The following is a 56,737-nucleotide window of genomic DNA, read 5'->3' on the forward strand; positions in this document are numbered from 1 at the left end:
GGCTGATGCCGTCGACGGTGATCGAGCCCTTCTCGACCACGTAGCGGGACAGCTCCGCCGGCAGCGAGATCCTCACGATCTCCCAGTGCTCGGCGGGGGTCCGCGAGATCACCGCGCCGGTGCCGTCCACGTGGCCCTGGACGAGGTGACCGCCGAGGCGGCCGCCCAGCTCCATCGGGCGCTCCAGGTTGACCCGGCTGCCGGGGTTCAGCGCGCCGAGGCTGGAGCGCTTGAGGGTCTCGGCCATCACGTCGGCGGTGAACTCGCCGTCCGCGGTGTCGACGACGGTGAGGCACACCCCGTTGACCGCGATCGAGTCGCCGTGCTTGGCGCCCTCGGTGACGACCGGACCGCGCAGACGGAAGCGGGAGGCGTCGCCCAGGTCCTCGACGGCGACGACGTCGCCCAGCTCTTCGACGATTCCGGTGAACACGTCAGTTCTCCTCGGTGCGGCTCGGGTAGGCAGTAATACGCAGGTCGGGGCCGATGCGTTCGATCTCGGCGACGTCGAGCCGCAACGCGTGCGCGATGGTGGTGATTCCCGCGTCCCCCAGGGCCGCGGGTCCGGCCCCCAGGAGGGCCGGTGCGAGGTAGCCGACGACCTTGTCGACGGCGCCCGCGGCGACGAAGGCGCCGGCGAGCGTGGGGCCGCCCTCCAGCAGCACGGAGCGGACGCCGCGGCCGTACAGCTCGGCAAGCAGCGCGGTGACGGCGACGCCGCTGCCGGTGCGGGGCAGGCGGGCCACGTCGACGCCCGGCAGGTGGGCGGTGTCGGTGTCCTCGGCGACGGCGACCAGGGTCGGGGCGGTGCCGTCCAGCACCCGGGCGCCGGGGGTGATCTTGGCGTTGGTGTCGACGACCACCCGCAGGGGCTGGGTGAAGGTGCCCTCCACGCCGCGCACGGCCAGGTGGGGGTCGTCGGCGCGCAGGGTGCCGGAGCCGACGACGACGGCGTCGGACTCGGCGCGCAGACGGTGCACGTCGGCACGGGAGGCGGCGGAGCTGATCCAGCGGCTGGTGCCGTCGGCGGCGGCGATGCGGCCGTCGAGGGTGCTCGCGTACTTCCACAGCACGAAGGGCCGCTGCTCGCGGGAGGCGGTGAGCCACACCTCGTTGCCGCGGGCGGCCTCGGCCTCCATGAGCCCGCTCTCCACGGCGATCCCGGCGGCGGCCAGCGTGGCGCCGCCTCCGGTCGCCGCGGGGGTGGGGTCCGCGACGGCGTACACGACGCGGGAAACGCCGGCCGCGATGAGGGCCTGGGCGCACGGGCCGGTGCGACCGGTGTGGTTGCAGGGTTCGAGGGTGACGACGGCGGTGCCGCCGCGGGCCGCGTCGCCGGCCGCGCGCAGGGCGTGGACCTCGGCGTGGGGTCCGCCCGCCTGCTGGTGCCAGCCCTCGCCGGCGATCTCGCCGCCTGCGTCGAGGATCACGGCGCCGACGACGGGGTTGGGGCTCGTCGAGCCCACGCCGCGGGCGGCGAGCTCTATGGCCCGGCGCATCGCGTCGGCTTCACCGGGTGTTGCCACCGGGTCCTCCTGCCTCATCGGGCACGGACTCCGGGGCTGTGCGGAACACAGAGCGGACGTGAGCCTCGGGGACACCGCGTCCGGTGTGGGGCTGCGTCCGCCCGTGTCACCCGTTTCCGGGGGACACGCACCCACGCTGCCGCCGACGGCGGTGTACCGATGCCCGTCCGCCGCGCACTGCCTCCCATCCGGACTTTAACCGTCGGTCCAGGAATTTCACCTGGTCAACCGGCCGCTGGATGCGGACGGGTCGCGGACTGTAACCGCCGGTTCGGAGTTTCACCGACCCCGGAGTGCGCTGAACGTCACTGGTACTGCTCCACAGTCTGCCACGAAGGTTCCTTGCGGACGCAAGGGATCGCTGTGGATTGGCTCACACGGGATCGGTCCGACCGCTCGGACCCCGCGGCCCGTCGCCATGGCTTCCGGTCAACACGACCCAGGGGAGCGTCCGTTGAGGCCGGCGCGAACCGCATGGGCGGAGCGGGTTCACCCGGGGGACTCCGGTCGTACGCCGGCGCCCGCGAACGTCAGGCGGCCGAGGGGCGGTTGCCCCGGAGCGCCCCGGACGTCACACCTCGGGTGTGAACACCGCGTCCTGCGCCGCGTCCATCGCCGACAGCACCGCGCCGCGCAGCACCGCGCTGCCCGCGACGGTCCCCGCCCGCACCTGGGTCGGCAGCGGGGACATCCGCGCGAGCCGTTCCTCGACCCGGGCGGCCAGGTCCTCGCCCCCGGCCCGGCCCACCTCGCCGCCCAGCACCACGCAGCCTGGGTCGAGCACGGCGGTGACGGCTGCCACCCCGATCACCACCCGGTCCGCCAGCGCGTCGAGGAAGAGCTCGCCCTGCTTGCCGTCCGCCCGGGCCGCGGTCACCACCGCCTCGGCCGCCAGGGCGTCGTCGTCGCCGGACACCGGCATCCCGTGCGAGCGCGCCAGGGCGCACACCGCCGCGCTGCCCGCCAGCGAGTGGAAACCGCCCTCGCACCCGCTGGCCGTCGGCAGTTGGAAGGTCCCCGGAACGGGCAGGAAGCCGATCTCCCCCGTACCGCCCGAGGCACCGCGCCGCAGGATCCCGCCCAGCACCACCGCGGCGCCCACCCCGTGACCCAGCCACAGCAGGACGAAGTCCTCGCGGTCGCGCACGGCGCCCAGGCGCCGCTCGGCGACGGCCGCGAGGTTGACCTCGTTCTCCAGCAGCACCGGGAGGGAAAGCCGCCTGCGCAGTTCGGCGACGAGCGCCGAGTGCCAGGCCGGCAGCTGCCCGGTGGCCCGCAGTTCGCCGGTGGCCGGGTCGACCAGGCCGGGCGCGCCGACCGCGACGGTGTGCAGCGCGCCGGCGCCGGCGGTGCGCGCGGTCCGCTCCAGCAGCGCCACCGAGCGCCGCACCGTGCGCTGCGGATCGCCGAACGGGTCCACCGGCAGGACGGCGCTGCCGATGGTGTTCCCCAATAGGTCGGCCACCTCGAGGGCGACGCTGTGGGTGCGGACGTCGAAGGCGGCCAGTTGCGCCCGGTCGGCGACGATCCCGTACACCCGAGCGTTGGGGCCGCGCCGGTCGGCTCCCGTCTCGCCGACCACCGTGATCAGCCCGGACTCCTGCAGCCGCTCGACCAGGTCGGCGACGCTCGGACGGGACAGCCCGGTGAGGGACTTGAGCTGGGCCGCCGTCAACGGGCCCTCGCGCTGCAGCAGTTCCAGGGCCAGCCGGTCGTTGATCGCCCGAGCGGTGCGGGGGGAGGCGGTGCGCCCGGCGTGGGATCGCATGGCGGTCATGGACGGATCCTTCCAGAAGCCGTCGCGCAGGTGCGAGGGCGGGCGACAGGGGCCCGGTGCGGGACCGTGGCAGGAGGCAGTCTATCTTTCAGGAAGCCTGCCTGATAATTTATGCCCCGAGCACGGCGGGACCAGACTGGAGGGAACATGCCGACGAAGCCGACGACCCCGACGGGGAAGACAGACCCGCGACTGCGGCGCGCCCATCTCGCCGTCGCCGCCGTGTTCGCCGTGCACGGCGCGGTGACCGGCAGCTTCGCCACCCGGGTGCCCTGGATCCAGGAGCACGCGGGGCTCAGCGCCGGACAGCTCGGCTTCGCGCTCGTCTTCGCGGCCCTCGGCGCCTCCGTCGCGATGCCGCTCGCCGCCCGCGTCGCCCACCACATGGGCATGCGCAACGCGCTGCGCCTCCTGCTCGGCCTGTGGTGCGCCTCGCTGGCGCTGCCTGCCCTCTCCTCCGGACTGGGCTGGCTGTGCGGGGCGATGTTCGTGTACGGGGCCTCGGCCGGCATGGCCGACGTCGTCATGAACGCCCAGGGCGTCGAGGTCGAGGAACGCCTCGGCCGCTCGATCATGTCCGGGCTGCACGGCATGTGGAGCGCCGGCACCCTGCTCGGCTCCCTCTTCGGCGTCCTCGCCGCCCACGCGGAACTCGACGCGCGCCTCCACCTCACCGCCGCGGCCGTCCTGCTCGTCGTGCTGGGCCAGGTGGTCTGCAGCGGAGTGCTCGACCTGCGGCCCGCCGCGTCGGAGGAGGCCCCCGCGCGCTTCGCCCTGCCGCCCCGCGCCGCCCTGGTCATCGGCGCCATCGGCTTCTGCGCCGTCTTCGCGGAGGGCGCCAGCATGGACTGGAGCGCGGTCTACCTCCGTGACATCGCCGGCGCCTCCCCCGGTGTCGCCGCCGCGTCCTACACCGCGTTCGCGTGCACCATGGCCGTGTCCCGTCTCCTCGGCGACCTCGTCGTCCGCCGTTTCGGACCGGTCCGCACCGTACGCTTCGGCGGCCTGCTCGCCACGGTGGGCGGCGTCCTCGTCGCCACGGCGTCCGCGCAGGTCACCACCATCGCGGGCTTCGCCCTCATCGGCGTGGGCATCGCCGTGGTCGTGCCGCTGTGCTTCGCCGCGGCCGGGCGCAGCGGGCCCAACGCGAGCCAGGCCATCGCGGGCGTCGCCACGGTCACCTACACCTCCGGGCTGGTGGCTCCGGCCGCCATCGGCTCCATCGCGGAGGCCAGCTCCCTGCAGGTCTCCTTCGGCCTGGTCACCCTGCTCGCCGCCGGGCTCGCCGTGGGCGCGGGCGTGCTCCGGCGCGCGGGCACCGTCTCCGTGGAGCGCGACCGCAAACCCGTGGCGGCGACGACCCCGCAGGCTTAGCGTGCCGCCCATGCACATGCGGATCTTCCTGGAGACCGAGCGGCTGCGGCTGCGGCACTTCACCGACACCGACGCGGACGCCGAACTGCTCGTCGCGCTCGACAGCGACCCCGAGGTCATGCGCTACCTGGGCAACGGCCGCCCCACGCCCTCCGACGTCATCCGGCACGAGGTCCTGCCCCGCTTCGCACGCTCCCAGGTCTGGGCGGCGGAGGAACTCTCCACCGGGCACTTCGTCGGCTGGTTCGCCCTCACCCCCCGCCCCGGCGGCCCCGCCGACGACCTCGAACTCGGGTACCGCCTGCGCCGCGCCGCCTGGGGCCGCGGCTACGCCACGGAGGGGTCCCGCGCCCTGGTCCGCAAGGCCTTCACCGACCTGGGCGCGGAGCGCGTCCACGCGGAGACGATGTTCGTCAACGCGCGGTCGCGGCGTGTGATGGAGAAGGCGGGGCTGTCCTTCGTCCGGGTCTTCCACGAGGAGTGGGACGAGGCGTTGCCGGGGGCGGAACAGGGGGAGGTCGAGTACGCGGTCACGCGCATGGCGTGGGCCGACTAGGCGGCTGCGCCGGGCTCCCCGGGTGTTTGTGTGCGGCTCCGTTGCGCCTGCGGCGGGCGTCCACCCACCCTCCCGCCCTCCCCCGGCCTTCGGCTGGGGGAGGGCGGGAGGGTGGGGGAGAAACCGCAACAGCAACAAACGCGGCGCCGCACACGACAACCGGCCCCAACTCACCGCACCGCGAGGTCCTGCAGGCCCACAACGCGAAGCAACCGCAACCGCTCGTAGGACTCGCTCCCCGGCCGCGCCGTGTACACGATCAACCGCTGATCATGCTCCGCACTGAGCAGCACCTCGCACTCCAGCTCCATCAGCCCCACCACCGGATGCTGGAACCGCTTCACATCCGCGCGCCGCACGGCGACCTCGTGCTCGTCCCACAGCGTCGAGAACTCCGCGCTGCGCCCCCGCAGTTCCGCGACCAGCGCGCCCGCGCGCGCGTCGTCGGGCCGGGCGGCCAGGACCGCACGCAGGTGGGCGACGTGACGCCGGGCCTGCTCCTCCCGGTCCCCCGGAGGGAAGAGCTCGCGCGCCGCCGGGTCGAGGAAGAAGCGGCGGACGATGTTGCGCTCCCTCGGCGGCCGGGAGGCCGCGTCGCCGACGAGCGCCGCGGCCATCGCGTTCTGGGCGAGGACGTCCCCCGCGTCGCTGACGACCTGCGCCGGGGTGTCGTCGAGCCGGTCCAGCACCAGCAGCAGTCCGGGCCGTACGTGCCCCGCGGCGCCGGCGTCGCGGGGCGGTTCCTCGCCGGCCAGGTGGAAGAGGTGGTCCCGTTCGTCCTCGGACAGGCGCAGCGCACGGGCGAGCGCGCCCAGGATCTGGCGGGACGGCCGGGGGCCCCGTGACTGTTCGAGCCGGGTGTAGTAGTCCGCGGACATGCCGGCGAGCTGGGCGACCTCCTCGCGGCGCAGGCCGGGGGTGCGCCGCCGGACGCCGACCACCAGGCCCACGTCGGAGGGGGCGAGGCGGGCACGGCTGCGGCGCAGGAAGTGGGCGAGCTGCGCGCGGTCGATGTCCACGTTTCAAGCATCCCGCCGGGCCGGGACCTTATCCAGGGAGTGTCGATCCCCGGATGCGGAGGTCTCTCCCGCGGCGCCGCGGGCCGCCGCAGTCGGGTCGGCAGCCGCTTCGTGCCGAGGCTGCTGCAGTGGTGCCGCCCGGGCGAGGAGGTGCGGGTGCTCGTGCGGGACGCGGAGCGGGGCGAGGGGCCCGCCCGGCTGGGGGCACGGATCGCGACCGGGGACCTGCGGGGCCCGGAGGACCTGCGCAAGGCCCTGGCGGGCGTGGATGCGGTCGTGCACCTGGCGGCGGTGTTCCGGGACGGCTCGCAGGAGGGCACCACGCCGACGCGGGCAGCCGCCGAGGCCGGGGCGACGCGTTGCGTGCAGGCGAGCACGAACCTGGTGTACGGCGAGGGCCGGGGCCGCCCCCTGGTGGAGTCCCTGCGCCGGGCCCCCGGCGTCGGGGGCCGGGCGTACAACATCGCCGACGACGCGCCGGCGGCGGCGGGAGGAGCCGGGCTTCCGCCCGCAGTATCCGTCGGTGTGGACGGCCCGCGACGCGGGCGCGCTCTGACTCACCCGATCCGGGGACGCCACGGCCGCCGTGCCGCGAACGCCGCCCGGCCTGCTGGGACGCTGTGCCCATGACGACGGCACGGCGGCCGGCCCCGGTGGGGGTGGGCCAGGTGGTGGCGCGCATGCGCGCGCTCGGCACGGCGCTCCCGCCGGGGGACGGGGTGGCGGTGTTCAACCGTGTCTACCTGTCGGTCACGGAGGAAATGGACGACCGGCTGGCGGCGGGCGGCTTCGGCGATCCCGTCGCCGCCGCCGTGCTGGCCGCCCGTTTCGCCGCCCGGTACCTGCGGGCGGTCGACGGCGCGACCGACCGCCGTGCCGTCCCGGCCTGCTGGCGGCCGCTGCTGCAGTTGCGTGGGCACCGCGGCGTCCGCCCGCTGCAGTTCGCGCTGGCCGGGATCAACGCGCACGTGGGTCACGACCTGGCGCTCGCGGTGGTGGACACCTGCTCCGCGCTGGGGTGCGAGCCGCCTTCGCTGGAACGGGACTTCGATCGCGTGGGCGATCTGCTGACGTCCGTGGAGGAACGCGTCAGGGAGGAGCTGATGCCCGGCCCCGATCTGCTGGACCTCGCCGACCCGCTGACCCATCTCGCCGGTTCCTGGAGCCTGGAACGCGCGCGGGACGCGGCGTGGGCCGCGTCCCGCGTGCTGTGGTCCCTGCGCGGACTGCCGGAGGTGTACGAGGAGTTCGCCGAGAAGCTCGACTCCGGGGTCGGGCTGGTGGGGCGCTTCCTGCTGACCCCGCTGGCCCGCTGAGGGGGGGCGGGTCAGTCCTCGTCGAGCATGACCGGCGCGATCTCGTCGTAGAGGTCGCCCGGGCCCGGGTTGGTCGGGTCCGTGGTGCCGCCGAACTGGTGCATCACGCCCCACACGGCGTTGAGCGCGGTCTGCACGGCGCCCTCGGCCCAGCCCGCGGTCCAGGAGATGTCGTCGCCCGCGAGGTAGATGCCGCGCTTGTCCTCGGGGAGGGTGTCCTGCATGAAGTGGGTGAACAGGCGCCGCTGGTAGCGGTAGTGACCGGGCAGGTTCGCCTTGAACGCGCCCATGAAGTAGGGCTCGTTCTCCCAGGAGACGGTCACCGGGTTGCCGATGATGTGCCCCCGGATGTCGACCTTCGGGTAGATCTCGCCGAGCGACTTGAGCATGACCTCCATGCGCTCGGACGCGCTCAGCGGCAGCCACTTGAGGCTGTCGTCGCACCACGTGTACGACAGGCAGATCACGGCCGGCTCGTCCGGGCCGTTGTCCAGCAGGTAGGTGCCGCGGGTCATGCGGTCGGTGAGCGTCATGCTCATCACGTCGCGGCCCGTCTGCTCGTCCTTGTCCAGCCAGAACGGCCGGTCGACCGGGACGAAGAGCTTGCTGGACTCCATGTAGTGGGTGCGCTCGATCGCCGTCCAGTGGTCGATCGGGAAGAGCGAGTCGTCGCAGTCGATCTTGCTGAGCAGCATCCAGCTCTGCGCGGTGAAGATCGCGGCGCGGTAGGTGCGGATGTCGCCGTCGGCGTCGGTGACGGTGATCCGGTTGCCGGCGGTGCGGTGCAGTCGGGTCACGGCCGGGCGGGGGTCGCCGCCGTGCAGGGACTTCAGCGAGGTGCCGAGCGGCCAGTGGACGATCTTCTGCGGTTCGCGTTCCCACAGCCGCAGCGGCAGTTGCTGGCTGCCTCCGACGATGCCGCGGTGGTGGTCGTCGGCCTCGGTGTAGACGACGCGCAGGATCTCCAGGATGGAGTTGGGGAAGTCGGTGTCCCAGCCGCCCGTGCCGAAGCCGACCTGGCCGAAGATCTCCCGGTGGCGGAAGGACTTGAACGCCTCGGAGTCGCACAGGAACCCGTAGAAGGTCTGGTTGTCCAGCTTCTCGACCAGCTTCGCCCAGATCTCGCGGATACGCGGGACGTCGCGCTCACGCATCGCGCGGTTCATGTCGGAGAAGTCCGCGCCCTCCTCCAGGCAGGCGTTCCAGGCGTGCGCGACGTCGCGGTAGACCTGCGGCAGGTCGTCGATGGTCTGCGCGTAGTGGGACTCGCCCTTGAGGTCGACGACGGTCGACGGGGTCTCGGGGGCCAGCGGGTTGGGGAAGGGCGTGGTCTCCAGGCCCACCAGGTCGATGTAGTGCTGCAGGGCGGTGGAGGACGGCGGGAAGCGCATCGCGCCCATCTCCGCGGTCAGGTTCTCGTCGCAGCCCTCGAAGCCGACGGTGCGCAGCCGGCCGCCGATCCGGTCGGCCTCGTAGACGACGGGCTTGAGGCCCATCTTCATCAGCTCGTACGCGGCGACGATGCCGGACAGGCCGCCGCCGATGACCGCGACCTCCGCCCCGTGTTCGGTCGCCGGTATGGAGCCGAGGCCCGCGGCGCTCGCCAGGAAGTCGTCGTAGGCGAACGGGAAGTCCGGGCCGAACATGGTGATCGGCGGGGCCGACCGCACCTCGGGGTGCTGCTCGTCGTGGACCGCGGTGGGCACCGTGGACGTCATGGCGTGGTTCTCCTGGCTGTGAAGCGGTCAGGCGGGGCGGGGGAAGGGGTCGGGATCAGCCCAGCGAGCGGTACAGCTCGGGGCGGCGGTCCTCGAGGTAGGGCGTCTCCTCGCGGACCGCGCGCAGGAGATCCGGGTCGGCGTCGGCGACGACCAGCTCCTCGGTGGCTCCGGCCCGGGCGCGTACGGCGCCGTCGGGTCCGGCGAGGCAGCTCTGCCCCGCGAAGTCGAAATCGCCCTCGGGGCCGCAGCGGTTGGCGTAGGCGACGTGCAGCTGGCTCTCGTACGCGCGGGCCGGCACCAGGGTCTGCGGGACGAACTCGTAGGGCCGCATCAGCGCGGTGGGCACCGCGAGCAGCTGGGTGCCCGCGAGGGCGTGGGCCCGCACGGTCTCCGGGAACTCGACGTCGTAGCAGATGAGGATGCCGATCCGGACGCCGTCGAGCTCGGCCTGGACGACGGCGTCGTCGCCGGGGGTGAACCAGGTCCGCTCGAAGTCGCCGAAGAGGTGGGTCTTGCGGTAGTTGGCGAGGCGTCCGCCGTCCGGCCCGATCAGCTGGGCGGAGTTGAAGACGCCGCAGCCGTCGCGCTCGGGGTAGCCGTAGACGATGCCCAGGCCGTGCTCGGCGGCGATCCGGCCGACCCGGGCGGCGGCCGGCCCGTCGGCCGCCTCGGCGAGGCCCGGGACCGCGTCGCCGAGGGCGTAGCCGGTCAGGTACATCTCGGGCGTGACGAGCAGGCGGGCTCCCGCGGCGGAGGCCCGGCGCGCGGCGGCGTCGAGCGCGGCCAGGCTGTCGTCCACGGAGGAGGGGACGCCGCTCGGGCCTTGGTACAGCGCGGTGCGCAGCGGCGCCATGGAGCCTCTTTCGCCTGGTGGGGAGCCTGTTCCGGATCTGCCTCGACGGTACGATTCCGGGCGTCGTGGCGACAAGACGCGTCCGTTGCGCACCGACCGCCGATTCGTTGCGCGCCGGGGCGCAGCGGCGGCGATTCGTTGCGCGGGGGCGGCCGGACCCGGCTCCCCGGCCCGGCCCGCCCGCGGTCACGGCTCCGGCTGGTCCGGCACTCCCGTGTAGCGGCGCAGCAGCGGCGACAGCACCAGGACGGACTTGGTGCGCTCCACGAAGGGCTCGCCGGCGATCCGCTCCAGGACGCGCTCGAAGTGGCGCACGTCGGCGGCGTAGATCTGGACGACGGCGTCCGCCTCGCCGGTGACGGTCGAGGCGGACGCCACCTCCGGGTAGCGCGACAGGCCGCGCCGGATGTCGTCGGGCGAGGTGTTGTGGCGGCAGTAGAGCTCGACGAACGCCTCGGTCTCCCAACCCAGCGCGGAGGGCTCGACGCGGACGGTGAAACCCGTGATGGCGCCCTCCGCCAGCAGCCGGTCGACGCGGCGCTTGACGGCGGGGGCGGAGAGCCCGACGAGGGAGCCGATGTCGGCGAAGGAGCGGCGGGCGTCCTGGGCGAGGGCGTGGACGATGCGTTCGTCGAGTTCGTTCAGTCGCACTGGGGGTGGGTCACTTCTCTTCGCGAGCGAGCTGGGAACGGCGCGTGCCGTACGCACACCAGACTACGAGGCCGACCGCCGTCCACCCCGGCGGAGCACTCCCGGGTGATCGCGTCGAGGCGGGAACGCGGGTGCCCCCGTCCGCGGAAGCGGACGGGGGCACGCGGGCAGCGGTGCCGGCTACTGCCAGCTGGCGTGCAGCGGCTTGCCCTCGGCGTAGCCGGCGGCGCTCTGGATGCCGACGACGGCCTTCTCGGCGAACTCGGCGAGGTTGGCGGCCCCGGCGTAGGTGCAGGAGCTGCGGACGCCCGCGATGATCGAGTCGATGAGGTCCTCGACACCCGGGCGGCCCGGGTCGAGGAACATTCGCGAGGTGGAGATGCCCTCCTCGAACAGCCCCTTGCGGGCGCGGTCGTAGGCGGACTCCTCGCTCGTGCGGTTGGCCACGGCGCGGGCGGAGGCCATGCCGAAGCTCTCCTTGTACGGCCGGCCGTCGGCGGTCTGCTGCAGGTCGCCTGGCGACTCGTAGGTGCCCGCGAACCAGGAGCCGATCATGACGTTGGACGCGCCGGCGGCGAGCGCCATGGCGACGTCGCGCGGGTGCCGGACGCCACCGTCGGCCCAGACGTGCTTGCCGTGCCGGGCGGCCTCGGCGGCGCACTCCATGACGGCGGAGAACTGCGGCCGGCCCACGCCGGTCATCATGCGGGTGGTGCACATGGCGCCCGGGCCCACGCCGACCTTGACGATGTCGGCACCGGCCTCGATCAGGTCGCGCACGCCCTCGGCGGAGACGACGTTGCCGGCCACGACCGGAACCTGCGGGTCCAGGGCGCGGACGGCCTTCACGGCCTGGATCATGCTCTCCTGGTGACCGTGGGCGGTGTCGACGACGAGCGTGTCGACTCCCGCGTCGAGCAGCTGCTTGGCCTTGCCCGCCACGTCGCCGTTGATGCCGACGGCGGCGGCGATGCGCAGCCGCCCGCCGGCGTCGGTGGCGGGGGTGTAGAGGGTGGCGCGCAGCGCTGCCTTGCGGGTGAGGATCCCGGCCAGCCTGCCGTCGGCGTCCACCGCGGGGGCGAGCTTGCGGTTGGCCTCCTCCAGGCGGTTGAAGGCCTCGCGCGGGTCGATGTCCGCGGGCAGCAGCAGGAGGTCCTTGGACATCACCACGGAGACCTGGGTGAAGCGGTCCACACCGGTGAGGTCGTGCTCGGTGACGATGCCGACCGGACGGCCGTCCTCGACGACGACGGCGGCGCCGTGCGCCCGCTTGGGCAGCAGCGCCAGGGCGTCGGCGACGGTGGCGTGCGGGCCGAGCACGATCGGGGTGTCGAGCACGAGGTGCCGCTGCTTCACCCAGGTGATCACCTCGGCGATCACATCGATCGGGATGTCCTGGGGGATGACCACCAGACCTCCGCGCCGGGCGACGGTCTCGGCCATGCGGCGACCGGCGATGGCAGTCATGTTGGCGACCACGAGCGGGATGGTGGTGCCGGTGCCGTCCGGGGCCGAGAGGTCGACCGCTTGGCGGGAACCCACCGCCGAGCGGCTGGGGACCATGAACACGTCGTCGTACGTCAGGTCGTACGGAGGCTTTGCATCATTGAGGAAACGCACGTACTTCATTTTTGCACGGACCGGGCCGAAACGAACACGGAGGAAACTCCGGCGCTCACGAAGGGTCGCTCGTAGGTTCCTCCAGGACGACCTCGAAGGGGAGCACGGCCGGGTCGTGGAAGGCGGCGGCGTCCGCGAGGACCCGGCGCGCGGTCCGCCACTGCTCCGGTTCGGCCGCCGCGAAGTCGCGCCAGCCGCGGACGACCAGGCGGAGCCCGCCCCGCGCGGGGTCGGGCAGGTCGGTGAGGCAGTCGTACAGGGCGTCCCAGTTGCGGCCGAACCAGCCGGGCAGCCGCAACTGCTCGGCGCAGCGATCCATGAACGCGCTCTTGGTGGTGACCCCGTGCAGGTCCAGCACCGTCGTTGCCGTCATCTGCGGACCGCCCTGAAGCTCTGGTAGTGGTCGTCGGTGTAGTAGACCTCCCCGCCGGATCCGGTGACGAAGCGCCGGGCGCCACGGTCGCTCGTCCCCGGGGTCGGGACGGTGTACTCGTGGTAGTAGCCGCGCGGGTGCGCGGGCAGCAGGCCCTCGACGTTGCCGAAGACGGTGCCGTCCTTCGCGTACGGGAAGGGGCCGCCCGCGTCGATCAGCCGGAGCGTCTCGCGGGCCTCGGGCGGCAGGCTCGTGACGGCCACCGTGGGCAGCGCCCCGACGGGTTCGGTGGCGGGCGGGGAGCAGCCGGTGAGCAGCAGCGCGAGGCAGCCCAGCAGGGCGAGGGCGATCACGGTGGCACGGCGGACGGGGCCGGTCGGCATGCCGCGATGCTGCCACAGCCCGCGGTGCCCGCCGCGCAGGGCGCGCGAGCGGACGGTGGGCGGTGGACTAGGGCTCGCGGAGCGCCTCGGGGTCCGCGCGGTCGAGGGCGGGCCGCGGCATGGGCGTGGTGGAGTCCAGCAGGTAGTCGGCGGCGGCGGTGTCCGTCACGATGCTGGTGACCAGACCGGACCGGAGCACGGCGTCGACCGCGGCGGCCTTGCGCAGCCCGCCGGCGATGGCGAGCACCTCGGGGATGCGGCGCAGCCGGTCCGCCTCGATCGTGATGCAGCGCTCGCCCAGGTCACGGCCGACCAGCAGGCCCTCGGCGTCGAAGAGGTGCGAGGACATCTCCGCGGCGACGCCGAGGGAGGCGTAGTGCTCCCGCTCGGCGTCGGTCAGGGCGTCGTGGACGGTGGAGATGCCGGCCGCCCAGGACCCGATCGAGACCACGGCCACGGTGACCTTGTCGAAGTAGCTCATGGCGGCCGCGATGCCGCTCTGGGCGCGCAGCGCCGCGGCCGTCGCCGGGTCGGGCAGCACCATGGGGGCGTACATCGGGTGGGCCTCGCCGCCGGAGACGGCCGCGGCGGTGCGGACCGCCTCGACCGAGCCGCGGTCGGCGGTGCCGGCGTCGTACACGCCGGTGAGCTGGACGACCGTGCACGGCGGCAGCCGGTCGAGGGCGTTGGCCATGGTGATGATGGAGCGCCCCCAGGCGAGGCCGAGCACGTCACCCTCGCTGACCAGCTCGCCGAGCAGCTGCGCGGCGACGGCGCCCAGGTTCTCCGGGTCGGGGCCGTCGGTCTCGTCGGCGGGCGACTCGACGACGACGGCGTGCCGCAGCCCGTAGCGGGCGCGCAGGGCGTCGGAGCGTTCGGCGTCGAGCTCGGCGGGGACCCTGATCTCGATGCGCACGAGGTCACGTTCGAGGGCCGTCTCCAGGACCCGCGCCACCTTGAAGCGGCTCACGCCGAACTCCTCGGCGATCTGGATCTTGGATTTTCCCTCCAGGTAGAAGCGGCGGGCCATCGCCGCCGCCTGGACCATCTCGCCGGGGCCCATGCGCACCCCTGTGCGGCCTGTGGTCACGTTCTCTCCCCAGTTGCCCATCTGATCGGCTCCGCGCTCATCCTCGCACGTACTCCGGAGTACCGGAGCACGCTGCCCACTCAGTGGTCAGTGCGCGCAGGCCGCCGCCGCCTGCTTGCGCAGCCCCCGTACCGCCTCGGCCGGGTCCTCGGCTCCGTAGACGGCCGAACCGGCCACGAAGACGTCCGCTCCGGCCTCGGCGCAGCGCTCGATGGTGGCGGCCGAGACTCCCCCGTCGACCTGCAGCCACAGGTCCAGCCCGTGCTTGTCGATCAGCTTCCGGGCGCGTCGGATCTTGGGCAGCATGATGTCGAGGAAGGCCTGACCGCCGAAGCCCGGCTCCACGGTCATGATCAGCAGCATGTCGAGCTCGGGCAGCAGGTCCTCGTACGGCTCGACCGGCGTCGCCGGCCTGAGCGCCATCGAGGCCCGCGCGCCCTTGGCGCGGATCTCCCGGGCCAGGCGCACCGGCGCGGCGGCCGCCTCGACGTGGAAGGTGACGGAACCCGCGCCCGCCTCGACGTAGGCCGGGGCCCAGCGGTCCGGATCGGCGATCATCAGATGGCAGTCGAGCGGGGTCTTGGTCGCCTTGTGGAGGGACTCCACGACCGGCACGCCGAGCGTCAGGTTGGGGACGAAGTGATTGTCCATCACGTCGACGTGGAGCCAGTCCGCGCCTTCGACGGCCCGCGCCTCGTCGGCGAGGCGCGCGAAGTCGGCGGAGAGAATACTGGGGTTGATCTGCACGGCCATGGTCCCAGTATGGCGGTGCCGGGCGCTTCCCCGCGCACCGGGCGGACGGCTGTGGAAAACCTCCCCGCACGCCCCGTCCGGGCGTGGGATGCTGTGCGGATCGGGAGCACTCCTCGGGGGACGCCTTGGCGAGGCGGAGGTGACGGGTGTGAAGGCTCCACACGGCTGGGCGGTCCTGGTCTGCGGCCGGCGCGGCAAATGGGTCGTGCTCGCGCTCTGGCTGGTCCTGCTGGTGGCGGTGGCGCCGCTGGCCCAGAAGCTCACGGACGCGCAGCAGAACGACTCCTCCTCCTGGCTGCCGGGCAACGCGGAGTCCACTCAGGTCCTGGAACTGCAGAAGCGGTTCCTGCCCGACACCGCCCCCGCCGTCGTGGTCTACGCGCGCCCCGGCGGACTGACCGACGAGGACCGTGCGACGGTCGGTCAGGACGCCGCGCAGATACGACGGATGACCGGGCACGGCGTCTTCGGCGGCCGCACCGTCGGCCCGGTGTACGAGGAACGCGCCGCCGGCCCGCGCGCCGCGCAGCTCATCGTCCCCGTCGGCGTGGACGAGGGCGGCTGGACGGGCATCGCGGACGCGGTCGCCGGCATCCGCGCCGTCACCGGCGACGGCACCGGCGGCCTCGAGGTGCACATCACCGGACCGGGTGGCTTCGCGGCCGACTCCGCCGAGGCCTTCGAGGGCATCGACGGCACCCTGCTGTACAGCGCGCTCGCCGTGGTCGTCGTCATCCTGCTGCTCACCTACCGCAGCGTCACCCTCATCCTGCTGCCGGTCGTCTCGGTCGTCGGGGCGCTGTTCACGGCGCAGGCGGCGGTCTACCTGCTGGCCGAGCACGCCGACCTCGTCGTCAACGCGCAGAGCGCGGGCATCCTCACCGTCCTGGTGTTCGGCGCCGGCACGGACTACGCGCTGCTGCTGGTCGCCCGCTACCGCGAGGAACTGCGCCGCCACGAGGACCGCCACGAGGCCATGGCGCTGGCCCTGCACCGGGCGGGGCCGGCGATCGTCGCCAGTGCCGCCACGGTCGCGGTGAGCATGCTGTGCCTGCTGGCCGCCGAGATGAACTCGACCTCCGGGCTCGGGCCGGTCGCCGCCGTCGGCGTCGTCATCGGCCTGGCCGCCATGCTGACGCTCTTCCCCGCCCTGCTGGTCGTCGTGGGCCGCTGGGTGTTCTGGCCCGCCGTCCCGCACGCCGGTTCCGCCGAGCCCACCCGGAACGGGGTGTGGTCCCGGGTGGGCCGCCGCATCGACCGCCGGCCGCGCACGGTGTGGGTGGGCACCGCCGCCGTGCTGGCCGCACTCTCGCTGGGCGTGATCGGTCTGGAGGCGGCGGGCCTGAGCAACGCCCAGAGCTTCACCGGGACCCCCGACTCCGTCATCGGCCAGCAGGTCGAGTCCCGCTACTTCCCCGCCGGCTCCGGACAGCCGCTGGTGGTGATCGCCGACGCGGGTGCGGCGGAGCAGGTCAAGGCCGCGCTCGACGGCGTCGAGGGCGTCGCACCCGGCTCCGCGGTCGTACCGAAGGGCGCGCCTGCGCAGAAGGACGGCCGGGTCTACCTGGAGGCAACGCTCACCGACCCGGCCGACAGCCAGGCCGCCGAGCACACCGTGGACCGCGCCCGCGGGACCCTGCACGCCGTGCCGGGTGCCGACGCCAAGGTCGGCGGCGGTACGGCGGCACTGCTCGACGCGGGCCGCGCCTCAGCGCACGACAACGAGCTGCTCATCCCCATGATCCTCGTCGTCGTGCTGGTGATCCTGGGCATCCTGCTGCGGGCCCTCACCGCCCCGCTGGTGCTCATCGCAACCGTGGTGCTCTCCTTCGCCGCCGCGCTCGGCGTCAGCGTGCTCGCCTTCCGGCACGTCTTCGGCTTCCAGGGCGAGGACACGGCCTTCCCGCTGTTCGTCTTCGTGTTCCTGGTGGCGCTGGGCATCGACTACAACATCTTCCTGATGACGCGGATCCGCGAGGAGAGCGCGCTGTCCGGGACCCGCGAGGGAACCCTCACCGGCCTCGCGGCTACCGGTGGTGTCATCACCTCCGCGGGCCTGGTGCTCGCCGGCACGTTCGCGGCCCTGGCGACACTGCCCGTCGTGGGCTTCGCGGAGATCGGCTTCGCGGTGGCCTTCGGCGTCCTGCTGGACACCTTGGTCGTGCGGTCGGTGCTGGTGACCGCGTTCACCCTCGACCTGCGGCACCGCGTGTGGTGGCCGAGCCGCCTGGACCGCCCCCGCGCCGGGGCTCCGGCAGAGGAACCGGCCGCGCCCGCCGCCCCGCACGCCGGTGCGTGACGTCCGCCGGACAGCAGTGACCGCCCGCGCCGGGCGCGGGCGGTCACTGCTGTCCGGCGGGTGTCACGCGTTGGGACGCTTGCCGTGGTTGGCGCCCTTCTTCTTCCGGGCGCGCCGCTTGTTGCCTCGCTTGGACATGATGCCCAACCCTCTCGTACAGGACATTTCGACCGCGGTCAGTCTATGACCGCCCCCGGCGTGCGGCACGTCAGCGACGCTCCGCGCGCGAACGCCTGGTCAGTCCGGGAAGTGCGCGCGCATGAAGGCGTTGCGGAAGACCCCTGAGGGGTCGAACCGGGCGGCGAGCTGCCGGAAGTCGTCGTAGCGCGGGTAGAGCTCGCGCAGGGCGGCGGGCGACGGGGTGAAGAGCTTGCCCCAGTGCGGGCGGGCGGAGAAGGGGCGCAGGGCTTCCTCGACGACCTGGACCGCCCGCGTCACCGCCGCGACGTCCGGGGTCCAGGTGAAGTGGAAGGCGACGCTGTCGCGTCCGTGGGCGGGGCTGAGCCAGAGGGAGTCGGCCGCCACGGTGCGGATCTCGCCGATCAACACTTCGGACGAGAACCGCTCCCGCACCCGCCACAGGGCCTCGAACGCCGCCACCGCGTCGCGCCGGTCGACGAAGAACTCCGACTGGATCTCCTCGCCGCTGCTCGGGGTGAACTCCAGGCGGAAGTGGGGCAACCGCTCGTACCAGGGGCCTGCCAGGCCCTGCTGCGGGGTGCAGTGCGTGCCGGGCATCCCCGGGATCGGGTGCCGTGGCCCGTCGGCCGCGGTGGCCCCGAACCACGTCTGCGGTACGGGCTCCGCCCCGTCGGCGTCGACCCGCTCCTTGAGCCACACCTGGTCGACGGCACGGTCCCGCCAGCGGGTGAAGACCGACACGCTGTACCCCGCCGACATCACCGTGTCGAAGTTCCCGAGGAACTCCTCCTTCGGCATGTCCTCGTAGACGGTCTGGCGCACGGCGAAGGACGGGACGAGGTCGAGGGTCAGCCCGGTCACGACGCCCAGGGCGCCCAGGGCGACGACGGAGCCGTCGAAGTCGGGATCGCCGCGACGGATCTCGGCGAGCCCGCCGTCGGCGGTGACCATGGTCAGCGCGCTGACCGCGCCGGCCAGGCTGCGCCGGCCGGTGCCGGAACCGTGCGTGCCGGTGGCGCACGCGCCGGCGACGGAGATGTGCGGCAGGGAGCCGAGGTTGTGCAGCGCCAGACCCGCCTCGTCGATCGTGCGGACGATCTCGCCGAAGCGCAGCCCCGAGGCGACCGTGGCGGTGCGGGCGATGCGGTCGACGTCGACCACGGCGGGCAGCCGCGAGGTCGAGACGTGCTCGCCGTCGGTGTCGGCGACGGTGCTGAAGGAGTGCCGGGTCCCGAGGGCGCGCACCCGTGGGGACCGGGCCACGATCTCCTGCAGCTCGGTGACGGACTCGGGGTGGTGGAGGCTTCGTGCGGTGAAGGCGACGTTGCCGCCCCAGTTGCTCTCCGCGGGCATCGCGGTCGTTCCTTCCTGTACGGCCCGGCTGGCGGCGGCCGCGCGGCGCGCGGCCTGCCGGATCAGTGGTTCGGGGCCTGCCGTTCCAGGATGATTCTCGCCGCTGGGGCCGGGGGCGCAGGACAGGGGTGTGTCGTGGCGCCGCGGGGGCCGGGCCCGCCCGCTCCTTCAAGTCTTGACGTGACCCCGTCACCCTGGCATGGTCTAGACCTAGCTGGGCTCAACGGGACGGCACAGCAGGGAAGTTCACGCCGCCCCGGACACGACGCACGCCGCGCCGCGCCCGTGCGTGACCCCCTCGGAAAGACCCGTGCCCGCCGTGCGGAGCACCCCCCGCCAAGCTCCCTCCCCCACGACCGCGGCCTCCGGCCGGGTAAGGAGCGACTCCCCCATGTCCACGTCCCTCGCCGGACGGCTCCCCGCAGGACGTACCGTCCTGGGCCCGTCCGCGGTGTTCGCCGTCCTCGCGGCGCTCCTGGCCACCTTGTTCGTCGCGACGCCGACCGCCCGCGCGGCGGACGGCCAGATCAGCGGCCTGGCGGGCAAGTGCGTCGACGTCGCCGCGGCCAACAGCGCCAACGGCACCGCCGTACAGCTCTACGACTGCAACGGGACCAACGCCCAGCGCTGGTCCAACCCCGGCGACGGCACGCTGCGCGCGCTCGGCAAGTGCCTCGACGTCGTCGACCGCGGCACCGCCGACGGGGCCGCGGTCCAGTTGTGGGACTGCGCGGGCAGTGCCAACCAGCAGTGGGTCGTCACCGCTGCGCGCGACATCGTCAACCCCGCCGCCAACAAGTGCCTGGACGTCCGGGAGAACAACTCCGCCAACGGCACCCGGCTGCAGATCTGGACCTGCACCGGCGGGGCGAACCAGAAGTGGAACGCCCCCGCGAGCGGCGGTGGCGGCACGAACCCGTCCGGATTCGTCGTCAGCGAGGCCCAGTTCAACCAGATGTTCCCGGGCCGCAACGGCTTCTACACCTACAGCGGCCTGGTCGCGGCCCTGAGCTCCTACCCGGGCTTCGCCAACTCCGGCAGCGACACCGTGAAGAGGCAGGAGGCCGCCGCCTTCCTCGCCAACGTCAGCCACGAGACGGGCGGCCTGGTGTACGTGGTCGAGCAGAACACGGCCAACTACCCGCACTACTGCGACTGGGGCCAGCCCTACGGCTGCCCGGCCGGCCAGGCCGCGTACTACGGCCGCGGTCCGATACAGCTCAGCTGGAACTTCAACTACAAGGCGGCCGGCGACGCCCTCGGCATCGACCTGCTGGGCAACCCCTGGCGCGTGGAGCAGGACGCGGCCGTGGCCTGGCGCACGGGCCTTTGGTACTGGAACACCCAGAGCGGCCCCGGCACCATGACCCCGCACAACGCCATGGTGAACCAGGCAGGCTTCGGCCAGACGATCCGCTCCATCAACGGGTCCCTGGAGTGCGACGGCCGCAACCCGGCGCAGGTGCAGAGCCGGGTGAGCAAGTACCAGCAGTTCACGGCGATCCTGGGCGTCAGCCAGGGTGCCAACCTCTACTGCTGAGCCTCCGCCGCGCGGGTGCGGCCCGGACGTCCGGGCCGCACCCGCGCGGTCATTCCGCGGTGCGGCGCAGCAGGGCGAGGTACATCGCGTCGGTGCCGTGCAGGTGGGGCCAGAGCTGGACGTCGGGGCCCTCGCCGAGGTCGTGGACCCCGGGCATGAGGGGGCGGGCGTCGACCCATTCGGCGGGGACGGCTCCCGGCTGGCCGAGGACGTCCTCCACGACGGCACGGGTCTCGGCCGGATGCGGGGAGCAGGTCGCGTAACCGACGACCCCGCCGACGCGTACCGCGCGCAGCGCGGACTCCAGCAGGCCGCGCTGCAGGGGCGCGAAGCCCGGGACGTCCTCGGCGCGCCGGCGCCAACGCGCCTCGGGGCGGCGGCGCAGGGCGCCGAGGCCGGTGCAGGGCACGTCGACCAGGACACGGTCGAAGGCGCCCGGGCGCCAGGCGGGCCGGGTGCCGTCGGCGACGATCACCTCGAACGGCCCGGGGTTGCCGGCCAGGGCGCGGGCCACCAGCCGGGCCCGGTGCAGCTGCTTCTCGGAGGCGACCAGGGCCGCACCGCGCTCGGCGGCGAGCGCGCCGAGCAGGGCCGCCTTGCCGCCGGGGCCGGCGCAGCCGTCCAGCCAGAGCCGGTCGGGGCCGTCGCCGAGCGGGGCCGCGGCCAGGGCGGCGGCGACGAGCTGGCTGCCCTCGTCCTGGACACCGGCGCGGCCCTCGCGCACCGCCTCGATGGCGGCGGGGTCGCCGCCCTCGGCGAGCCGGACCGCCCACGGGGACCAGCGGCCGGGGAGCGTGGCGTCCGCGGGAAGCGCGTCGGCGAGCTCCTGCGGGGTGGCGCGGCCGGGGCGCGCGACGAGGGTGACCTCGGGGCGCTCGTTGTCGGCCGCGAGCAGTTCCTCCATGCCCGCGCGGCCGCCGCCGAGGGCGTCCCACAGGGCCGAGACGATCCAGCGCGGGTGCGAGTGGACGACGGCGAGGTGGTCCTCGGGGTCCTCGTCGTAGGGCGGCGCCACCTCGTCCAGCCAGGCGTCGAGCTCCTGTGCGGCGATCCGGCGCAGCACCGCGTTGACGAACTTCGCGCGCCCGTCGCCGAGGACCACGCGGGCCAGCTCGACGGTGGCGGAGACGGCGGCGTGGCTGGGGATACGGGTGCCCAGCAGCTGGTGGGCGCCGAGCGACAGCACGTCCAGCACGGGCGGGTCGACCTCGCGCAGCGGCCGGTCGACGCACGCCGCGATCACGGCGTCGTACGTGCCCTGACGGCGCAGGGTGCCGTAGACGAGCTCGGTGGCGAGCGCCGCGTCGCGCCGGTCGAACTCCCGGCCCTTGCGTGCCGCCTCGGCCTCGGCCTCGCGCAGCAGCGAGGGCAGGACGAGGTTGGCGTAGGCGTCGCGCTCGTCGACCGCCCTCAGCGCCTCGAACGCCAGGATGCGCACGGGGTCGCGCTGGGGCTTGCGGTAGGGCCGGCCGCCTTGCGGGGGCCTGCCCTGGGTGCGGCCCTGACGGGCGGCGGGCTGCGGTCGGCGTCGTGACGGTTCGCTCACGTGGAAGGTGCTCCGGAAGTGTCGGTGGTACGGCGGGACGCGGTGCGCCCCGCTTCGAGCGTACGTGGCAGACGCGGTCAGGCGCCGAGCCGGTCGCCGGAGGGGACGCGGACGCCGCGCGCCCAGTCGGCGGCGGGCATCGGCTTCTTGCCCTGCGGACGCACCTCGCCGAGCTCCACGGCGTGGCTGCCGGTGCCCACGTACACGGCGCGCTTGGTGACCTCCAGCTCGCCGGGCGCCAGGTCGGTGCGCTCCGGCAGCAGGGAGACGGGGCCGACCTTGAGGCGCTCGCCACCGAACAGGGTCCAGGCACCGGGCGCCGGCGTGCAGCCCCGGACCAGCCGGTCCACCCGCAGCGCCGGGGCGTTCCAGTCGACCTGGGCGTCGTCGACGGTGATCTTGGGCGCCAGGCTGACGCCCTCGGCGGGCTGCGGCCGGGCGACCAGCGCGCCGTCCTCGATGCCGTCCATGGTGGCCGAGAGCAGTTTCGCACCGCTGTGCGAGAGCCGGGTGAGCAGGTCGCCACTGGTGTCGCGGGGCCGGACGTCCTCGGTGACGACGCCGTACACCGGCCCGGAGTCCAGGCCCTCCTCGATGAGGAAGGTCGCGGCCCCGGTGACCTCGTCGCCCGCCATGACGGCGTGCTGCACCGGGGCGGCGCCGCGCCAGGCGGGGAGCAGGGAGAAGTGCAGGTTGACCCAGCCGTGGGCGGGCACGTCGAGGGCGACGCGGGGCAGCAGCGCGCCGTAGGCCACGACCGGGCAGCAGTCGGGGGCGATCTCCCGGAGCCGGGCGAGGAAGTCCTCGTCGCGGGGCTTGGCGGGCTTGAGGACCTCGATGCCGGCCTCCTCCGCGCGCTGGGCCACCGGGCTGGCGACGAGCTTGCGGCCGCGCCCCGCGGTGGCGTCCGGCCGGGTGACGACGGCGACGACCTCGTGCCGGCCGGAGGCGATCAGGGCGTCGAGGGCGGGAACGGCGACCTCGGGGGTGCCGGCGAAGACGAGCCTCATGCGTGCGGGGTGCCTTTCTGCAGTGCGCGGCCCTACAGTGCGCGGCCGAAGGTGCTGTGCGGGGAGACGCGGACCTGGGGCGCGGGCTGACCGGCCCACTCGGCCTCGCGTATCGCCTTCATCGCGGCCTTGCGCTGCTCGCGGTCGAGGCGGTCGATGAAGATGATGCCGTCGAGGTGGTCGGTCTCGTGCTGGATGCAGCGGGCGAGCAGCTGGGTGCCCTCGATGGTCACCGGGTCGCCGTGCATGTTGAAGCCCCGGGCGACGACGCCGTGGGCCCGCTTGGTGTCGAAGCGCAGCCCGGGCAGGGACAGGCAGCCCTCGGGGCCGTCCTGCTCCTCCTCGCTCAGACTGAGGTCCGGGTTGACCAGATGGCCCAGCTCGCCGTCGACGTGGTAGGTGAACACCCGCAGCGAGACGCCGATCTGAGGAGCCGCCAGGCCTGCGCCGGGGGCGTCCTTCATGGTCTCCTCGAGGTCCTTGACGAGGGTGCGCAGCTCTTTGTCGAAGACGGTCACGGGCTGCGCCGTCATGCGCAGCACGGGGTCGCCGAAGAGGCGGATCGGCTGGATGGACACGCGGTGGCTCCGTGGTCGGACGGGGACAGGGCAACCGCCCCAGTCTATGGGCCGGTGGGGTGGGGGCGCGCACCCCTGCGCACGCCCCCCGAAGGGTGCGATGCGCCCCCGATGCGTGACTCCACGGGAGTCTGGCGCGTTGGTCAATGGAGTTTGACCCACAAGAGCCGGTTCGAGAGGCCAGTTGATGCCCGAACACGCAACTCATGACGCCCAGGCCAGGGCGAGCCTTCACCTGCTGGTGCGGGACATCGAGCGGGTCCGCCGACAGGTCGACGCGCTGCGCACCCTCACCACCCAGCTGGGCAACGTCTACCGTCCCCGCCGCGGCGGGCCGTCCGCGGGATTCGTGGTCTACGGCCGCGCCCCCGCTCCCACCGTCCGGCTCGCCCAGGAGCTGCGGGACAGCGTCGAGACCCTGGTGACCGCGGCCGTCGAGTTCGACCGCTCCCTGGGCTTCAGCTGGGACGCCGTCGGCTCCGCGCTGGGCGTCACCAAGCAGGCCGTCCACCGGCGGTACGGCAACCGGCGCTCGGCGCCGCCCGGAGCGGCCGTGGCGGAGGTGCACGGCGATCCCCCGGCCCCGGCGGTGCTGCCCTCCGTGCCCGCGGCCCGCGCGATGCCCGCGCACGCCGGCCCCGCCCCCCGCGACGAGGCCGTCCCCGGAGCGGTCCCCTCCCCGCGCACGGGCTGATCCGGCGGCTCCCCGGGCCCGCCCGCCCCGCCGCCCGCCACGCCGACAGGACGGCCGCCGGGGCGGGCGCGTACGGGCGCGTACGGGTACGGACGCACCGCGGTCAGGGCCGCCGGTGCTCCGCCGGCAGCCGGGCCGGATCCAGCTCCAGCTCCCCCACGGTCTGGCCACCGCTGGACTCCCCTGTGGGCCGGAAGCCGAGCCCCAGGTAGAAACGTTCCGGGCCGTCCTCGCCGGGATGCCAGGTGGTGGTGACCCGGGTGCCGCCCCGGCGCAGGATCTCCGCCGCCACGGACTCGACGGCGAACCTGCCGTAGCCACGGCCCTGTTCGCCCGCAGCGACGGCGAGGCGCCACAGACCGGAGCGGAGGTCGGTGCTGGTTCCGTCGGCCGCGAAGTCGATGTCGAAGAAGGCCATCAGGAAACCGACGATCCGGTCGCCGTCGACGATCAGCCGGGGCCAGGCCGTCTCCCCGTACGCGTACGCCTCCGCGAGGGACTTCACGACCGGCGCGACCAGGTGTTCCTGGCCGGGGCGGACCTTCAGGGCGATCGCGGCGCCGACGTTGTCGGGGGTGATCTTCTCCAGACGGAGCGTGCTGGTCATGCCCGGAACCCTAGGACGGTGCGTCAAGCGCATTTCCCCGGCCACAGCCACCCCGCGGCGCTCCCTCAGGACGGGGGCGCCACCCGGGCCGGGCCTCCGCGTACGGCCAACGCGGCCGCCAAGGCGGCGCCATCGCCGGCCGGAACAGCGTGCACTCCCCAGGCCCACGCGATGGGTGCCCCTCGAACAGCAGGACCGCCCGGCGCCGGTGATCGGCTCTCTCCGCCCGCACCCACCGCCGGGTCCCCACCCGGGTCCGGCCGGCAGCGGCTGATGCGAGCGCCCCCGCGGAGTGCAACGCCCGCCAGGGCGGCGCCACTACAGGGCGGCGGCACCCGCTCCACCCGGCCGCCTCACACAACCGGGGCTCACCCAGGTCATGCTCCCCGCGCGCGATCCGGGGCGGTCCGCGCGGACTCGACGCGACGCCATCGGCCGGAGACACCCCGCGGCACCGACCCGACGAGGACGCACTCTCCACCGGCCGACTCCCGCCACGGGCGCCACGCGGGGCGGGCTCCCCACGCGAACGGCGACGCGGCGCCGCCATCGCCGACGCCTTACGCGCCGCCCGGGGCGCTAGCCGATGTCGGGCGGGTCGATGCGGACCCGGACCGGGTCGGGCTCCTTGCGGGCGATGCGGGCGGTCTGCGCGGACTTCAGCGCGGCGGCCAGGGCGGAGCCCTTGCCCGGCGGCACGCGCAGCAGCACGCGCTCCCAGCGCTCTCCGGGTGGGGTGTCCCCGGAACGACGGGGCCGCGCGGGATCGGTGATCGGCAGCGGCACCGGGCCGAGCACGTCGGTGCCCTCCGGGAGCCGGACCGTGGCCAGCAGGTCGGCGACGGCGGCTGGACGGCCGCTGACGGCGGCCATCCGGGAGACCGGGGGGAAGCCCAGCTCGGCGCGTTCGGCCAGCTCGCGCACCGCGTGGCCGACCGGGTCCCAGCGGACGAGGGCCTGCACGGGACGCAGCGTGGGCTCCCCGATGACGACCACCGTGCCGCCCTCGCCGGCCGGGCGCACCAACGCCGCCGCGGCCGCCCAGCGGCGCAGGGTCTCCTCCCCCGCCCGCAGGTCCGGGCGGTTGAGCAGCGCCCAGCCGTCCAGCAGCAGCGCCGCGGCGTAGCCGCCCTCCGCGACCGGTTCGGCGCCCGGGGTCGAGATCACCAGCGAGGGCGTGCCCGGCACCGAGGCCAGTACGCCGTCCCGCCCGGAGGTCCGCACCGGCACCTTGGGGAAGGACCGGCCGAGCTCGTCGGCGGTGCGCCGGGCACCGACCACCTGCGCGCGCAGCCGGAAGCCGCCGCACTCCTTGCAGTGCCAGGCCGCCTCGGGCCGCCCGCACCAGCCGCAGTGCGGCGCGCTCTCCCCGTCGCCGAGCTGCAGCGGTCCCGCGCAGTGCGCGCACCGGGCGGGCTCGCGGCAGCGCTCGCAGGCCAGCCGCGGTACGTAGCCCCGCCGGGGCACCTGCACCAGCACCGGGCCGCGCTGCAGCGCGTCCCGGGTCACCTGCCACGCCACCGACGGCAGCCGCGCCGCGCGCGCCGCGGCGTCCCGCGCCTCGTCGCCCTCGCCGACGGTACGGACCAGGGGCGCGGCGGCCCGGACCCGCTCGCGCGGTGCGGTCAGCGGCAGCGCCCACTGGGTGTCGACCAACTGCGCGCCCTCCACGGTGCAGGTGAGGCCGCCGAGCAGGAAGCCCGCCCGCTCCTCCGCGGCCCGCAGCAGCAGGACGTCCCGGGCGTGCGGCTGCGGTGCGTGCTGCTCGGCGTGGCTGGAGTCGCCGTCGTCCCAGAGCACGGCCAGCCCCAGCTCCGCCACGGGCGCGAACATCGCGGCCCGGGTGCCGACGACGGCGCGTACGCTGCCCCGGCTCACCGCCAGCCAGCGGCGGTACCGCTCCTCCGGCCCGGCGTCGGCGGTCAGCAGCACATGGCGGCCCTCGCCGACGATCGCGGTCAGCGCCTCGTCGACGCGGGCGGCCGCGCGGCCGTCCGGTACGACGGCGAGCGCCCCGCGTCCCGAGGCGAGCGTCGCCGCCATGGCGCGGGCGATCTCCTCGGGCCAGTGGGGCCCGGGCAGCGCCGTCCACACCGCCCGCGGGGTGTCGCCGCGGGCCAGCGCCTGCAGGAACGCCGGCCCGGTCGGGTAGCGCCGCCACGGCCCGGGCTCGGGCGCGCCGGGAACGGGCAGTGGCTCCCGTACCGGCTCCGCCTCGACCTTGGCCCGGCGCGGTGGCACCGCGAGCTGCACGATGTCGGCGAGGGCGCCCGCGTAGCGGTCGGCGACGGCCCGGCACAGCCGCAGCAGCCCGGGGGTCAGCACCTCCTCGGGGGACAGGACCTGGGCGAGCGGGGCGAGGGGGCCGCGGTAGTCGCTCTCGGTGAGGCGGTCCACGATGAAGCCGTCGTGCAGCTCCCCGCCCTCGCGGCGGCCGCCCTTGCCCACGCGGCCGCCGAAGCGCACCCGGACGCGCACGCCGGGCCGCGCCTCGGCGTCCATCGCGGCGGGCACCGCGTAGTCGAAGTACTGGTCGAGGTGGAGCAGGCCCTTGTCGACCAGGACGCGGGCCACCGGCAGCCCCTCGGCCAGCGCCGCGCCCCGCCAGGTCCGCGGCTTGGCGCGGGGCTCCTTGGCCTTGCGCACGGTCTCCCGGATGAGGGCGAGCTGCTCTCCCCCGTGCGGCTCCGCCGCCGGGGACACCTGCCGGTCGTCCTCGCTGCTCACAGCCTCAGTGTTACCAGACGCGTCGGACACCGGACGCCGCCGGAGGTGTCCCCGCGCACGCCGACGGCCCCGGACCGCTGGGGTCCGGGGCCGTCGTCAGGCCGTGGGGCGGGCGCGCCCCCGACGGTAGGGCCTAGAAGCCGGCCGCCTGGCGCAGCGCCTCGACGCGGTCGGTGCGCTCCCAGGTGAAGTCCGGCAGCTCGCGGCCGAAGTGGCCGTACGCCGCGGTCTGGGAGTAGATCGGGCGCAGCAGGTCGAGGTCGCGGATGATCGCGGCCGGGCGGAGGTCGAAGACCTGGCCGATGGCCTGCTCGATCTTCTCGTGGTCCACGGTGTGGGTGCCGAAGGTCTCCACGAACAGGCCGACGGGCTCGGCCTTGCCGATCGCGTAGGCGACCTGGACCTCGCAGCGCGAGGCGAGGCCCGCGGCGACGACGTTCTTGGCGACCCAGCGCATGGCGTAGGCGGCGGAGCGGTCGACCTTGGACGGGTCCTTGCCGGAGAAGGCGCCGCCGCCGTGGCGGGCCATGCCGCCGTAGGTGTCGATGATGATCTTGCGGCCGGTGAGGCCGGCGTCGCCCATCGGGCCGCCGATCTCGAAGCGCCCGGTGGGGTTGACCAGCAGCCGGTACCCGTCGGTGTCGATCTTGATGCCGTCGTCGAGCAGCGCCTTCAGCTCCGGCTCCACGACGAACTCGCGGATGTCGGGCGCGAGCAGCGACTCGAGGTCGATGTCGCTGGCGTGCTGCGAGGAGACCACCACGGTGTCGAGGCGCACGGCCTTGTCGCCGTTGTACTCGATGGTGACCTGGGTCTTGCCGTCCGGGCGCAGGTAGGGGATGGTCCCGTTCTTGCGGACCTCGGACAGCCGCCGGGAGAGCCGGTGCGCCAGCGTGATCGGGAGCGGCATCAGCTCGGGGGTCTCGTCGCAGGCGTAGCCGAACATCAGGCCCTGGTCGCCCGCACCCTGCTTGTCGAGCTCGTCGTCATCGCCCTCGACCCGGCTCTCGTACGCCGTGTCGACGCCCTGCGCGATATCCGGGGACTGCGCACCGATGGAGACCGAGACACCGCAGGAGGCGCCGTCGAAGCCCTTCTTCGACGAGTCGTAGCCGATCTCGAGGATCTTGTTCCGCACCAGGGTCGCGATGTCCGCGTATCCCTTGGTGGTGACCTCTCCGGCGACGTGCACCAGACCGGTGGTGATCAGCGTCTCGACGGCGACGCGCGAGGAGGGGTCCTCCTTGAGCAGCGCGTCGAGGATCGTGTCGCTGATCTGGTCAGCGATCTTGTCGGGGTGACCCTCGGTCACGGACTCCGAGGTGAACAGGCGGCGGGACACATCGCTCCCTGGGGTTGCAGCGGCTGCTGGCTGATCATTGGCGGCTCGCGCAGGGCTGCGCCTGGCGGGCCATGGGTCAGTTTATCTGTCGACCATGCGCAGGGACACGGCATCTCGCACCTTGGATATGCCGTGACCTGCGACACTGTGCATCACCTCGGGACGGAACGCCAGTAGGGGACACGTACCGCCCCGAAGTGTCATCGAGGCAGGCGGGCGGCGACCAGGTCCCAGACCTGCTCGGCCAGCGCCTCCTTGGGCCCGTACGGCACGGCGGTCTCGCTGCCGTCGGCGCCGAGCACGACGGCCTCGTTCTCCTCGGAGCCGAAGGCCTTGTGGTCCCCCACCTCGTTGACGACCAGCAGGTCACAGCCCTTGCGGGCGAGCTTGGCGCGACCGTTGGCGAGGACGTCGTCGGTCTCGGCGGCGAAGCCGACGACGATCTGGGCGGGGTGCGGCCGTTCGGCTGAAAGCTCGGCGAGCACGTCGGGGTTGCGCACCAGTTCCACGGGTGCGGGCTCCTCGCCGTCCTTCTTCTTGATCTTGCCCTCGGCGTAGCGCGCCGGGCGGAAGTCGGCGACGGCGGCCGCCATCACGACCACGTCGGCGTCGGACGCGGCCTTCAGCACGGCCTCGCGCAGCTGCACCGCCGTGCCCACGCGCACCACGTCCGCCCCCGCCGGGTCGGCGAGGCCGGTGTTGGCTGAGACCAGGGTGACCCTGGCGCCCCGGGCCAGGGCCGTGCGGGCGAGCGCGTAACCCTGCTTGCCCGACGAGCGGTTGCCCAGGTAGCGGACGGGGTCGAGGGGCTCGCGGGTGCCGCCGGCGCTGATGACGACGTGGCGTCCGGCCAGGTCGGTCTCCAGCGCCCGGGGGCCGCGCAGCAGCACGCGGCGGCAGGCCTCGAAGATCTCGGCGGGCTCGGGCAGCCGGCCCTTGCCGGTGTCGACGCCGGTGAGGCGGCCGACCGCGGGCTCGAGGACGATGGAGCCGCGGCGGCGCAGCGTCGCCACGTTCTCCTGGGTGGCGGCGTGCTCCCACATCTCGGTGTGCATGGCGGGCACGAACACCACGGGACAGCGCGCGGTGAGCAGGGTGTTGGTGAGCAGGTCGTCGGCGAGCCCGTGGGCGGCCTTGGCGAGCACGTCGGCGGTGGCGGGGGCGACCACGACGAGGTCCGCGCCCTGTCCGATGCGCACGTGCGGCACCTCGTGGACGCTCTCCCACACCTCGGTCGAGACGGGGTTGCCCGACAGTGCCGACCAGGTGGCCTCTCCGACGAAGTGCAGCGCCGAGGCCGTGGGCACGACGCGCACGTCGTGGCCCGACTCGGTGAACCGGCGCAGCAGCTCGCACGCCTTGTAGGCGGCGATCCCGCCGCTCACACCCAGGACGACCTGTGGCTTCCCCATCGACCTCTCCCGCGCTGTGTTGGACCGTGGTGCGTACCACCCATGACACACCACGGGCCCGGCGGTCGTGCCGCCGGGCCCGTGGTGAAACACCTGGGCGCGGTTACTGAGCGGGGCCCTCGACGGCCTCGGAGGTCAGCAGACCCGCGTTGATCTCGCGCAGCGCGATCGACAGCGGCTTCTCGTGCACGTGGGTGTCCACGAGCGGACCGACGTACTCGAGCAGGCCCTCGCCGAGCTGCGAGTAGTAGGCGTTGATCTGACGGGCACGCTTGGCCGCGTAGATCACGAGGCTGTACTTCGAGTCGGTTGCCTCGAGCAGCTCGTCGATCGGCGGGTTGATGATGCCCTCGGGCGTGGTGATGGAAGAGGACACGCTCTACCTTCCGATTGGGTGCAAAAAGATCAGACTACAGCCATCAAGGCTAGCAGCTCGCGCGCGACGTCCTCGACGGAGGTGTTCACCAGGGTGGTGTCGAACTCCGGCTCGGCCGCCAGCTCGACCCGCGCGGCCTCCAGCCGGCGCTCGATGACCTCGGGAGCCTCGGTGCCCCGGCCGGTGAGCCGGCGGACCAGCTCGTCCCAGCTCGGAGGCGCGAGGAAGACCAGCTGCGCCTCGGGCATCGACTCCCGGACCTGGCGGGCGCCCTGCAGGTCGATCTCCAGCAGGACCGGCTCGCCGGCCTCCAGGCGCTCCAGCACCGCCTGGCGCGGTGTGCCGTACCGGTTCCCCGCGAACTCGGCCCACTCCAGCAGTTCGCCGTTGGCGACGAGCTTGTCGAACTCGTCGTTCTCGACGAAGTAGTAGTGCACCCCGTGCTCCTCACCGGGGCGGGGCTTGCGGGTGGTGGCCGAGACGGAGAGCCACACCTCGGGGTGGACTGTGCGCATATGAGCGACGACCGTGCTCTTGCCGACCCCCGAGGGGCCGGAGAGCACGGTCAGCCGCGGACGTTCACTCATGGAGCGATTATCCCGGTTCCCGGAGGGTGCTGGGAACGTCAGGCAGCGGGGCTGCCGAACTCGCGCTCCAGGGATGCGATCTGGTTGGAGCCGAGCCCACGGACCCGGCGGCTCTCGGAGATGCCGAGCCGCTCCATGATCTGCTTGGCGCGGACCTTGCCCACGCCGGGCAGGGACTCCAGGAGGGCGGAGACCTTCATCTTGCCGATGACGTCGTTCTCCTGGCCCTGCTTGATGACCTCGTGCAGCGAGGCGCCGGAGTGCTTGAGCCGATTCTTGACCTCGGCGCGCTCCCGGCGAGCCGCGGCGGCCTTCTCGAGCGCGGCAGCGCGCTGTTCAGGGGTAAGGGGCGGAAGAGCCACGCCTACGTCACCTCGGAAGTAGAACTGTCGGATACGGACCGGTGTGGAACCTAGTCGCCCCCCACCTGCAGGGGCAACGTGAAACGCGCAGCTTGCGCGCTCTCGACGGAGACTAGCGGCCCCAGCGGCGTCAGTCAGCGCAAACAAGAAGAAAAGTCCTGGTCAGCGTCAACCGACCAGGACTTTTCGGACAAATCTGCGCAGGTTTCCGGACGTCTTGACCGCTACTTGACGACTTCGGCGAGCTGTGCGGCCTCGCGTTCCGCCGCTTCGCGCAGTGCGGAGACCGACGGTCCGAGCTTCAGCACGCCGCGGCTGACGCTCGGCACGACGTTGCGCACGGCCTCCCCGAAGACCCGCGGAAGGTCGGCCGCCGTCGCGCCCTGGGCCCCGATGCCGGGGGCGAGCAGCGGTCCGTTCACGGCGAGGTCCACACCCGCCCGGTCGAGCGTCGCGCCGACGACCGCACCGACCGATCCGAGCGGCAGGTCGCCCTCGTTCTCCGCCGCGATGTGGTTCAGCATCACCTGCGCGAGGGACGCGCCGCTCGCCGTGGTTGACCGCTGCACCTCCGCGCCCTCCGGATTGGAGGTCAGGGCGAGCACGAAGACGCCGCTGCCGCTCGCCCGGGCGGCGTCCAGGGCGGGGCGCAGCGAGCCGAACCCCAGGTACGGGCTGACGGTGACCGCGTCCGAGAACAGCGACGAGGCGGGGTCGAGGTAGGTGGCCGCGTACGCGGCCATGGTGGAGCCGATGTCGCCGCGCTTGGCGTCCATCAGCACCAGGGCACCGGCCGCGCGGGCCTCGACGACGGCCGTCTCCAGGACGGCGATGCCGCGCGAGCCGAAGCGCTCGAAGAAGGCGCTCTGCGGCTTGAGGACGGCGACCCGGTCGGCCAGCGCCTCCACCACGGTGCGGGTGAAGCGCTCCAGTCCGGCGACGTCGTCCTGCAGGCCCCAGTCGGAGAGCAGGGAGGAGTGCGGGTCGATGCCGACGCAGAGCGGTCCACGGGTGTCCATGGCGCGGCGCAACCGGGCGCCGAAGGGCTCGGGGTTCATCGCGGGGTGGCTTCCTTCCGGGTCTCGGCGCCGACGGCGTCGGCGAGGGTGGCGTACGGGCTGGCCTGCAGCAGTCCGGCCAGGTCCCGGTGGATCGTGCGGCACCAGAAGGGGCCTCGGTAGACGAAGGCGCTGTAGCCCTGCACGAGGGTGGCGCCGGCCAGGATGCGCTGCCAGACGTCCTCCGCGCTCTCGACCCCGCCCACGCCGACGAGGGTGATGCGGTCGCCGACGCGGGCGTACAAGCGGCGCAGCACCTCCAGGGAGCGTTCCTTGAGCGGGGCGCCGGACAGTCCGCCGGTCTCCTTGACCAGTGAGGCGTCCGAGCGCAGGCCGAGGCCGTCGCGGGCGATGGTGGTGTTGGTGGCGATGATGCCGTCCAGGCCGAGCTCGAGGGCCAGGTCGGCGACGGCGTCCACGTCCTCGTCGGCGAGGTCCGGGGCGATCTTGACCAGCAGGGGGACGCGGCGATCGGTCACGGTGCGGTCGGCGGCCTCGCGGACGGCGCTGAGCAGCGGCCGGAGGTGGTCGACGGCCTGCAGGTTCCTCAGTCCGGGGGTGTTGGGCGAGGAGACGTTGACGACGAGGTAGTCCGCGTGCCGGGCGAGCCGCTCGGTGGAGGTGACGTAGTCGGCGACCGCCTCCTGCTCCGGGACGACCTTGGTCTTGCCGATGTTGACGCCGACCGTGGTCGGGAAGACCGCCCTGCGGGCGGCCAGGCGCGCGGCGACGGCGGCGGAGCCCTCGTTGTTGAAGCCCATGCGGTTGATCAGGGCGCGGTCGGCGACCAGGCGGAACAGCCGCTGCCTGGGGTTGCCCGGCTGCGGCTGGGCGGTGACGGTGCCGATCTCGACGTGGTCGAAGCCGAGCATGGTGAGCCCGTCGATGCCGACGGCGTTCTTGTCGAAGCCGGCCGCCAGCCCGAAGGGGCCGTGCATCCGGCGGCCCAGCGCCTCGGTGCGCAGTGCGGGGTGTCGCGGCGCGAGCAGGGCGGCGGCCAAGGTGCGCACACCGGGGATCCGGGCGGCGAGCCGGATCCAACCGAAGGCGAGGTGGTGGGCCTGTTCGGGGTCGAGGCGCTTGAAGAACAGGTTGAACAGCAGGGAGTACATGCGAAGCCTTCCACGGCGGGCTGGGGGTCCCCCCGTGCCGCGGGCCACGGGGGCAGGGCGCGGGGGCTCGTGGAGAGGGGGACACCGGACCGGTGTCCCCCTCCCGGGCCTACGCCTCGCGGGCGGCGGTCAGGTGTTCCGCGTGTTCCTGCAGGGAGCGGACCCCGACGTCGCCCCGGTTGAGCGCGTCGACGCCCTGGACGGCGGCGGCGAGCGCCTGCACCGTCGTCAGGCACGGGACGCCGCGGGCGACGGCCGCGGTGCGGATGTCGTAGCCGTCGAGGCGGCCGCCGGTGCCGAACGGGGTGTTGACGATGAGGTCGATGGCGCCCTCGTGGATGAGCTCGATGATGGTCGGCTCGCCGTTGGGGCCGGTGCCCTCGCTCTTCTTGCGCACCACGGTGGCCTCGATGCCGTTGCGCTTGAGTACCTCGGCGGTGCCGGAGGTGGCCAGCAGCTCGAAGCCGTGCTCGACCAGCGCCCGGGCCGGGAAGATCAGCGCGCGCTTGTCGCGGTTGGCGACCGAGACGAAGGCGCGGCCCTTGGTCGGCAGCGCACCGTAGGCGGCGGCCTGCGACTTTGCGTACGCCGTGCCGAATACCGAGTCGATGCCCATGACCTCGCCGGTGGAGCGCATCTCCGGGCCGAGGATGGTGTCGACGCCCCGGCCGTGCACGTCGCGGAAGCGGCTCCAGGGCAGCACGGCCTCCTTGACGGAGATCGGCGCGTCCAGCGGCAGGGTGCCGCCGTCGCCGTGGGCCGGGAGGAGTCCCTCGGTGCGCAGCTCGGCGATGGTGGCGCCGAGCGAGATGCGGGCGGCCGCCTTGGCCAGCGGGACCGCCGTCGCCTTGGAGGTGAAGGGCACGGTGCGGGAGGCGCGCGGGTTGGCCTCCAGCACGTAGAGGATGTCCCCGGCCAGGGCGAACTGGATGTTGATCAGGCCCTGGACGCCGACGCCCTTGGCGATGGCCTCGGTGGAGGCGCGCAGCCGCTTGACGTCGTGCCCGCCGAGGGTGATCGGGGGCAGGGCGCACGCGGAGTCGCCGGAGTGGATGCCGGCCTCCTCGATGTGCTCCATGACGCCGCCGAGGTAGAGCTCGTGGCCGTCGTAGAGCGCGTCGACGTCGATCTCGATGGCGTCGTCGAGGAAGCGGTCGACCAGCACGGGGCGGTCCGGGCCGATCTCGGTGGACTCGGCGATGTAGGAGGCGAGGCGGGTCTCGTCGTAGACGATCTCCATGCCGCGGCCGCCGAGCACGTACGAGGGCCGCACCAGGACCGGGTAGCCGATCTCGTCGGCGATGGCCTTGGCCTTCTCGAAGGTGGTGGCGGTGCCGTGCTTGGGGGCGGGCAGGCCCGCCCGGTCCAGGACGCGGCCGAAGGCGCCGCGGTCCTCGGCGAGGTGGATGGCCTCGGGCGAGGTGCCGACGACCGGCACGCCGTTGTCCTTCAGGGCCTGGGCCAGGCCGAGCGGGGTCTGGCCGCCGAGCTGGACGATGACGCCGGCGACGGGGCCGGCCTGCTGCTCGGCGTGGACGATCTCCAGGACGTCCTCCAGGGTGAGCGGCTCGAAGTAGAGCCGGTCGGAGGTGTCGTAGTCGGTGGAGACGGTCTCGGGGTTGCAGTTGACCATGACGGTCTCGTAGCCCGCGTCGCTCAGCGCGAAGGAGGCGTGGACGCACGAGTAGTCGAACTCGATGCCCTGGCCGATGCGGTTGGGACCGGACCCCAGAATGATCACCGCGGGCTTCTCGCGCGGCGCGACCTCGCTCTCCTCGTCGTAGGACGAGTAGAAGTACGGGGTGCGGGCGGCGAACTCGGCGGCGCAGGTGTCGACCGTCTTGTAGACCGGCCGGACGCCCAGCGCGTGCCGGACCTCGCGGACGACGTCCTCGCGCAGGCCGCGGACCGCGGCGAGCTGGGCGTCGGAGAAGCCGTACCGCTTGGCCTCGGCGAGCAGCTCGGGGTCGAGCTTGTCGGCGGCCGCGAGCTCGTCGGCGATCTCCTTGATCAGGAAGAGCTGGTCCACGAACCAGGGGTCGATCTTCGTGGCGTCGAAGACCTCCTGCGGGGTGGCGCCGGCCCGGATCGCCTGCATGACGGTGTTGATCCGGCCGTCGGTGGGGCGCCGGGCGGCGAGCAGCAACTCGCCCTTGTCGCCCGGGTCGCCGGTGAAGGCGAACTGGCTGCCCTTCTTCTCCAGGGAGCGCAGTGCCTTCTGCAGCGCCTCGGGGAAGTTGCGGCCGATGGCCATGGCCTCGCCGACCGACTTCATGGTGGTGGTGAGGGTGGCGTCGGCGGCGGGGAACTTCTCGAAGGCGAAGCGCGGCACCTTGACGACGACGTAGTCGAGCGTCGGCTCGAAGGAGGCCGGGGTCTGCTCGGTGATGTCGTTGGGGATCTCGTCGAGGGTGTAGCCGACGGCGAGCTTGGCGGCGATCTTGGCGATCGGGAAGCCGGTCGCCTTGGAGGCGAGCGCCGAGGAGCGGGAGACCCGCGGGTTCATCTCGATCACGATGACCCGGCCGTCCTCGGGGTTGACGGCGAACTGGATGTTGCAGCCGCCGGTGTCGACGCCGACCTCGCGGATGACGGCGATGCCGACGTCACGCAGGATCTGGTACTCGCGGTCGGTCAGCGTCATCGCGGGCGCGACGGTGATGGAGTCACCGGTGTGCACGCCCATGGGGTCGAAGTTCTCGATGGAGCAGACGACCACGACGTTGTCGTGCTTGTCGCGCATCAGCTCCAGCTCGTACTCCTTCCAGCCGAGGATGGACTCCTCGAGGAGCACCTCGGTGGTCGGGGAGAGCGTCAGGCCCTGGCCGGCGATGCGGCGCAGCTCCTCCTCGTCGTGGGCGAAGCCGGAGCCGGCGCCGCCCATGGTGAAGGAGGGGCGGACGACGACGGGGTAGCCGCCGAGGGTGTCGACGCCGGCGAGGACGTCGTCCATGGTGTGGCAGATGACCGAGCGGGCGGACTCGCCGTGGCCGATCTTGGCGCGGACGGCCTCGACGACGTCCTTGAACAGGTCGCGGTCCTCGCCCTTGTTGATGGCCTCGACGTTGGCGCCGATCAGCTCGACCCCGTACTTGTCGAGGACGCCCGCCTTGTGGAGCGAGATCGCGGTGTTGAGCGCGGTCTGGCCGCCCAGGGTGGGCAGGAGCGCGTCGGGGCGCTCCTTGGCGATGATCTTCTCGACGAACTCGGGGGTGATCGGCTCGACGTAGGTGGCGTCGGCGATCTCCGGGTCGGTCATGATCGTGGCCGGGTTGGAGTTGACCAGGATCACGCGCAGGCCCTCGCCGCGCAGGACGCGGCAGGCCTGGGTGCCGGAGTAGTCGAACTCGGCGGCCTGGCCGATGACGATCGGGCCGGAGCCGATGACCAGGACGGACTGGATATCGGTGCGCTTAGGCACGCTGGCCCTCCATGAGCTTCACGAAGCGGTCGAACAGGTACGCGGCGTCGTGCGGACCCGCGGCGGCCTCGGGGTGGTACTGGACGCTGAAGGCGGGGGTGTCGAGCAGCCGCAGGCCCTCGACCACGTCGTCGTTGAGGCACACGTGGGAGACCTCGACCCGCCCGTACGGGGTGTCGCTGACCTGGTCGAGCGGCGCGTCCACGGCGAAGCCGTGGTTGTGGGCGGTGACCTCGACCTTGCCGGTGGAACGGTCCTGCACCGGCTGGTTGATGCCGCGGTGGCCGTACTTCAGCTTGTAGGTGCCGAAGCCGACGGCGCGGCCGAGCAGCTGGTTGCCGAAGCAGATGCCGAACAGCGGGGTCCTGCGCTGCAGGACGCCCTGGATGACGGTCAGGTCGGCGGTGGCCGGGTCTCCGGGGCCGTTGGAGAGGAACACGCCGTCGGGGTTGACCGCGTAGACCTCGTCCAGGGTGGCGCCCGCGGGCAGCACGTGCACCTCGATGCCGCGTTCGGCCATGCGCTGCGGGGTCATCCCCTTGATGCCGAGGTCGATCGCGGCGACGGTGAACTTCTTCTCGCCGACCGCCGGGACGACGTACGGCTCCTTGGTGGCGACCTCGGCCGACAGGTCGGCGCCCTTCATCTGGGGGCTGGCCTGGACCGCGGCCAGGAGCGCGGCCTCGTCGGTCCGCGCCTTGTCGCCGGAGAAGATGCCGACGCGCATCGCGCCGCGCTCGCGCAGGTGCCGGGTCAGCGCCCGGGTGTCGATGCCGCTGATGCCGACGACGCCCTGACGGGTCAGCTCCTCGTCCAGGGTGCGACGGGAGCGCCAGTTGGACGGTACGCGGGCGGGGTCGCGGACGACGTAACCGGCCACCCAGATGCGGGAGGACTCCGGGTCCTCGTCGTTGACGCCGGTGTTGCCGACGTGCGGGGCGGTCATGACGACGACCTGGCGGTGGTACGACGGGTCGGTCAGGGTCTCCTGGTAGCCGGTCATGCCGGTGGAGAAGACGGCCTCGCCGAAGGTCTCCCCCACGGCCCCGTAGGCGCGGCCGCGGAAGGTGCGGCCGTCCTCCAGGACGAGTACGGCAGGGACCCTCGCGGGCCGCTGGGTGGAGGTCGTCATCGTGCGCCTTCCTGGTCGTGCGTGAGAGTGTTCAGGGCCTCGACCCACGCGGCGTGCTCGGCGGCGTGGTCCGAGCGGAAGCCGGAGTCGATCAGCCGGTCGCCGTGCGCCCAGGTGACCACCAGCAGGCCGCCCTCGGTGAGGACCTTTCCGGCGATGCCCTTGTCGAGGCGTGCGCCGCGCAGGTCCGCGGCCGGGACGAAGAAGCTCGGCGCGCCGGTGCGCCGGGCGTCCAGTCCCCGGTCGGTGAGGGTGAGCTCGACCCGGCTGCGCACGCCCAGCCCGTGGGCGACGATGCGGTCCAGCCACTGCCCGGCGGTGGTGCTGCCGTGGTAGCGGCCGCTCAGGGTGAGCCGGGGCTCGCCGGGCTCCTCGGGGGCGGTGGGCAGGGCGGGCAGGTCGCTCTGGAGGGTGCCGCGCCACTTCCAGCCCTGGCGCATCAGCCAGTAGACGAGGGCGATGAACAGCAGCAGCCCGACGACCCAGCCGATGCGGGCCGACCAGTCGGTGACCTCGGCGGAGTGCTTCCCCTCCGCCGCGATGAGTACCAGAGGTGTCACGAGAGCTTCCCGTCCATGACCGTCGCCTTGCCCCGCAGGAAGGTGGCGAACACCTGGCCCGGCAGCTCCAGACCCTCGTACGGGGTGTTGCGGCTGCGGGAGGCGAAGCCCGCGGGATTCACCACACCACGGTATGCCGGATCGACCAGGGTGAGGTTCGCGGGCTCACCAGCCGAGACGGGCCGTCCGTGGCCGGAGAGCCGGCCGATCTCCGCGGGACGGAACGACATCCGGTCGGCGACGCCGGCCCAGTCGAGCAGGCCCGTGTCCACCATGGCGTGCTGGACGACCGACAGCGCGGTCTCCAGGCCGATCATGCCCATGGCCGCCGCGCCCCACTCGCAGTCCTTGTCCTCGTGCGGGTGCGGGGCGTGGTCGGTGGCGACGCAGTCGATCGTGCCGTCGGCGAGCGCCTCGCGCAGCGCCATGACGTCGGCCTCGGTGCGCAGCGGCGGGTTGACCTTGTAGACCGGGTTGTAGGTGCGCACCAGCTCGTCGGTGAGGAGCAGGTGGTGCGGGGTGACCTCGGCGGTGACGTCCCAGCCCTTGGACTTGGCCCAGCGGACGATCTCGACCGAGCCGGCCGTGGACAGGTGGCAGATGTGCACGCGGGAGCCGACGTGCGCGGCGAGCAGCACGTCACGGGCGATGATCGACTCCTCGGCGACGGCGGGCCAGCCGGTCAGGCCCAGCTCGCCGGAGACGAGGCCCTCGTTCATCTGGGCGCCCTCGGTGAGCCGGGGCTCTTGGGCGTGCTGGGCGACGACGCCGTCGAAGGCCTTCACGTACTCCAGGGCGCGGCGCATCATCACGGCGTCGTCGACGCACTTGCCGTCGTCGGAGAAGACCCGCACACCGGCGGCGGAGTCGGCCATCGCGCCGAGCTCGGCGAGCTTCTTGCCCTCCAGGCCCACGGTGACGGCGCCGACCGGCTGGACGTCGCAGTAGCCGTGCTCGCGGCCAAGGCGCCAGACCTGCTCGACGACGCCGGCGGTGTCGGCGACGGGGAAGGTGTTGGCCATCGCGTGGACGGCGGTGTAGCCGCCCGCGGCGGCCGACCGCGTGCCGGTGAGGACGGTCTCGGAGTCCTCACGACCGGGTTCGCGCAGGTGCGTGTGGAGGTCGACCAGGCCCGGCAGGAGGACCTTGCCCTCGGCCTCGACCACCGTGGCCCCCTCGGGGGCGGTCAGGTCCGGGCCGACCTCGGCGATGGTCTCGCCGTCGATCAGGACGTCCTGCGGCTCTCCGCCGAGGATCCTCGCGCCGCGGATCAGCGTCTTCGGGGTCGCGCTCATGCTTGGTTGTTCTCCTCGGTGCGGGCGGGGGCGGGGGCGGGGGCGGAGACGGCGGGCTCGGCGCCGCCGAGCAGCAGGTACAGGACGGCCATGCGGATGCTGACGCCGTTCTTCACCTGCTCGACCGCGGTGCAGCGCGGCGAGTCGGCGACCTCGGCGGTGATCTCCATGCCGCGGTTCATCGGGCCGGGGTGCATGACGACGGCGTGCTCGGGCAGCGCGGCCATGCGCAGGCCGTCGAGGCCGTAGCGGCGGGAGTACTCGCGCTCGGTGGGGAAGAAGGCGGCGTTCATGCGTTCGCGCTGGACGCGCAGCATCATCACGGCGTCGGACTTGGCGAGCACCGCGTCCAGGTCGTAGGAGACCTCGCAGGGCCAGTTCTCGACGCCGATCGGCAGCAGGGTGGGCGGCGCCACCAGGGTGACCTCGGCGCCGAGCGTGCCCAGCAGCAGCACGTTGGAGCGGGCCACCCGGCTGTGCAGCACGTCGCCGACGATGGTGATGCGGCGTCCCGCCAGGTCGCGGCCGGGGCCGGACAGGTGGCGGCGCATGGTGAAGGCGTCGAGCAGGGCCTGCGTGGGGTGCTCGTGGGTGCCGTCGCCGGCGTTGACGACGCTGCCGCCGATCCAGTCGGAGTACGCCAGCCGGTGCGGGGCGCCGGACATGTGGTGGCGGATGACGACGGCGTCGGCGCCCATGGCCTCCAGGGTGAGGGCGGTGTCCTTCAGGGACTCGCCCTTGGACACCGAGGAGCCCTTGGCGGAGAAGTTGATCACGTCGGCCGACAGGCGCTTGGCGGCGGCCTCGAAGGAGATGCGGGTGCGGGTCGAGTCCTCGAAGAAGAGGTTGACGACCGTGCGGCCGCGCAGGGTCGGCAGTTTCTTGATGGGGCGGTCGGCGACGCGGGCCATCTCCTCCGCCGTGTCGAGCACGAGGAGGGCGTCGTCACGGGTGAGGTCGGCGGCCGAGATCAGGTGGCGCTTCATCGGGTCACTCCGGAGGATGCGTGCGGGGGCGGACTGGGTGGCGGCACGCCACGTCTCCCGGGCAGGCCGGGGCGGGGACGGGCGGGCAGGGCGCTGCCCCGGGAGCCGGGGCGGGCCCGCGGCTACTCGTCCGCCGGGGAGCCGTCGCGTACGCCGAGCAGGACGCAGTCGCGCCCGTCCTCCTCGGTCAGGTGGACCTTGACGGTCTCGCGCAGCGAGGTGGGGATGTTCTTGCCGACGTAGTCGGCCCTGATGGGCAGCTCGCGGTGGCCGCGGTCGACCAGGACGGCCAGCTGCACGGCGCGGGGGCGGCCGATGTCGCCCAGCGCGTCGAGGGCGGCGCGGATCGTGCGGCCGGAGAAGAGCACGTCGTCGACGAGGACGACCAGCCGGCCGTCCACCCCGTCGGCCGGGATCTCGGTGCGGGCGAGCGCGCGCGCCGGGCCGAGCCGCAGGTCGTCGCGGTACATGGTGATGTCGAGCGAGCCGACCGGGGTCTTGCCGCCGGTGATGCCGTCGAGTTTGTCGGCGAGCCTGCGGGCCAGATGGACCCCGCGGGTGGGGATGCCGAGGAGAACCACGTCGTCCGCGCCCTTGGCGCGTTCGACGATCTCGTGCGCGATGCGGGTCAGCACCCGCGCGATGTCCGGGGCCTCGAGGACGGGCCGGACCGGATCGGAACCGATGACGGTCATGGAAAAGGGACCTCCTTCCCCGCCTCACTGGACGGGCCTTAAAGGACGCCAAAACGTACGGGTCAACCGTATCAGGCACCCTGGCGTGCTCCCTGGCGGGGCCTGGCGGCCGCCTGGCGCGGCTCTCGGGGCGGGTCCGCCACCCGTACCACGATCGACTGCAGATCCCGGCCGAAAGGCCGTTGACCGGCCATTCCTCGCTCTTCCGGGGGACCGGTGTGGACCATTCGGCTTGACGGATTCCAATTACGCTGCGTAACCTCACAGTGAGTTACTGAGTTTCCGTCCGGGGAGCCATATGTCCAGCGATTACGCCAAGCAGCTCGGAGCGAAGCTCCGCGCCATCCGCACACAGCAGGGACTCTCCCTCCACGGTGTCGAGGAGAAGTCCCAGGGCCGCTGGAAGGCCGTGGTGGTCGGTTCCTACGAGCGCGGCGACCGCGCCGTGACCGTGCAGCGCCTCGCCGAGCTCGCCGACTTCTACGGCGTTCCGGTCCAGGAGCTGCTGCCCGGTTCCGCGCCCGGCGGTGCCGCCGAGCCGCCGCCGAAGCTCGTCCTCGACCTCGAGCGACTGAGCCAGGTGCCGTCCGACAAGGCCGGTCCGCTGCAGCGCTACGCCGCGACCATCCAGAGCCAGCGCGGCGACTACAACGGCAAGGTGCTGTCGATCCGCCAGGACGACCTGCGCACCCTCGCCGTCATCTACGACCAGTCGCCCTCGGTCCTGACCGAGCAGCTGATCAGCTGGGGCGTCCTCGACGCGGACGCACGGCGCGCGGTGCAGCACGAGGAGGGCTGACGCCCTCGGGAAGCAGAAACGTCCCGCCCCTTGGGCGCGGCCGCCAGGCCGCGTCCGAGGGGCGGTTGTGTTTGCCCTCCCGTCGCCCGCCCCGGCACGGCGTGCAAGGCGCCGGCCGGGCACGCCACGGGCCCGGAACGCGCGGCGTTCCGGGCCCGGTGGGCGGTGTCGGGGGCTAGTCCTCCCGGAGGCTGGGCTTCAGCTCCTTGAGACGGGCCAGCAGGCCGTTCACGAACGAGGGCGACTCCTCGGTGGAGAACTCCTTGGCCAGCTGCACGGCCTCGTCCAGGACGACGGCGTCGGGGACGTCGTCCTCCCAGATCAGCTCGTAGGCGCCGAGCCGCAGGATGTTCCGGTCGGTCACCGGCATCCGGTCGAGGGTCCAGCCCACGGCGTGCTTCGACAGCAGTTCGTCGATGCGCCTCGCCCGTTCGGCGTAGCCCTCGATGAGCTGCATCGTGTATTCGCTGACCGGCGGCTGCCGGTCGTCGGTCCGGGCGAGCCTGATCCAGTCCGCCATGGCGGTCTTGGGGCTGACACCCCGCTGCTCCGCCTCGAAGAGGATCTGGAAGGCGCGCTTGCGGGCCTTGTTACGAGCAGCCACGGTTAGCTGGTCACCCGGCCGAGGTACTCACCCGAGCGGGTGTCGACCTTGATCTTCTCACCGGTGGTGATGAAGAGCGGGACGCCGATCTCGTAGCCGGTCTCCAGCTTGGCGGGCTTGGTGCCCCCGGTGGAGCGGTCGCCCTGGACGCCGGGCTCGGTGTACTCGATGACCAGCTCGACGGCGGCCGGGAGCTCGATGTAGAGCGGGGAGCCCTCGTACATGGCGACGACGGCCTCGAAGCCCTCCAGGAGGAAGTGGGCGGCGTCGCCGACGACCTCGGGGGTGATGTAGATCTGGTCGTACGTGTCCATGTCCATGAACACGAAGCTCTCGCCGTCCTTGTAGGAGAACTGCATCCCGCGCTTGTCGACGTTGGCCGTCTCGACCTTCACGCCGGCGTTGAAGGTCTTGTCGACGACCTTTCCGGAGAGCACGTTCTTGAGCTTCGTACGGACGAAGGCGGGGCCCTTGCCGGGCTTGACGTGCTGGAACTCGACGACGGACCAGAGCTGGCCGCCGTCGAGCTTGAGCACGAGGCCGTTCTTGAGGTCGTTCGTGGTGGCCACGGTTGCGGAATCTCCTGCACTGCTGCTTCGGGGACCCGGAGCCGCGGCCGCCCTCTACAGGGCGAGCAGCTCCTTGGTCGTGATGGTGAGTAGCTCGGGCCCGCCGTCCGTCGGTGGACGCACGACGAGTGTGTCGTCGATGCGGACACCGCCACGGCCCGGGATGTGGACTCCCGGTTCGACGGTGACCGGCACGCAAGCGTCCAGTTTACCCATGGCCGAGGGGGACAACCGCGGGTCCTCGCCGATCTCCAGTCCGACGCCGTGTCCGGTGGACTCCCCCAGGGCCTCGCCGTGGCCCCCGGACTCCAGTACGTGGCGTGCGGCGTGGTCCACGTCGCGGCAGGCGGCGCCGGGTGCGAGGGCCTCGCGGCCGGCCCGCTGGGCCGCGAAGACCAGGTCGTACAGCTCGATCTGCCAGTCCGCGGGCGAGGTGCCGATGACGAAGGTGCGCCCCACCTCACAGCGGTAGCCGCGGTAGCAGGCGCCCAGGCACACGGTGAGGAAGTCGCCCTCCTCGACCCGCCGGTCGGTGGGCAGATGGCGCGCCGCACCCGAATGGGGGCCGGTGCCCACGCAGGTGGGGAAGGCCGGGCCGTCGGCGCCGTGGTCGATGAGGCGGCGCTCCAGCTCCAGGGCGAGGTGGCGTTCGGTGCGGCCCACCAGGATCGACTCCAGGAGTTCGCTGAGCGCCTGGTCGGCGATCTCGGCGGCGATCCGCAACGCGGAGATCTCCTGCTCGTCCTTGACCAGGCGGAGCTGCTCCACGGCCGAGCCGAGGTCGGACAGGATCACGCCCGGCGCGGCGCTGCCGACGGCGCGGTGCCGCGCGACGGTGAGGTGGTGCTCCTCGACCGCCAGGGCCTCCGCCTTGCGGTCCGCGGCCAGCGCGGCGGCGGTGACCGCCGGGTCGCCGTCGGGGCCGGACAGGACGACGGCCCGCACGTCGTCCGGGAGCCGGCCCTCGGCCAGGTCGCCGGACGGGTGACGGTGGTGGACCAGCACGTCCTCGGGACCCGGCCCCACGAGCAGCACGGTCCCCGGCGGGGCGCAGCCCGTCAGGTAGCGGACGTTGGCGGGACGCGAGACGAGCGCCGCCGCCGATCCGGCCGCCGCGCAACGGTCCCGGAGGCGTTCCCTGCGGGCAGCGTGCACCTCGGACATGTGGCGAGCGTACGTCGCGGGCCGCCGGTCGGCCTGTCGAGAGCCGCCGGGCGGTGGCTACCAGGCGGGCGGGCCCTGGAGGCTGCGGGTGACGACGCTGTCGAGCGCGGCGGCGGCCGCGGCGACGTCCAGGTGGGAGTTGTCGATGATCGGCAGCCCCGAGCCGTACCAGCCGGCCATGCGGCCGTGGATGCGGGCGACCTCCTCGTCCGACAGGCGCCGGTTGCCGCTGCGCTGGGCGTTGCGGGCCAGCACGATGTCGAGGCCGGGGAGGAGGACGACGGGTAGCAGACCGGGCCCCACGTGCCGCTTCCAGCCGCCGAGGCCGACGACCGGGCGGTCGGGGAAGACCGCGTCGTCGATGATGCAGGAGATGCCGTTCGCCAGGAAGTTGCGGGCCGCGAAGCCGCAGGTGCGGCGGGCGAGGCGGTACTGCGCCTCGGAGTGGTCGTTCCAGCCGGACTGCGGGTCGGCGAAGCCGGAGCGGACCCACTCGCGGACGTCGTCCAGGCTGATGTGGGCGGTCGGTACGCCCCGGTGGTCGGCCCAGTGCCGGGCGATGGTCGTCTTGCCCGCGCCGGCCGCGCCGATCAGCAGGACAGCGACGGGGCCGTGCGTGGTGCCCGTGAACGGAGCGCCGCCGCCGGCCGCGGGCTGCGGGGGCGGCTGGACCGGGTGCTGGACGGGGGCTCCCTGGGCCATCGGGAAGTGGCCGGTGGTGCCCGGGGGCTGCGGCGGCGGCCCTGGCTGCCCGGCCTGCTGCCCACCGTGCGGCGGTGGCAGCGGCGCACCCACGGCATGCTGCATCGAGGCCACTCCGTCCGTACAAGAGCTTTCAGGTTCGACCGAACGGTACCGTCAACGGCCGCAGTTGTGTGAACGGCCGGGCGGCCCACGGGGTGCCCGGCCGTTCGGGATCCGCCGTCCCGTGCGCGTGCGGGCCTACTTGGAGATCTCCGCGTAGGCGGCGAGGAGCACCCCGGGGTCGGGGGCCTCCAGGACGGTCGGCTTGGCGAGGCCGTCCAGCACGATGAAGCGCAACCGGTCGGCGCGCGACTTCTTGTCCACCTTCATCGTCTCCAGCAGCCGCGGCCACTGGTCTCCGCGGTAGGTCAGCGGCAGGCCGACGGACTCCAGCACGGAGCGGTGACGGTCGGCGGTGGCGTCGTCCAGACGGCCGGCCAGGCGGCCGAGTTCGGCGGCGAACACCATGCCGATGGAGACGGCGGCGCCGTGCCGCCAGTTGTAGCGCTCGTTCTTCTCGATGGCGTGGCCGAGGGTGTGGCCGTAGTTGAGGATCTCGCGCAGGCCCGACTCCTTGAGGTCCGCGGAGACCACCTCGGCCTTGACGCGGATGGCGCGCTCGAGGAGCTCCGCGGTGTGCGGGCCCTCGGGGCCGCGGGCGGCGGCCGGGTCCTGCTCGATCAGGTCCAGGATCACGGGGTCGGCGATGAAGCCGGCCTTGATGATCTCGGCGAGACCGCTGACGTAGTCGTTGACCGGCAGCGACTCCAGCGCCGCGAGGTCGCAGAGCACCCCGGCGGGCGGGTGGAAGGCGCCGACGAGGTTCTTGCCCTCGGCGGTGTTGATGCCCGTCTTGCCGCCGACCGCGGCGTCCACCATGCCGAGCACGGTGGTCGGCACGGCGACCCAGCGGACCCCGCGCAGCCACGTCGCCGCGACGAACCCGGCGAGGTCGGTGGTGGCACCGCCGCCGACGCCGACGATGACATCCGTACGGGTGAATCCCGACTGCCCGAGCGCCCGCCAGCAGTACGCCGCGACCTCGGTGGTCTTGGCCTCCTCGGCGTTGGGCACCTGGATGGCGACGGCCTCGTAGCCCTGCTCCGCCAGGTCCTCGCGCAGCGCCTGGCCGGTGGCCTCCAGGGCCTCGGGGTGGATGACGGCGACCCGCACCGCCTTGTCGCCGATCAGGCCCGGCAGCTCGCCGAGCAGCTGCCGGCCGACCAGCACCTCGTACGGCTCGGTGCCCGCACTGCCCCCGACCTGGATGCGGATGGGGGTGTGGGCGGCGTGCTCCGTCATGCGTTCTTCAGCTCCAGTGCGTCCAGGACGGCGTCCGCGACGTCCTCGGGGGTCCGGCCCTCCGTGCTGACCACGGCGCGGGCGACCTCGGTGTACAGCGGGCGGCGGGCTTCCATCAGCTCGCGCCACTGCCGCCGCGGGTTGACGGCGAGCAGGGGGCGGGCGGCGTCGAGGCCGACGCGCTTGACGGCTTCGGCGACGTCCATGTCGAGGAAGACCACGGGCAGCCCGGCGAGCAGTTTGCGGGTGTCCTCGTCGAGGATCGAGCCGCCGCCGAGCGCGAGCACGCCCTGGTGCTCGGCGAGCGCGACGCGGACGGCCCCGGCCTCCAGGGCGCGGAAGTGCTCCTCGCCGTCCTCGACGAAGATGTCCGCGATCGGACGGCCCTCGGCCTCGACGATGTCGGCGTCGGTGTCGCGGCAGGTCGTGCCCAGCCGCAGGGCGAGCAGCTCGCCGACGGTGCTCTTGCCGACCCCCATCGGGCCGACCAGGACGACGACGGGGCCGCTCATCGGATCACCAGGTTGTCGAGGTAGCCGCGCACGTTGCGACGGGTCTCGGTGACGCTGTCGCCGCCGAACTTCTCCGCGACCGCGTCGGCCAGGACCAGGGCGACCATCGCCTCGGCGACGATGCCCGCGGCCGGGACGGCACAGACGTCGGAACGCTGGTGGTGGGCCTGGGTGGCCTCGCCGGTGTTCACGTCCACGGTGGCCAGCGCACGCGGCACGGTGGCGATGGGCTTCATCGCGGCCCGCACCCGCAGCAGCTCGCCGGTGCTCAGGCCGCCCTCGGTGCCGCCGGAACGGCCCGTGGAGCGGCGGATGCCGTCCTGCGTGGCGACGATCTCGTCGTGCGCCTTGGAGCCGGGGACGCGGGCGAGCTCGAAGCCGTCGCCGACCTCGACGCCCTTGATGGCCTGGATGCCCATGAGGGCGGCGGCCAGCCGGGCGTCCAGCCGGCGGTCCCAGTGCACGTGACTGCCGAGGCCGACGGGCACGCCGTAGGCGAGCACCTCGACGACGCCGCCGAGCGTGTCGCCGTCCTTGTGGGCCTGGTCGATCTCGGCGACCATCCGCTTGCTGGCGTCGGCGTCCAGGCAGCGCACGGGGTCGGCGTCGAGCCTGTCGACGTCGGCGGGGGTGGGGTACACGCCGTACGGGGCCTTGGCCGAGGCGAGCTCCACCACGTGGGAGACGATCTCGATGCCCGCCGTCTCCTTGAGGTAGGAGCGGGCCACGGCGCCGAGTGCGACACGGGCCGCGGTCTCGCGGGCGGAGGCGCGCTCCAGGATCGGCCGGGCCTCGTCGAAGCCGTACTTCTGCATGCCGGCGAGGTCGGCGTGGCCGGGGCGGGGCCGGGTCAGCGGGGCGTTGCGGGCGAGCCCGGCGAGGACCTCGGGGTCGACCGGGTCGGCCGCCATGACCTGCTCCCACTTGGGCCACTCGGTGTTCCCCACCATGACCGCGACCGGGGAGCCCAGGGTGAGCCCGTGGCGCACGCCGCCGAGGAAGGTGACCTGGTCCTGCTCGAACTTCATACGGGCACCGCGGCCGTAGCCGAGCCGCCGCCGCGCGAGGTGGTCCGCCACCATCTCGGTGGTGATCGGCACACCGGAGGGCAGACCCTCCAGCGTCGCGACGAGTGCGGGGCCGTGCGACTCCCCCGCGGTCAGCCAGCGCAACCTGCTCAACGGTGCTCGCTCCTTCATCATCGCCCGGACCGCGGCGAGGCGGACCGGACCATCCGTGCGTAAACCGATCCTTTCACGTCCCGCGGCGAAGGCGGGGCGCGGTCCGCTGGGCGGACAGCGCCGTGGACACCTCCGGACCGGTCAGGGGCGGTGCAGCGCCGCCTCGCCGGCCGCCCGCATGGCCGCCAGGGGGGCCGGCTTGCGGCCGGTCATCAGCTCCACCTGCAGCACCGCCTGGTGCACCAGCAGGTCGAGTCCGCCGACGACGGCCCCGCCCCGCTCCGCCCAGGCCGACGCCAAGGTGGTGGGCCAGGGGTCGTACAGCACGTCGAAGAGCGTGCCGGGACGCTCGGGCACGGCGGCGGCGAGCGCGTCGGCGGTGCCGGCCGGCGTCGTGGAGATCACCAGGGGCGCGGCCAGGGCCTGTTCGGCGTCCTCCCAGGCGGCCGTCCGCACGGCCACACCGAGCCGCTCGCCCCACTGCCGCATCTCGCCGGCGCGGGTGTCGCTGCGCACGTACGCGGTGACCTCGCCGTCGCAGATCTGCGCCAGCGCGGCCAGCGCGGACGAGGCGGTCGCCCCGGCGCCGAGCACGGCGGCGGAGCCGACACGTCCGACGCCGCGCTCGTGCAGGGCCGCCACCATCCCGGGGATGTCGGTGTTGTCGCCCAGCCGGCGTCCGTCCTCGGTGAGCACCAGCGTGTTCACGGCCTCGACGGCCGAGGCGGTGGCGCTGACCTCGTCCAGCAGCGGGATGACCGCCCGCTTGAGCGGCATGGTCAGCGACAGCCCGGCCCAGCGTCCACCGCCGGGCAGTTCGCCCAGCCGGGCCAGGAAACCGGGCAGCGCGGCCTCGTCGACCTCGAAGCGGTCGTACGTCCAGTCGGCCAGCCCCAGTTCCGCGTAGGCGGCGCGGTGCAGCACCGGGGAGAGGGAGTGCGTGATCGGCGTTCCGAGGACCGCTGCCCTAGGCACGCGCGGCCCCCCGCGGGCTCTTCGTCATGGGCTGGTCCCCTCGGCTGCGTGGTGTCCGTCGATCCGGGCCGCCCCCCGTCCGGCCGGCGGAGGGGACGCCCGGTCGAGTCTAGGGCCTCAAGATCCGCCCGGTCCGGGCGGCGCTCGGGACGGCAGCGGGGCGCCGCACGGGGGACGTTCTCCGTGCGGCGCCCCGGCGGCGGCTCAGCCGTTGTGCTTCTTGTCGAACTCCTTGGCGAGCTTGTCGTGCTCCGCGAGCGTCTCCGTGAACTTGGTCGTGTGCCCGTCGAGGGAGATGAAGTAGTACCACTTGCCCGGTTCGGGATCCATGGCCGCGGCCAGCGCCTTCGCTCCGGGGTTGCCGATCGGCCCCGGCGGGAGCCCCCGGTAGTAGTACGTGTTGTAGGCGTCGTCGTAGGTACGGAGCTCCTTGAGCGAGAGGTTGATCTCGCTCTGGTTCTTCAGGTAGTTGTACGTCGAGTCGAACTCGAGCTTGCCGTTGGTCTCGGTGTTGGTCGGCTTGAGGCGGTTGTAGACGACCCGCGACATCTTCCGGAAGTCCTCGTCCGACTTGCCCTCGGCCTGCACCAGGCTGGCCAGGGTGACGACCTGCAGCGGTGACTCCAGCCCCAGTTTCTCGGCCTTCGCCTCCACGTCGTACTTGGTGTACTGCTTCTTGGCGTTGGTGACCATGCTGCGCAGCAGGTCGGCGGGCTTGGTGTCCTTGCCGACGCTGTAGCGGCTCGGCCAGAGGAAGCCCTCCAGCGGATCCTTGATGTCCTTGTTGTCATCAGCCCAGTCGGGCAGCCCGAGCTTGCCGACCTGGTCCTCGGCGACCTTGGCGGTGGCGCCCTTGTCGAGCCCCAGTTTGGCGTCGATGATCGCGTAGATCTGCACGTCGCGCAGGCCCTCGGCGATGACCAGGACGTTCTGCGACTTCGGGTCGAGCATCATCGTGACGGCGCTGGACGCGGCCATCTCCTTGTGCAGGACGTAGACGCCCGCCTGGATGGAGTTGCCCTTGGGGTCCTTGCTGACGGCCGCGGTGAAGGCGTCGACGCTCTTGACCACGCCGGCCTTCTTGAGGATGTTGCCGATCTGGATGCCGCTCGCGCCCTGCGGTACCTCGACCTGGACCTCGCCGCTGCCCTGCCCGGCGAAGTCCGGGGGCGGACCGAAGTTGCTCTGGTAGTAGCGGTAGCCGAACCAGCCGGCCCCTGCGATGCCGCCGCCGAGGACGACCAGCACGACCAGGCACGCCATGCCGGAGCGGCGCTTCTTGCCGCCCTGCCCGGTCTTGCCGCCCCTGCCCGCGCGGCCGCGCCGGTCGTTTCGGCCCGGCTGCGGCTCGTCGTCCTCGTCGTCGTCCGCGCCGGAGAAGAAGGAGTGGTCGTCGGCGGCGCCCCCCTCGTCGTCCCAGAGCGGGGCTTCCTGCTCGGCCGGCCGGGAGCGCTGCGGTCGCTGCGGCTGCTGCGGCTGCTGTTGCGGGGGCTGCTGCTGGTACTGGGGCTGCTGCTCCGGGTAGCGCTGGTCGGGCCGCTGCGGGGGCGGGTAGCCGCCCTGCCCGTAGTAGTCGGGCTGCTGCTGACCGCCGTACCCGTCCTGGCCGTAGCCGGCCGGGGCGCCCCAGGAGTCGTACTGCTGCTGCGGGTCGTACGGGTACTGCTGCTGCTGACCGGTGTCGCCGTAGGGGTCCCAACCGCCCTGCTGCGGGTACTGAGGGTGCTGCTGCTGGTTCTGCGGGTGCTGCTGGTACTGGGAATACTGCTGGTGCTGCTGGTGCTGCTGGTGCTGGTGTTGCTGCGGGTGCTGCTGCTGTCCCCATTGGTCACCGAAGAGAGGGTCTTCGGGGTGCCATGCTTCGGAGCCCGGGCTCCGGCCATAGTCAGTCATCGATCCCCTACGGTTCGGTTCGCGAGGCGGCAGCCGGCCGGCGCTTGTGGCGCGGGCGGGAGGGTCCCGACCCGTCGGCACCCACGGATCAGACTGTGGAGCCGCCGTGCTGCGCGGAACGTTACCGTACCGCGATCAGATAAACGGTTCGACGCTCTCGCCCGGCTCTTTACCAGACACCCGTTCGGTCTCGAGGGCGCTCTGGAGGATGACCACGGCCGCCGCCTGGTCGACGACGGAACGTCCCTTCTTGGCCTTGACGCCCGATGCGCGCAGGCCCTGGGTGGCCGTGACGGTGGTCATCCGCTCGTCAACGAGGCGCACCGGAACGGGGGAGATGATCTTCGCCACATCCTGGGCGAACTCGCGGGCCTTGGCCGCGGCCGGCCCCTCCCGCCCGCTGAGCGAGCGGGGCAGGCCGACCAGGACCTCGATCGGCTCGTACTCCTCGATGATCTGCGCGATGCGCCGGCGCGCGGCCGGGACGTCCCGGCCGGGCACCGTCTCGACGGGTGTGGCGATCAGCCCGTCGGGGTCGCACGAGGCGACCCCGATGCGGGCGTCCCCGACGTCGATCGCGATCCTGCGACCCCTGCGCATCGACGACCTCAGGCAGTCTCGGCGACGAGGCGCTGCACGGCGGCGATGGCCTCGCCGACCGCGTCCGCGTTCTGGCCGCCGCCCTGGGCGACGTCCGGCTTGCCGCCACCGCCGCCGCCAAGGGTCTTGGCGGCGGTGCGGACCAGCTCGCCGGCCTTCAGACCGCGTTCACGGGCCGCCTCGTTGGTGGCGATGACGGTCAGCGGGCGGTCGCCCGCGACGGTGAACAGGGCCACGACAGCGGCGCGGCCGCCGCTGATCCGCTGGCGGACGTCCAGGACGAGCTTGCGCAGGTCGTCGGCGCCGGTGCCGTCCGGCACCTGGCCGGTGACCAGGGCCACACCCTTGACGTCCTGGGCGGAGGCGGCGAGCCCGGCGGCGGCCTGCAGGACCTTCTCGGCGCGGAAGCGCTCGATCTCCTTCTCGGCCTCCTTGAGCTTGGCGAGCATGCCGGAGATCTTCTCAGGGAGCTCCTCCGGACGGCCCTTGACCAGCTGCTGGAGCTGAGCCACGACCGTGTGCTCGCGGGCGAGGAAGTTGTACGCGTCCACGCCGACCAGGGCCTCGACCCGGCGCACGCCGGAGCCGATCGAGGACTCGCCGAGCAGCTTGACCAGGCCCAGCTGGGCGGTGTTGTGGACGTGCGTGCCGCCGCAGAGCTCCTTGGAGTAGTCGCCGATGGTCACCACGCGCACCCGCTCGCCGTACTTCTCGCCGAACTCGGCGATGGCGCCGGCCTTCTTGGCCTCGTCGATGCTCATGATCTCGGCGGTGACGTCGAGTTCGCGGGAGAGCACGGCGTTGATCTTCTGCTCGACGTCGGTCAGCACGCTGCCCGGCACGGCGGCCGGCGAGCCGAAGTCGAAGCGGAAGCGGCCCGGGGAGTTCTCCGAACCGGCCTGGGCGGCGGTGGGACCGAGCGCGTCGCGCAGCGCCTGGTGGGTGAGGTGGGTGGCGCTGTGGGCGCGGGCGATGGCGCGGCGGCGGCCGAGGTCGATCTTGCCGAACGCGGCGGAGCCGACGGTCACCTCGCCGACCTGGACGCTGCCCTTGTGCACGGTGACGCCGGGCACGGGCTGCTGCACGTCGCGCACCTCGATGACGGCGCCCGACTCGGTGCGGATGCGGCCGGTGTCGGCAAGCTGGCCGCCGCCCTCGGCGTAGAAGGGGGTGCGGTCGAGGATGACCTCGACCTCGTCGCCCTCGTTGGCGGCCGGCGAGGGCACACCGTCGACCAGCAGGCCGACGACACTGGCCTCGCCCTCGTTGTCGGTGTACCCGGTGAAGACGGTGCTCCCGGCCGTGTCGGCGATGGAGCGGTACGCCGACATGTCGACATGACCGCTCTTCTTCACCAGGGCGTCGGCCTTGGCGCGGTCCCGCTGCTCCTTCATCAGGCGGCGGAAGCCGTCCTCGTCCACCGACAGGCCCTGCTCGGCGGCCATTTCGAGGGTGAGGTCGATCGGGAAGCCCCAGGTGTCGTGGAGCAGGAAGGCCTTGTCGCCGGAGAGCACACCGGAACCGGCGGACTTGGCCTCGGTGACGGCGGTGTCCAGCACATTGGTGCCGGCCTTCAGCGTCTTGAGGAAGCGGGTCTCCTCGGCGAGGGCGACCGTCTCGATGCGCTTGCGGTCCTCGACGAGCTCCGGGTACTGCTGGCCCATCGTCTTGATGACGGTGTCGACGAGTTCGCCGACGACGGCGTCCGTGGCGCCGAGCAGCCGCATGTTGCGGATGGCGCGGCGCATGATGCGGCGCAGCACGTAGCCGCGGCCCTCGTTGCCGGGGGTGACTCCGTCGCCGATCAGCATGACGGAGGTGCGCATGTGGTCGGCGACCACGCGCAGCGAGACGTCGGAGTCGTGCGCGGCGCCGTAGGCGACGCCGGTGAGCTCGGTGGCCTTGTCGATGACCGCGCGCAGGGTGTCGGTCTCGTACATGTTCTGCACGTCCTGCAGGATCATGGCGAGACGCTCGAGACCGAGACCGGTGTCGATGTTCTGGGCGGGCAGGTCGCCGAGGATCGGGAACTCCTCCTTGCCGGTCCCCTCCCCGCGCTCGTACTGCATGAAGACCAGGTTCCAGATCTCCACGTACCGCTCGTCGTTGACGGCCGGGCCGCCCTCGACGCCGAACTCGGGGCCGCGGTCGTAGTTGATCTCGGAGCACGGCCCGCAGGGGCCGGGGACGCCCATGGACCAGAAGTTGTCCTTCATGCCCAGACGCTGGATGCGCTCGGCGGGCACGCCCACGACCTCGCGCCAGATCTGCTCGGCCTCGTCGTCGTCCTTGTAGACGGTGATCCACAGCCGCTCGGGGTCGAGACCGTAACCGCCGTCCGCCACGGGAGAGGTGAGCAGCTCCCAGGCGAACTTGATGGCGCCTTCCTTGAAGTAGTCGCCGAACGAGAAGTTGCCGCACATCTGGAAGAAGGTGCCGTGGCGGGTGGTCTTGCCGACCTCTTCGATGTCGGGCGTGCGGACGCACTTCTGCACGCTGGTGGCGCGCGGGAAGGGCGGCTTGACCTCACCCAGGAAGTAGGGCTTGAACGGGACCATGCCCGCGGGCACCAGAAGGAGCGTGGGGTCGTCGGCGATGAGCGACGCCGACGGCACGACGGTGTGCCCGCGCTCTTCGAAGAAACGCAGCCAGCGGCGGCGGATTTCTGCCGACTCCATCAGTGTTCGTCCTTCCGGTGGTGGTACGCGATCTCCGGCCGCTGGGCCGGCATGTCGAGGTCGGGGGCCGTACGGCCCAGCTGGTCGTTGAGCTGTTCCTCGCGCTCGGTCATCCCGGCGCGGACGTCCTGCGCGAACGTGCGCAGCCGGTCCCCGGCCTCGAGGGCCTTGTCGGCCGCCTTCGCCGCGAGGCTCTCAGGGGTCAGGCTGCGGATCTTGCGATGGACCTTGTTGGTGGCCCACACCCCGGCGGCGGCACCGGCGGTGAACCAGAAGGCACGGCGGAACATGCAGGTCAGCCCCTTGACTTACGGCTGCGGGCGGACGGAAGCGTCCGGCCGACGACCACGGTGCGCTTCTTGGCGGCGCCCTTGGCCTGGAGGGTGACCGCGCGCCGCACGCCGTAGCCGAAGGCCGCGACCTTCACGAGGGGGCCTCCGAAGGTGGAGGCGACGGTCGTGGACAGGGCGGAGGCGTTCGCGGTCACCTCGGCGACGTCGGAGGTGATGGTGTCCACGCGGGCCAGCTGGGCGTGGGCGGAACGGACCGCCTCGGAGGCCTCGCCGAGCAGCGGCACGGCCTGGTCGGTCACCTCCGCCACGAGGCGGGTGGCCTGACGGAGCGCCTGCGCGAGCCGCACGAGTGCCACGGCGAGGAACGACACCAGGATCGCCCAGAAGACGGCCACGATGAGGCCGGCCACCTCTCCACCGGACACGCTGCCACTCCCTCGGATCCACCGCGCCAACCAGGTACCGATCAGGTACCGACCTTATCGCGACGGGCAGCACGCTCCGTACCGCATTGCGGGCCGGGGCCGCCCGCCACCGGCCCGGGCGAGGGGGCCCGGACTGTACGTTCCGCTTATTTGACGATACCCTCCGTGACCCATGCGCCATGAGACGACGCCCGGCAACCTGCCGTGCGAGCTGAACCACTTCGTCGGCCGGCGGCGCGAGCTCGACGACGTGGCCCGCCTGCTGGAGCGGGCCCGGATGGTGACGGTGACCGGCGTGGGCGGGGTCGGCAAGACCCGGCTCGCGCTGCGCGCGGCGGCCGGGCTGCGCGCCGGGTTCGCCGACGGGGTCTGGCTGGCCGAGCTGGGGGCCGTACGGGATCCGGGACTGGTGGACCACGCCGTGGCGGACGCGCTCGGCCTCACCGACCACACCACGCGCGGTCCCCGGGCCGCGCTCGGTGCTTTCCTGGCCCGCCGCGAGCTGCTGCTCGTCCTGGACTGCTGCGAACCGCAGGTGGAGGCGGCGGCGGAGCTGGCCGAGGCGATGCTGCGGCGGGCACCGGGACTGCGGTTGCTGGCCACCAGCCGGCAGCCGCTGGGGGTGGCCGGCGAGCACATCGTGGCGCTGGAGCCGCTGGGCGACGCCGACGAGGCGGTGGAGCTGTTCGCCGACCGGGCGGCCGCGGTGCTGCCGGGCTTCACCGTGGACGGGGGCAACCGGGCCGAGGTGGAGGAGCTCTGCCGCCACCTGGACGGCATCCCGCTGGCGCTGGAACTGGCGGCGGGCCGCGTGCGGGCACTGTCGGTGCGGCAGATCACCGGGCGGCTGGACGACCGCTTCCGGCTGCTCACCCGGCGCGGCGGCACGGGCGGTCCCGAACGGCACCGCGCGCTGCGCACCACCATCGGGTGGAGCCACGAGCTGTGCACCCCGCGCGAACGGCTGCTGTGGGCACGGCTGTCGGTGTTCGCCGGGGACTTCGACCTCGACGCGGCCGAGTACGTGTGCGCGGGCGGCGAGGTGACCGCCGACACGATGGTGGACCTGCTGGCGGACCTGGTGGACAAGTCGGTGGTGCTGCGCCGCGAGGACGCGGGCGTGGTGCGCTACCTGCTGCTGGACACCGTGCGC

At 73.0% G+C, this 56,737-nt stretch carries 54 protein-coding genes and 1 riboswitch (2 of these 55 cut by a window edge); of the genes, 9 read left to right on the forward strand and 45 right to left on the reverse strand.

Annotation, left to right across the window (positions count from 1 at the left end; translation table 11 throughout):
* From PV410_RS13720 to PV410_RS13730, 3 genes are all read right to left on the reverse strand, one after another.
* A protein-coding gene (locus tag PV410_RS13720; RefSeq protein ID WP_499510739.1) for a riboflavin synthase crosses the window boundary here: on the reverse strand, positions 1-433 show its 5' portion. It extends 188 nt beyond the left edge of the window; only the first 433 of its 621 coding nucleotides appear in the window; it begins with the start codon at positions 431-433; the stop codon falls past the left edge of the window.
* Between the two features lies 1 nt (position 434).
* Positions 435-1,526, reverse strand: coding sequence for a bifunctional diaminohydroxyphosphoribosylaminopyrimidine deaminase/5-amino-6-(5-phosphoribosylamino)uracil reductase RibD (ribD, locus tag PV410_RS13725; RefSeq protein WP_500324386.1), 1,092 nt, complete (start codon positions 1,524-1,526; stop codon positions 435-437).
* A gap of 170 nt (positions 1,527-1,696) precedes the next feature.
* Positions 1,697-1,827: riboswitch (FMN riboswitch) on the reverse strand.
* A 270-nt stretch (positions 1,828-2,097) separates the two neighbouring features.
* On the reverse strand, positions 2,098-3,303 hold the full coding sequence (locus PV410_RS13730; protein ID WP_500324387.1) for an ROK family transcriptional regulator: 1,206 nt from the start codon (positions 3,301-3,303) through the stop codon (positions 2,098-2,100).
* Between the two features lie 147 nt (positions 3,304-3,450).
* On the opposite strand from PV410_RS13730, the gene PV410_RS13735 reads away from it, so the two are divergent.
* Positions 3,451-4,677: an MFS transporter gene (locus PV410_RS13735; protein ID WP_500324388.1), complete on the forward strand. Its 1,227-nt coding sequence runs from the start codon at positions 3,451-3,453 to the stop codon at positions 4,675-4,677.
* A gap of 16 nt (positions 4,678-4,693) precedes the next feature.
* A complete protein-coding gene (locus PV410_RS13740; RefSeq protein ID WP_500324498.1) occupies positions 4,694-5,233 on the forward strand; it encodes a GNAT family N-acetyltransferase in 540 nt (179 codons plus the stop codon).
* A 170-nt stretch (positions 5,234-5,403) separates the two neighbouring features.
* Here PV410_RS13740 and PV410_RS13745 read toward each other — a convergent pair whose 3' ends face one another.
* Positions 5,404-6,246 carry a helix-turn-helix transcriptional regulator gene (locus tag PV410_RS13745; protein WP_500324500.1) on the reverse strand — a complete coding sequence of 281 codons (843 nt, stop codon included), beginning with the start codon at positions 6,244-6,246 and terminating at the stop codon, positions 5,404-5,406.
* 117 nt (positions 6,247-6,363) lie between these two features.
* Between PV410_RS13745 and PV410_RS13750 the strand changes: the two genes are divergently transcribed.
* Both PV410_RS13750 and PV410_RS13755 read left to right on the forward strand, forming a co-directional pair.
* Complete coding sequence (locus tag PV410_RS13750) at positions 6,364-6,882, forward strand: NAD-dependent epimerase/dehydratase family protein (RefSeq protein WP_500324389.1); 519 nt, start codon at positions 6,364-6,366, stop codon at positions 6,880-6,882.
* A complete protein-coding gene (locus tag PV410_RS13755) occupies positions 6,879-7,568 on the forward strand; it encodes a DUF5995 family protein (protein WP_500324390.1) in 690 nt (229 codons plus the stop codon). The genes PV410_RS13750 and PV410_RS13755 overlap by 4 nt, the downstream gene beginning before the upstream one ends.
* An 11-nt stretch (positions 7,569-7,579) precedes the next feature.
* Here PV410_RS13755 and PV410_RS13760 read toward each other — a convergent pair whose 3' ends face one another.
* From PV410_RS13760 to rpe, 8 genes are all read right to left on the reverse strand, one after another.
* Complete coding sequence (locus tag PV410_RS13760) at positions 7,580-9,286, reverse strand: flavin monoamine oxidase family protein (protein ID WP_500324391.1); 1,707 nt, start codon at positions 9,284-9,286, stop codon at positions 7,580-7,582.
* A gap of 55 nt (positions 9,287-9,341) precedes the next feature.
* Positions 9,342-10,142 (reverse strand): carbon-nitrogen hydrolase family protein, encoded by an 801-nt coding sequence (locus PV410_RS13765; protein ID WP_500324392.1) that lies wholly within the window; start codon positions 10,140-10,142, stop codon positions 9,342-9,344.
* A 186-nt stretch (positions 10,143-10,328) separates the two neighbouring features.
* A complete protein-coding gene (locus PV410_RS13770) occupies positions 10,329-10,793 on the reverse strand; it encodes an Lrp/AsnC family transcriptional regulator (protein ID WP_500324393.1) in 465 nt (154 codons plus the stop codon).
* A gap of 180 nt (positions 10,794-10,973) precedes the next feature.
* Positions 10,974-12,422 (reverse strand): GuaB1 family IMP dehydrogenase-related protein, encoded by a 1,449-nt coding sequence (locus tag PV410_RS13775; RefSeq protein WP_500324394.1) that lies wholly within the window; start codon positions 12,420-12,422, stop codon positions 10,974-10,976.
* Positions 12,423-12,468: 46 nt separating this feature from the next.
* The gene (locus PV410_RS13780; RefSeq protein WP_500324395.1) at positions 12,469-12,786 is read right to left on the reverse strand and encodes a barstar family protein; all 318 of its coding nucleotides are present in this window, start codon (positions 12,784-12,786) and stop codon (positions 12,469-12,471) included.
* Positions 12,783-13,169 (reverse strand): guanyl-specific ribonuclease, encoded by a 387-nt coding sequence (locus PV410_RS13785; RefSeq protein WP_500324396.1) that lies wholly within the window; start codon positions 13,167-13,169, stop codon positions 12,783-12,785. The genes PV410_RS13780 and PV410_RS13785 overlap by 4 nt, the downstream gene beginning before the upstream one ends.
* A 67-nt stretch (positions 13,170-13,236) precedes the next feature.
* Positions 13,237-14,280 carry a sugar-binding transcriptional regulator gene (locus PV410_RS13790; RefSeq protein WP_500324397.1) on the reverse strand — a complete coding sequence of 348 codons (1,044 nt, stop codon included), beginning with the start codon at positions 14,278-14,280 and terminating at the stop codon, positions 13,237-13,239.
* 66 nt (positions 14,281-14,346) lie between these two features.
* Complete coding sequence (gene rpe, locus PV410_RS13795) at positions 14,347-15,012, reverse strand: ribulose-phosphate 3-epimerase (RefSeq protein WP_499510752.1); 666 nt, start codon at positions 15,010-15,012, stop codon at positions 14,347-14,349.
* A gap of 148 nt (positions 15,013-15,160) precedes the next feature.
* Here rpe and PV410_RS13800 point away from each other — a divergent pair, with 148 nt between their 5' ends.
* Positions 15,161-17,311, forward strand: a complete 2,151-nt coding sequence (locus PV410_RS13800) for an MMPL family transporter (RefSeq protein ID WP_500324398.1) — start codon at positions 15,161-15,163, stop codon at positions 17,309-17,311.
* A gap of 63 nt (positions 17,312-17,374) precedes the next feature.
* Here PV410_RS13800 and PV410_RS13805 read toward each other — a convergent pair whose 3' ends face one another.
* On the reverse strand, positions 17,375-17,449 hold the full coding sequence (locus tag PV410_RS13805; RefSeq protein WP_373297613.1) for a 50S ribosomal protein bL37: 75 nt from the start codon (positions 17,447-17,449) through the stop codon (positions 17,375-17,377).
* Between the two features lie 99 nt (positions 17,450-17,548).
* The gene (locus PV410_RS13810) at positions 17,549-18,805 is read right to left on the reverse strand and encodes a D-arabinono-1,4-lactone oxidase (RefSeq protein ID WP_500324399.1); all 1,257 of its coding nucleotides are present in this window, start codon (positions 18,803-18,805) and stop codon (positions 17,549-17,551) included.
* A 391-nt stretch (positions 18,806-19,196) separates the two neighbouring features.
* Here PV410_RS13810 and PV410_RS13815 point away from each other — a divergent pair, with 391 nt between their 5' ends.
* A complete protein-coding gene (locus PV410_RS13815) occupies positions 19,197-20,345 on the forward strand; it encodes a glycoside hydrolase family 19 protein (protein WP_500324400.1) in 1,149 nt (382 codons plus the stop codon).
* Positions 20,346-20,394: 49 nt separating this feature from the next.
* Here the strand turns inward: PV410_RS13815 and PV410_RS13820 are convergent, their stop codons facing one another.
* The 3 genes from PV410_RS13820 to def form a co-directional block, all read right to left on the reverse strand.
* Entirely contained in the window at positions 20,395-21,891 is a 1,497-nt protein-coding gene (locus PV410_RS13820) for an RsmB/NOP family class I SAM-dependent RNA methyltransferase (protein WP_500324401.1), read from the reverse strand.
* Positions 21,892-21,968: 77 nt separating this feature from the next.
* Positions 21,969-22,901, reverse strand: a complete 933-nt coding sequence (fmt, locus tag PV410_RS13825) for a methionyl-tRNA formyltransferase (RefSeq protein WP_500324402.1) — start codon at positions 22,899-22,901, stop codon at positions 21,969-21,971.
* Between the two features lie 32 nt (positions 22,902-22,933).
* On the reverse strand, positions 22,934-23,479 hold the full coding sequence (gene def / locus PV410_RS13830; RefSeq protein WP_500324403.1) for a peptide deformylase: 546 nt from the start codon (positions 23,477-23,479) through the stop codon (positions 22,934-22,936).
* Positions 23,480-23,666: 187 nt separating this feature from the next.
* Between def and PV410_RS13835 the strand changes: the two genes are divergently transcribed.
* On the forward strand, positions 23,667-24,173 hold the full coding sequence (locus PV410_RS13835; protein ID WP_500324404.1) for a hypothetical protein: 507 nt from the start codon (positions 23,667-23,669) through the stop codon (positions 24,171-24,173).
* A 103-nt stretch (positions 24,174-24,276) separates the two neighbouring features.
* Here the strand turns inward: PV410_RS13835 and PV410_RS13840 are convergent, their stop codons facing one another.
* The 15 genes from PV410_RS13840 to pyrR all read right to left on the reverse strand — a co-directional run bounded on the left by PV410_RS13840 (position 24,277) and on the right by pyrR (position 41,845).
* Positions 24,277-24,780: a GNAT family N-acetyltransferase gene (locus PV410_RS13840; protein ID WP_500324405.1), complete on the reverse strand. Its 504-nt coding sequence runs from the start codon at positions 24,778-24,780 to the stop codon at positions 24,277-24,279.
* 579 nt (positions 24,781-25,359) lie between these two features.
* Entirely contained in the window at positions 25,360-27,507 is a 2,148-nt protein-coding gene (locus PV410_RS13845; protein ID WP_500324406.1) for a primosomal protein N', read from the reverse strand.
* A gap of 133 nt (positions 27,508-27,640) precedes the next feature.
* Positions 27,641-28,849: a methionine adenosyltransferase gene (gene metK, locus PV410_RS13850; protein WP_500324407.1), complete on the reverse strand. Its 1,209-nt coding sequence runs from the start codon at positions 28,847-28,849 to the stop codon at positions 27,641-27,643.
* 200 nt (positions 28,850-29,049) lie between these two features.
* Complete coding sequence (gene coaBC, locus PV410_RS13855; protein WP_500324408.1) at positions 29,050-30,261, reverse strand: bifunctional phosphopantothenoylcysteine decarboxylase/phosphopantothenate--cysteine ligase CoaBC; 1,212 nt, start codon at positions 30,259-30,261, stop codon at positions 29,050-29,052.
* A 103-nt stretch (positions 30,262-30,364) separates the two neighbouring features.
* A complete protein-coding gene (rpoZ, locus tag PV410_RS13860) occupies positions 30,365-30,637 on the reverse strand; it encodes a DNA-directed RNA polymerase subunit omega (protein ID WP_030610454.1) in 273 nt (90 codons plus the stop codon).
* 29 nt (positions 30,638-30,666) lie between these two features.
* Complete coding sequence (gene gmk, locus PV410_RS13865; RefSeq protein WP_499510764.1) at positions 30,667-31,224, reverse strand: guanylate kinase; 558 nt, start codon at positions 31,222-31,224, stop codon at positions 30,667-30,669.
* Between the two features lie 38 nt (positions 31,225-31,262).
* A complete protein-coding gene (locus PV410_RS13870; protein WP_018564176.1) occupies positions 31,263-31,586 on the reverse strand; it encodes an integration host factor in 324 nt (107 codons plus the stop codon).
* Between the two features lie 224 nt (positions 31,587-31,810).
* Positions 31,811-32,644: an orotidine-5'-phosphate decarboxylase gene (gene pyrF, locus PV410_RS13875; protein ID WP_500324409.1), complete on the reverse strand. Its 834-nt coding sequence runs from the start codon at positions 32,642-32,644 to the stop codon at positions 31,811-31,813.
* Positions 32,641-33,756, reverse strand: a complete 1,116-nt coding sequence (locus tag PV410_RS13880) for a quinone-dependent dihydroorotate dehydrogenase (RefSeq protein ID WP_500324410.1) — start codon at positions 33,754-33,756, stop codon at positions 32,641-32,643. Before PV410_RS13880 ends, pyrF begins: the two co-directional genes overlap by 4 nt.
* 109 nt (positions 33,757-33,865) lie before the next feature.
* Positions 33,866-37,177, reverse strand: coding sequence for a carbamoyl-phosphate synthase large subunit (carB, locus tag PV410_RS13885; protein ID WP_500324411.1), 3,312 nt, complete (start codon positions 37,175-37,177; stop codon positions 33,866-33,868).
* Positions 37,170-38,309, reverse strand: a complete 1,140-nt coding sequence (gene carA / locus PV410_RS13890) for a glutamine-hydrolyzing carbamoyl-phosphate synthase small subunit (RefSeq protein ID WP_500324412.1) — start codon at positions 38,307-38,309, stop codon at positions 37,170-37,172. Before carA ends, carB begins: the two co-directional genes overlap by 8 nt.
* A complete protein-coding gene (locus PV410_RS13895; RefSeq protein ID WP_500324413.1) occupies positions 38,306-38,869 on the reverse strand; it encodes a PH-like domain-containing protein in 564 nt (187 codons plus the stop codon). Before PV410_RS13895 ends, carA begins: the two co-directional genes overlap by 4 nt.
* Positions 38,866-40,164: a dihydroorotase gene (locus PV410_RS13900; RefSeq protein WP_500324414.1), complete on the reverse strand. Its 1,299-nt coding sequence runs from the start codon at positions 40,162-40,164 to the stop codon at positions 38,866-38,868. Before PV410_RS13900 ends, PV410_RS13895 begins: the two co-directional genes overlap by 4 nt.
* Entirely contained in the window at positions 40,161-41,150 is a 990-nt protein-coding gene (locus tag PV410_RS13905; RefSeq protein WP_500324415.1) for an aspartate carbamoyltransferase catalytic subunit, read from the reverse strand. The genes PV410_RS13900 and PV410_RS13905 overlap by 4 nt, the downstream gene beginning before the upstream one ends.
* A 122-nt stretch (positions 41,151-41,272) precedes the next feature.
* Positions 41,273-41,845, reverse strand: a complete 573-nt coding sequence (pyrR, locus tag PV410_RS13910) for a bifunctional pyr operon transcriptional regulator/uracil phosphoribosyltransferase PyrR (protein WP_500324416.1) — start codon at positions 41,843-41,845, stop codon at positions 41,273-41,275.
* A 298-nt stretch (positions 41,846-42,143) separates the two neighbouring features.
* Here pyrR and bldD point away from each other — a divergent pair, with 298 nt between their 5' ends.
* Positions 42,144-42,644 (forward strand): transcriptional regulator BldD, encoded by a 501-nt coding sequence (gene bldD, locus PV410_RS13915; RefSeq protein ID WP_018564185.1) that lies wholly within the window; start codon positions 42,144-42,146, stop codon positions 42,642-42,644.
* A gap of 175 nt (positions 42,645-42,819) precedes the next feature.
* On the opposite strand, the gene nusB is transcribed toward bldD, so the two are convergent.
* The 13 genes from nusB to PV410_RS13980 form a co-directional block, all read right to left on the reverse strand.
* Complete coding sequence (nusB, locus tag PV410_RS13920) at positions 42,820-43,248, reverse strand: transcription antitermination factor NusB (protein ID WP_499510773.1); 429 nt, start codon at positions 43,246-43,248, stop codon at positions 42,820-42,822.
* Positions 43,249-43,250: 2 nt separating this feature from the next.
* Positions 43,251-43,817, reverse strand: a complete 567-nt coding sequence (efp, locus tag PV410_RS13925; RefSeq protein WP_499510774.1) for an elongation factor P — start codon at positions 43,815-43,817, stop codon at positions 43,251-43,253.
* 54 nt (positions 43,818-43,871) lie between these two features.
* The gene (locus PV410_RS13930) at positions 43,872-44,981 is read right to left on the reverse strand and encodes a M24 family metallopeptidase (RefSeq protein ID WP_500324417.1); all 1,110 of its coding nucleotides are present in this window, start codon (positions 44,979-44,981) and stop codon (positions 43,872-43,874) included.
* 57 nt (positions 44,982-45,038) lie between these two features.
* Complete coding sequence (locus PV410_RS13935) at positions 45,039-45,788, reverse strand: AAA family ATPase (protein WP_500324418.1); 750 nt, start codon at positions 45,786-45,788, stop codon at positions 45,039-45,041.
* 135 nt (positions 45,789-45,923) lie between these two features.
* The gene (gene aroB, locus PV410_RS13940) at positions 45,924-47,027 is read right to left on the reverse strand and encodes a 3-dehydroquinate synthase (RefSeq protein WP_500324419.1); all 1,104 of its coding nucleotides are present in this window, start codon (positions 47,025-47,027) and stop codon (positions 45,924-45,926) included.
* Entirely contained in the window at positions 47,024-47,539 is a 516-nt protein-coding gene (locus PV410_RS13945) for a shikimate kinase (RefSeq protein ID WP_500324420.1), read from the reverse strand. Before PV410_RS13945 ends, aroB begins: the two co-directional genes overlap by 4 nt.
* Complete coding sequence (aroC, locus tag PV410_RS13950; RefSeq protein ID WP_500324421.1) at positions 47,536-48,720, reverse strand: chorismate synthase; 1,185 nt, start codon at positions 48,718-48,720, stop codon at positions 47,536-47,538. Before aroC ends, PV410_RS13945 begins: the two co-directional genes overlap by 4 nt.
* 141 nt (positions 48,721-48,861) lie before the next feature.
* Positions 48,862-49,695 (reverse strand): shikimate dehydrogenase, encoded by an 834-nt coding sequence (locus PV410_RS13955; RefSeq protein WP_500324422.1) that lies wholly within the window; start codon positions 49,693-49,695, stop codon positions 48,862-48,864.
* Positions 49,696-49,899: 204 nt separating this feature from the next.
* Positions 49,900-51,588 (reverse strand): endolytic transglycosylase MltG, encoded by a 1,689-nt coding sequence (gene mltG / locus PV410_RS13960; protein WP_500324423.1) that lies wholly within the window; start codon positions 51,586-51,588, stop codon positions 49,900-49,902.
* 135 nt (positions 51,589-51,723) lie between these two features.
* Positions 51,724-52,188 carry a Holliday junction resolvase RuvX gene (ruvX, locus tag PV410_RS13965; protein WP_499510782.1) on the reverse strand — a complete coding sequence of 155 codons (465 nt, stop codon included), beginning with the start codon at positions 52,186-52,188 and terminating at the stop codon, positions 51,724-51,726.
* Between the two features lie 8 nt (positions 52,189-52,196).
* Positions 52,197-54,866, reverse strand: a complete 2,670-nt coding sequence (gene alaS / locus PV410_RS13970; protein ID WP_500324424.1) for an alanine--tRNA ligase — start codon at positions 54,864-54,866, stop codon at positions 52,197-52,199.
* Positions 54,866-55,156, reverse strand: a complete 291-nt coding sequence (locus PV410_RS13975) for a DUF6167 family protein (RefSeq protein ID WP_500324425.1) — start codon at positions 55,154-55,156, stop codon at positions 54,866-54,868. The genes alaS and PV410_RS13975 overlap by 1 nt, the downstream gene beginning before the upstream one ends.
* A 5-nt stretch (positions 55,157-55,161) precedes the next feature.
* Positions 55,162-55,584, reverse strand: coding sequence for a DUF948 domain-containing protein (locus PV410_RS13980; RefSeq protein ID WP_450385979.1), 423 nt, complete (start codon positions 55,582-55,584; stop codon positions 55,162-55,164).
* Between the two features lie 172 nt (positions 55,585-55,756).
* Between PV410_RS13980 and PV410_RS13985 the strand changes: the two genes are divergently transcribed.
* On the forward strand, positions 55,757-56,737 hold the 5' portion of the coding sequence (locus PV410_RS13985) for an ATP-binding protein (RefSeq protein ID WP_500324426.1). Its footprint extends 1,167 nt past the window's final position; the window shows 981 of its 2,148 coding nt (coding positions 1-981); it begins with the start codon at positions 55,757-55,759; the stop codon falls past the right edge of the window.

The sequence above is a fragment of the Streptomyces sp. PA03-5A genome, assembly GCF_033792725.1.
In the GTDB taxonomy this organism is placed as follows: Bacteria; Actinomycetota; Actinomycetes; order Streptomycetales; family Streptomycetaceae; genus Actinacidiphila.

Bases quoted from the DNA above. Each gene is read 5' to 3' on its own strand.
- PV410_RS13730 (WP_500324387.1), bottom strand. From the start codon at position 3,303: ATGACCGCCATGCGATCCCACGCCGGGCGCACCGCCTCCCCCCGCACC.
- PV410_RS13735 (WP_500324388.1), top strand. From the start codon at position 3,451: ATGCCGACGAAGCCGACGACCCCGACGGGGAAGACAGACCCGCGACTG.
- PV410_RS13740 (WP_500324498.1), top strand. From the start codon at position 4,694: ATGCGGATCTTCCTGGAGACCGAGCGGCTGCGGCTGCGGCACTTCACC.
- PV410_RS13755 (WP_500324390.1), top strand. From the start codon at position 6,879: ATGACGACGGCACGGCGGCCGGCCCCGGTGGGGGTGGGCCAGGTGGTG.
- PV410_RS13760 (WP_500324391.1), bottom strand. From the start codon at position 9,286: ATGACGTCCACGGTGCCCACCGCGGTCCACGACGAGCAGCACCCCGAG.
- PV410_RS13765 (WP_500324392.1), bottom strand. From the start codon at position 10,142: ATGGCGCCGCTGCGCACCGCGCTGTACCAAGGCCCGAGCGGCGTCCCC.
- PV410_RS13775 (WP_500324394.1), bottom strand. From the start codon at position 12,422: ATGAAGTACGTGCGTTTCCTCAATGATGCAAAGCCTCCGTACGACCTG.
- PV410_RS13780 (WP_500324395.1), bottom strand. From the start codon at position 12,786: ATGACGGCAACGACGGTGCTGGACCTGCACGGGGTCACCACCAAGAGC.
- PV410_RS13785 (WP_500324396.1), bottom strand. From the start codon at position 13,169: ATGCCGACCGGCCCCGTCCGCCGTGCCACCGTGATCGCCCTCGCCCTG.
- PV410_RS13790 (WP_500324397.1), bottom strand. From the start codon at position 14,280: ATGGGCAACTGGGGAGAGAACGTGACCACAGGCCGCACAGGGGTGCGC.
- rpe (WP_499510752.1), bottom strand. From the start codon at position 15,012: ATGGCCGTGCAGATCAACCCCAGTATTCTCTCCGCCGACTTCGCGCGC.
- PV410_RS13810 (WP_500324399.1), bottom strand. From the start codon at position 18,805: ATGCCCGCGGAGAGCAACTGGGGCGGCAACGTCGCCTTCACCGCACGA.
- PV410_RS13815 (WP_500324400.1), top strand. From the start codon at position 19,197: ATGTCCACGTCCCTCGCCGGACGGCTCCCCGCAGGACGTACCGTCCTG.
- fmt (WP_500324402.1), bottom strand. From the start codon at position 22,901: ATGAGGCTCGTCTTCGCCGGCACCCCCGAGGTCGCCGTTCCCGCCCTC.
- PV410_RS13835 (WP_500324404.1), top strand. From the start codon at position 23,667: ATGCCCGAACACGCAACTCATGACGCCCAGGCCAGGGCGAGCCTTCAC.
- PV410_RS13840 (WP_500324405.1), bottom strand. From the start codon at position 24,780: ATGACCAGCACGCTCCGTCTGGAGAAGATCACCCCCGACAACGTCGGC.
- coaBC (WP_500324408.1), bottom strand. From the start codon at position 30,261: ATGGGGAAGCCACAGGTCGTCCTGGGTGTGAGCGGCGGGATCGCCGCC.
- gmk (WP_499510764.1), bottom strand. From the start codon at position 31,224: ATGAGTGAACGTCCGCGGCTGACCGTGCTCTCCGGCCCCTCGGGGGTC.
- pyrF (WP_500324409.1), bottom strand. From the start codon at position 32,644: ATGAACCCCGAGCCCTTCGGCGCCCGGTTGCGCCGCGCCATGGACACC.
- PV410_RS13880 (WP_500324410.1), bottom strand. From the start codon at position 33,756: ATGTACTCCCTGCTGTTCAACCTGTTCTTCAAGCGCCTCGACCCCGAA.
- carA (WP_500324412.1), bottom strand. From the start codon at position 38,309: ATGACGACCTCCACCCAGCGGCCCGCGAGGGTCCCTGCCGTACTCGTC.
- PV410_RS13900 (WP_500324414.1), bottom strand. From the start codon at position 40,164: ATGAGCGCGACCCCGAAGACGCTGATCCGCGGCGCGAGGATCCTCGGC.
- PV410_RS13905 (WP_500324415.1), bottom strand. From the start codon at position 41,150: ATGAAGCGCCACCTGATCTCGGCCGCCGACCTCACCCGTGACGACGCC.
- pyrR (WP_500324416.1), bottom strand. From the start codon at position 41,845: ATGACCGTCATCGGTTCCGATCCGGTCCGGCCCGTCCTCGAGGCCCCG.
- bldD (WP_018564185.1), top strand. From the start codon at position 42,144: ATGTCCAGCGATTACGCCAAGCAGCTCGGAGCGAAGCTCCGCGCCATC.
- PV410_RS13930 (WP_500324417.1), bottom strand. From the start codon at position 44,981: ATGTCCGAGGTGCACGCTGCCCGCAGGGAACGCCTCCGGGACCGTTGC.
- PV410_RS13935 (WP_500324418.1), bottom strand. From the start codon at position 45,788: ATGCAGCATGCCGTGGGTGCGCCGCTGCCACCGCCGCACGGTGGGCAG.
- aroB (WP_500324419.1), bottom strand. From the start codon at position 47,027: ATGACGGAGCACGCCGCCCACACCCCCATCCGCATCCAGGTCGGGGGC.
- PV410_RS13945 (WP_500324420.1), bottom strand. From the start codon at position 47,539: ATGAGCGGCCCCGTCGTCGTCCTGGTCGGCCCGATGGGGGTCGGCAAG.
- mltG (WP_500324423.1), bottom strand. From the start codon at position 51,588: ATGACTGACTATGGCCGGAGCCCGGGCTCCGAAGCATGGCACCCCGAA.
- ruvX (WP_499510782.1), bottom strand. From the start codon at position 52,188: ATGCGCAGGGGTCGCAGGATCGCGATCGACGTCGGGGACGCCCGCATC.
- alaS (WP_500324424.1), bottom strand. From the start codon at position 54,866: ATGGAGTCGGCAGAAATCCGCCGCCGCTGGCTGCGTTTCTTCGAAGAG.
- PV410_RS13975 (WP_500324425.1), bottom strand. From the start codon at position 55,156: ATGTTCCGCCGTGCCTTCTGGTTCACCGCCGGTGCCGCCGCCGGGGTG.